Source organism: Ruthenibacterium lactatiformans, from assembly GCF_000949455.1.
GTDB lineage: Bacteria > Bacillota > Clostridia > Oscillospirales > Ruminococcaceae > Ruthenibacterium > Ruthenibacterium lactatiformans.
Window position 1 is genome coordinate 1 of the sequence record NZ_JXXK01000008.1, and the last position, 57,671, is coordinate 57,671.

The window sequence follows — 57,671 nt, forward strand, 5'->3', positions numbered from 1 at the left end:
CAATACTTCAAAAACGCCACTGTTTCGGCATCTGTTTTACACTTGTTCGCATAACTAGCAAATTCCGCAACCTCTCGAATCAACTCATCATCCGTTTCAAAATCTTCTTGATAGCAAATATAATCCACGTACTCTCCGTCGCTATCTAGTACATCAACACGGCCGTCATGGAAAAACAAACTAATATATGGATTGGTGCACATTTCTTCAAGATATGTACTTATCTTCATTCCTCCTGCACGTTTTCAAGCGTATAATAATCGTCCCATGAGATGTCTTTGAATTCCATATCCTCCGCTGCGGCATAGGCTTCATCCTCATTTTCTGCCTGAATATATGCAACGCCTTCGCGCCTTACAAAAACTGCATATGTTCTCATTGTATTTCCTCCCCATATCCCACTGAAAAGATAAATTTCTCATTATTCAGACCTTCAAGCATATATTCCTCGCAGCACACATCACATACTTCACAAGGGCCTCCATCGACCCAATCTTCGTACCTGTCTGTAAGAATCTGCTTGGCTTCTTCAACATCGCCCTCAATGATTTCCACAAACAGCATCCTGTTATAGCACTCAATATAAAACGGTATCCAATTGGGATGAATATACAATTCTACATTCGCCATTTTTTCTCATATCACCTCTTGCATTTTCCGGTCCTCAACCAGACGCCCAAACCTATTTGCTTGGACGACTGGCGAAAGGAGTTTACCATGTGGCCTTGTCTCAAGCCTACACAGTTGTGGCACAGAGTTACCAGTTCTGCGCCTGGTTGAAGACCGAAAATGGTTTTTTGTTTCTTTTTGGCAAGCTTACATCCCAGCGGAGCAGAAAAAATCATCATTCACAAAATCGTATCCGTCATAATGCTCAAAAATCAATTCGTCAGGAATGTTACACGCTTCTGCCAGATCACTATAACTGGGACCACTGCATACCGTTTCAAACATGTACGTTTCTTTCAGCTCATTCAACTGTTCCCTTGACAACTGACGCACCATCATACAACTTCACCATAGGCAGCGCCCATTTCAGCGTCAAATGCCGCATTGGCTACGACCTTTTTAATTTCCTGCCATGCATCTGCATAGCCGGCGCTGTACCCTTCTTCAAATTCCGCCTTGAGCGCATTGCCGGCATCTTGAAATATTTTCTCAAGTTCATCGGCATTTCTATTATAAGTGCCGTTACGTGTCCTTGCCGCAGTTGCCTTCTTTTTCAGCTCCATCATTAGACATTAATCCATTTAAGTTTTTGACCTCCAGTCATCAACAATATTTTCAATCTTCACAATACCCCTATCCTTCACTCTCAATTTCATTCCATGCGGCTTCCGGTGACTGCCAATCGCAATAATCAAACAGCTCACGGGCTCGATTGCCTGCCAGCTCGATAAAATCTCGTTTTGTGTATACTCCGAGTGGATCTAAAAATCCATTGTCATATGCTGATTCTGGGATATATATGATCTCGTCATCCGGTACCCCGCTCCATGATTCTGTGCGAAGCAGCGGACTCATATTTTTGTATCCGTATCCCTGTCCGATCCAAAATGGCTCCAAAATTGCTGGACACTGTACGCGCTTATACTCCTGCATTGTCATTCGTATCGTCTCCTTAAGTCGCTTTCTTATTATAGACGTCCTTTCAGTGGCATCAGTTGAACGCTGCCGTCCGCAACGCCCCATGTGTATTGCTGTCCAGTACAGCAGTCTTCCAGGACATCACAGTCATTTTCCATTGCCATTTTTCTGATAACGGCTGCCTGCTGTTCTGTCAGTCGATGGTACGGCCTCGTCAATAGAGCCACAGCTTGCACAAAGCAGTCCGGCAGGCTGGTATGCGGGACCGGTCTCAAAAAATTAATTAATCGTTCAACTTCCGCTCTTGTAACAGCATCAGGCTTTTGAGTACTGACATCTTTCAAATCGCTGTAGAAAAAGTTCCAGCGAAGGCCATCGTCGGACTGGACCCGAAGCCCTTCATCATGCAGTTCCAAAACAGTCGCCCGCATCCAGATATCAATTTTTTTAGATGTGATAAAATGCATATAGGCCTGAGCCCCCTCTTTGAGGACACCTTGTGTACCATCAACTTTTTGAAAATGAATCGTTCGCTCGCATTCAAGATGTAATTTCATTTTCTGCTCCTTATTGTTTATTGCGGACTGTAAAGTTAAATGAAAGTTGAGGACCCGTCAGCCCTTCTGGTACAATGGTTTTACCACAAACCCACGTACCTCCCGAAAGGAGACGAGTCCTCATGGCAAAATTGTATCAAATAAGTTGCCCGAAGTGCAACAACAAAACGGATTTTTATCGCTACGGAAAAGATTCGCATGGACATCAAAAGTATCGTTGCAAGAAGTGTTGGTATCAGTGGGCACCGGAAACGCCGGAGCGTGTTTATACTCGAACGAAGAGCTATCCTTCCTGTCCTATTTGCGGCAAGGCAACTTTCCTGCACCATGATATGGAGCACTACAGCGACTACCGCTGCTGTGACAAGAAGTGCAACCACTCCATGTTTGTACCGAAGCCTACCGCTATCTCTGCTCCGTCCATGTCCCAACTCTTTGGAAAGACCGATTTCAAGCGGATGCGCTACCCTGTTCATGTGATTCTAACGGCCTTGAGCATGTTCTACCTGGGCAAGAACTCGTTCCGCAATATCGCATTGATTCTGCGTACCGTGATGAATGTCCTGGTGTCCCACACGACCATTAGTAACTGGTGTACCAACTTCGCCCCGATGTTCCAAAACATGGCCTTACAGCTCATTCCAGCACTCAATTTCAACTCTGACGAGTGGCATGCCGATGAAACTGTCGTTAAGATACAGGGCAAGAAATACTACCTCTGGCTCATTCTGGACAGTGAGACGCGCTTTGTCCTTGGCTTCCATCTGGACCGCCACAGGGACAGTCCTCAGGCTTTCACCATACTGGAAGCGGTAAAGGATTTAGGCTCGCCTCGCGCCATTGTGAGCGACCGTTACTTCGCCTATCAAATGCCTGTCAAGACGCTGCATGGGGTTCAGCACATCCGCGTGGAAAGTTTCCACGATGACATCACCAACAACCTCATTGAGTGCTTTAACAAGCAGTTCAAGGCATGGTACAAAACCAAACAGGGCTTTTCCTCTTTTTCCTCTGCCAACAACCTCATTTCCATGTTCATCTTTTTCTACAACTTCGTCCGCCCTCACTCCGCCTTGAATGGCCTTACTCCGGCTCAGTGTGCCGGCCTTCAACTATCCAAAAAGCGTAAGCGCGAGCTTCTGCTCGTTGCATAGAGCTTTTTTGTGCTTTCGGGTCCTATTTTTTCATTTTTACTTTACAGTGCCGTTTATTGGAATTCTGATCGACCCAAGGATCATCAGTTTTTATGCAATTATATCCGAGTCCACTTTTCACGTTCTATTCTCCCAATTACACTTCTGGCCCTCCAATATCTCCATGCCATAGCAGATACTTGAAATCACACCATCCAGTGCAATCCCCTGTCCTGTATTGCCTCTGCCCCAATACCAATGGCCCCATCCTTCGATCACTACTTCGCCGCGTTCTTTCAGTTTATCGCCAAGCCAGTTTGTTACCGCCCACCATTCATATACTTCTTGAGGTTTTTCATCCAGATATTCGTACTCTTCTTCTGTATACACGTGACCGCAGCTTTGGCACTTATACAATTTTTCAGTAGAACAACATTCCCGCGCTTCTGCCTCAGTATCATAATACAATCCGCATACAGGGCACATATATGTTCCATCTTCATCTTTCTCTATTTCAATTTTTTTGTCATCGGGATAAAACTCATCAAACCCATACTGGCTACCGCATTTATCACATTCTTTCACAAAATAGTTACTTACATCTCCTTCGGTGAACGGAGCATCGTAACCGCTTAATTCATTCGCCAATCTCAATATGTATTCGACTTCTGAAGTCATACAACACATAACTTCACGGTTTACAAAATCTTGTTTTATTCGCTGATTTACGCAGGAATCAAAATCGTATTCAACACCATTTACCGTATACGGCATACGAACACCTCATTTTCAAATGTTAATCTATGCTATCGACTTCTCCAGTTTCCATCATTTTATGAATTTCAATTAATTGGTTTTTTAAAAAACGAACGCAGCCTGCATACAGCTTGTCCATTTCCTTTTTCGGAAACTTATTCTTTACCGCTTTTGCGTAATCTTCCCATGGCGAAAAATCACGTTCAAACAAACAACAACTTGTTTTCTCCAGACAAAAATCAAATGTTTGTGCCAACACACCATAGCACAACGCAGAATGATCTGCCCGTACACGCGCGGCCCTCGGCAACGCTTTAACTTTGTCACAGCACTCATACAATGCTTTTCTGCTATAGCATGCTTTTTCAAATTTCATACTGTATCTTTAATCCTCCTCGTTTTCTTCTTCCTGTCCAATGGTTTTGCGGATATATGCTGCAGCCATTTCGTACTCATTCCATATCTTTCCCGGTACGAGATGTCTGTAAAGAGCTTCTGTTTCAAACAACATCTCAGCAATAAGCTGCCACTCCACGATATAGTTTGGGGATTCTCTGTCCAACGTGCCATCCGCTTTACGCTCAATAGTTGCCGGTGAAATCTCCTGAACAAAGTCGTCCAGATTTTCGTAGCTATAATAATGAAGGACATCTTCAATTTCATCTTCCGAGTAATCGTTAATGTTGATGAATGCGTGGGCAACTGCAAACATATCAAGAACCCCACACACCTGCCACAGCTCAAAAACATTTCCTTTGAATTCGTCAAGATTACGCACATATTGTGCACAGTCATCATCAGTAAGAATCCATTTTGAAGATCTTATTTGTAAACTCATATTGAATTTCTCCTTGTATTAGATAACTGATAGTTGCTGCCATTTCTGCCCTCGTGACCTCTGGGGCGGGCTGTTGGTTATTTAGCGGGTGGGGTTGCGCTCCATAAATTTTCTTACGAATTCAAAGCACTTTTCCAAATTAGGGCTGCTATATATTGAATCCAGCCCGCCCGGAACTAATTCAAATTCCACTGAATAATTCCAATGAAAAATATCTCTAGCATCTATTACTTGCAAAAATTCTCCGCCATTAGTTTCCCATGCTTTAATCGTGCGTCTGCTCATATACGGATGATTTCTAATCACGTTCATTTTCTTTTCTCTTTCTCCCCGTATGCCCGATAGGCCAGGCGCATTTTGTTACGCAAGCGGAAGCGTATCTACAACGGCTTTAAGCTGTTCCAACTGGCTACTAAGCCGCTCTATCTGATCGAGGTCTGCGGTAACATCGTACTTATCCTGCATACCCAACAGCTCATTTGTGAGTTGGCTCAGTTGCTTGGCGTAAACGTCCAAATAATTGATATGGATTTTGATATTTTCCATCGTAAAACCCTTTCTGCCCTCGTTGCCTCCGGGGCGGGTGTTATTAACACGGGCTTTCAATGGTATAATCGCCTTCTCCAAACATTTCATCGCCGTATTCTTTCGCTTCTACATAGCTTTCAAAATCCTGCGGCATTTCATCAAGGTCATTCGGGAATACTGTACAAAACCATTCGTTCATTTTCTTTTCTCTCTTTCTCCCCGTCCGGCCGGTAGGACAGCCTGGTTGATTTAAGCTTTCGTACCTACGCATTCTCTTTCACATAAGTAACGATATCTTGGGAAATCGGTGCATACGTTCTAAAAGCTCTCTTTCCGGAAGCCTTTCATTTACACTGATCCATTTGTTCATTTTGTACACGAGTCCTCCATTGCTTTGTCAAATATACACGTTTCAGCTCAACATCACCATCGATACAAGATAGCCGCCAAAACTGGATATACTCTTCGATTCCACATCCGTCATAAACGAAATTATCAAACTCGATTCCATCTAATTCGTTTCTGTGAAACGATATATCATGCAGACATGTACCATCTTCCCGCAGACAGAGAAGCCATGCATGATTCTTTCCGCTCTCAACGACGCGATTTAATGTATCAATGTCGTAGAAAATATCTCCTGCGTAGATTTCTGTAATTTTCGCTGCAAGCCTTACCATACGGTCAGAAATATTCGAAATATTGCCAGTATCTGACCGCACAACAAATCGCGGATCATCGTCGTACGAGGAATAATTTCTGATTTCGTATTCCATTCATGCCACCTCTTCCATTTCTGGCCAGTGCTCGGTCATGCCATTTTCTGTCACATCACTACCATAGAATCCGCCGCAGCTATCGATTTCTTCCCAGAAAATATCTGCATAAAGGGCCTCTTGTGGGCTAACTTCCTCGCCGGCCACTGTGCCTCCCAGAAATTTTTCAAGACGATACCAATACACATCACCATGAATATATTGATTATAAATATCTACTTCTCCCCGAAGCACGCTCATAGCCGTTTCGAGATTCTTTTTATTGAATGCTCCGTACTCTTTTTCAATATCCTCTTTGGTAACATAGATAAAACCAACTTGACCAGAATCCCATGAATCGCAAAAACTGCCAGTGCTCATCGTAATTCCCGAATGGTCATAGAGATACAAAGGCAGATAGAAAACTTTGTCCTTGAGAAGCCTCTTACAATCTTCAAAACCAAGATCTTCTATGATGTCATCCTCAACGTACCAACCACCTGAGCGAAGGTCTTCAATGTCACCTGTGTCATATGTCTTATCAATGCACCATGACGCTTTTTGCTTATCCCCCAAGAAAGAAATATATCCCCAATAACAAAGCTCATAGCTTTCTTCGCCATCTTCATCAATCTCTTTCTGAAGCCTAACGCTCCCATCTCCGGATAGCGCATAAGCGAAAAGCGTATTTCTGTCAATATGCTCACGCACCATATCATGCCAGAAATCAATAGGTTCACTGTAATCGTGTTTGTCTCCGAGATTATATCTTCTATTCCAACACAGCATATGACCCAGTGGACTCCAATCGCGCGGCGAGTCAATCCAATCGTCCTGCCCTATTCGCAGCCTGTAATATGTACCGTCAGAACCTCGCGTCAAAAGGTTCTCGTCGAGATCTATGTATCTAAGGTTCATTTTTTAGTGCCTCCAACTTTATAAATTCTTCGTAGTGAATACCCTTGTAAGACAGCTCAAATCTATCTGGATAACTCCAATCGTCACATTTTAAGTAGCCTTTTCCTTCAAGGAAACGTATACACTTATCAAACTCAGCTCGATCGATTCCAATCGACTCCATAACTGGAAGCAAGGCATCGTCTCCAAATACCCATGTCTTACTTGAAGAGTGCTCAAAGTTATTTAATTTTTCCAAGACTCGAATACTTGTTCTATCAAGCACTTTTTTGTCGACTAAATCGTTTTCGCGTTCCTTTGTATTTGCTAACATAAAGCCACATTTTTCATGAGACGGGCCTTCGCTATATGCGAATTCTAGCTTTCCAAACTCAAATAATTTTTCAATTGCCTTTGTAACTTCTTCGAATGTAGATCCAATTGCAAACGCAAGATTACTAATTTCATTACTACAAAATCTAAAGATTCTTGTTTCTGCGTTGTACAATTGCATTTGCGTCAACAGCTTTTTTTCAATCATATTCATGTCGGTCTCCTCCTCTACGCCGCATTGCTATGCTTTCCCATATAGTGCATATGCCTGCCATCAAACCGGAACAATTTGTAGAAACCAAACGGGGCAGCTACTGTTTCCATAAATTTTCTCGCTTCAAATTCAGTAGAAAACTCCACTGTATAAGTCGGATGGCTGACAAAGAAAACGCTTTTTTCTTTTGTCTCCACTTCTTCATCCTCATGCAGCTCATGTTTTACTGCACCGAGCAATTCATTAATGGTCGGACGCCCTGGAAGATCAAGTACTTCTTCAAGGAAGCTCTTAATAAAGCGCAATTCATTGTCTAAATACATCTCCGCGACATCATTGATGTCCCCATTAATTCGAATACACACAGTCGTTTCCTCCTAAAATTCACATTTAAAAATCAATCGTTCCGATTCGTTCTGGTTTATAAACCTTCTCCCAGTGCCAACCATCATCGTACAAATTAGGTACTTTTGTCCGTTTAAAGTCTCGAATGACTGTACTCATTCGTGCTTTACTCAATTCATTGAACACAAACTCAGCAGCGCAACGGATGTTGGATTCACTACAATGCTGTCCCCAAAAGCTATCTATAAGCCAACCTTTTTTGGTCTCTTCCAAAGCTGCGTCCATTGAGTATTTCCCGTTTTTAATTGGTGTCTTGATATAGTAAAAAGGAAAGAACGGGTTATCATCTACCTGGTAGTAGTAGTACACATCATTTAATACAAAACTAATGTACGAAGTATGTGTGACCTTGATCGGTTCAGTGTCCTTACAATTCCGGTCACTGATAAAAGCCTGCCTTGTAGGCTTTACCCTGCCGCCGTGCTCTTTCACCAAACTTGCCAGTGCTGACATCATACGCGCCATGTTATAGTCGCAAGAACGAAGATACAGCCGTTGATTTTCTTTTGAAACGATCATATTTGACCCTCCACTAAATATTTTGTTGATACTCAAACCTGTGATAGGGCTTTTATGCAGATGCCCTTCAGAACTGCTTTTTCTATACTCTTACAAACTCAGATAGATAAAAAATGTCGTCTCCGAGCCTGAAGAATATCTTCCCGGTGTGTCTTTCACGCTTCACAGGCACTGTCCAAAATCCACGTAAAAAGCCATTTTTTCGATAAGTTACCGTTACTTCCGACAATAGATGCTCACGATTCGTTTTGCAGCCTACGATTGTAAAAACACGTGTTCCCAGATTTAAAACCATATATATCAACTCCTTTGGGGCGTTTTTTCTTTAGCCCGCCTTGTATTGACTAATTATAAGATTGCGATATTTGCCTGTCAATACTTTTGCCATTATAATGTCAAAAGATCAAACCACGTGTGGGCAGCTCCTGTACTTTCCGCTCCCCATATTGAGGCAGTTTATTGATGTAATGCTCAATCACACTCGCCATTGCATTGCTGGGTTTACGATCGATATAGCATGCTCTTGCCATGTATTCAAACCGCTTCGGAGAACTTTGCGAAATGATTTTTACAATTTCTGTTCTAAGTTCATTCGGAGAAATGTCACAACGAGCCGTATAGACATAATTCAATGCCATAATAACCGATCTGCTATATGCTCCAGGCTCCATATGCCAGTTTGCTTCCCGAATAATTCTAAAGATCCACCGAAGTTCATCAGGCTCATTGTTAGTAATGGCAAGCGCAACACCTATCGCAGTCAACACGCCGGCACTGTTCTTTCCACATGCCTTTTTGATCTTGATACCATATTCATCGCAGATATCACGCAAAAGCAACGCAGCCTTGCCACGTTCTTCACCGCTGGCACACGCCGCAATAAATTTGTCGTATTGCGTTAGTTTGGTTACATTTTCTTCTTGTGTTACAAACAGGTGCGCTTCATCTTCGTCTGTAAGACCTGTGCGAATATTGCAAAGCACATGTGTCTTACCAACCATAACGGCAGCACGCAAACGGTTGCCGCCGTCCCAAATATTAAAATGATCTCCTCGCTCACTCGCTTCCAAGTGGCCAGCTTTATTATCATCCCAATTCGATGCAATGTGAGCGACATGACGCCCTTGGTCACGCTGGTAAATTGGACTAAGTTCACACAGGTCAACGGGGATCAATGCAGTCTTGATACCGTTCCCTTCGGTGTGGGCGTTCATCATGATGGTTTCTACTCGGGCTTTGTTCTGCTTGTTCATGGTAATTCTCCTTTAAAATATGTATTTATTATGTATTTTTAATACTTACAGCAAAGCTGCAAGCATTTGCGGCACACAGAGATACAGGAGCATAACAGCTCCTACGATAACGCAGTTCTTTATAAATCTCTTGCGTTTCATTTTCTTTTATGCTCCTTTGTTCTGATTTTGGGTATAAAAAGAGCGCCCTATCTTGTTAGATAGAGCGCTTTATGCGAAATCAAAGTATCAAATATTTATCATTTCAAAAGCAAAATCACAAAAATTATAGCCAAACCAATCATTATAGAGGAAACCACTCTGAATAATGAGACAACAGGCGATCCCAATTGCTTTTCCTCGTATTTTTTTGATGACTTTACTTCGTGTTTTCTCATCGGAGCAGATTGATTGATCCTATCAACGCTCTGCTTATAGTGTACATAACCGTCAAGACCTGAGCCATAAAACCCAAAATCATTTTTGGACATACAATCGCCTCTATTCGTACAAACCTACATTTACAATTGAATCAGTTCGTTCTGTCCATTTTAACAGCGTATTCGTTGCGCTGCGAGTAATTGCCACATCCTCAGCCTTATGTCCTTTGCTCGCTTATTTTTATTCAGCCTTGCGAAGATCTTTGAGTACAGCGGTGTGATTCATCACAACAGTTTCCAGCGTGCGCAGCCTGTCGCGCATGTCGTCGATCTGCGCGGCGCGGTCATTCGCCTTGTCCAGTTTTTCCGCAATATCAGTATACTGCTCAGCAATAAGGCTGATTTTGTGGTCTTGCTGTTCTACAAGCATGCGAGTGCGACGAACTTCTGTCTCCAGCTTTTCCTGGCCGGCCTTTAATTCACCCAACATCTGCAAAATCAATTCTTCGTTTTTCATTTGCTTCACTCTCCTGTGCTTGATATTATACCCCATGGCGAGAGGGGTTACAATTGGTCATTCTCACAAAGTTTTCCGAGCTACATTCAGTAGCTACAATTGAAGCCTACGATGGATTATGCTTAACAAATCATTTCAGCCACAAAAACGCATTTGAAATCCTCAAATATCGGGCAAAAATAGCGAAAATCAAAGATTAAAAACGGATTTTACGTTTTTATTATATAGCGCAGTATAAGACAAGCATTGGTGCACAACTCTTGACGGCTCCATTTCGTCGCCTTGGATCAAAAAACGCCCCGCAAAGCAGAGCGTTCATTGCGTTAATCAAATTGTAGACGTGATGCAATATCAGATGAACTATATAGCACACGCAGCACTATCACAGAGCTGTTTTCTATTGTATATATTATAGAGTAATTGTCGACTATCAGCTGCCTGACAACGTGTAATTGTGGGGCTAAGACAATTTGTTTGCAACGATCCGGTAAGGTCTCAAGGGATCGAATTTTCTCTGCAATCCGATCGTATTGCCGCATTGCTGTTTCTGGTTCTTGGAAAGCTTTTGCTATATAATCATAGATTGAATTCATATCATCCAGTGCGAGGCTGGTGATTTCTACATTATACTGCTTCATTTGTGGGTTTTATGAAAAGCTGCAAACGCCGCAGAAGCATTTTGCACTTTTCCTTGCTCCATTTCTTCATAGCCTGCTGTTATTGCCGCGCGAAGTTCCGAATTTGTCATATTATCTGCATTGATCTCTGCTGGTGCCTTTGGAAGTGTAATTGGGAACGGAATCCCGCCAGTAAGAGAAATTTGTCTCAGATACGCGTCTACTGCAGTTGCCATAGGAATACCTAGTTGTTTTAAAACATTTTCAGCCTGCTGTTTGACCTGTGGATTTACCCGTAGATTCATTGTAACTGACTTTTCCATATCATTCACCTCTCGCCACAAGTGTAACGCAAACAGCGTTACAAGTCAAGTATCATCCAAAATATTTTTCACGCGCTGCGCAAAAAAACGCCCCGCAAAGCAGAGCGTTCTTCGTTATATTCAATTAATTTCACTGGCACTAAACTCTGTAACTGGTTCAACCGTTACCTTCGTTTTTTTGCCTCCAACTCGCCCTTTTCATAGGCAATAGCTTCTTCTAGACCTAATGCAACTTTATCGAAAACGGTACTCATTAAGAAACCTCTCTACTTTTCATAATGCGTCCACATTCTGATGATTTTTACTATCTTTTCATCTTCAAAAACTTGGTACACTATCCTATGCTGTCTGTTAATTCGTCTTGAGTACATTCCAAACAAATCACCAACCAATTTTTCATATGACGGTGGGGTCTGATAAGGATTATTTCTGATTACCTCAATCAAAGCTTTTGCTTTGGTTGCAAGATTCGCTCTTTGAAGCTTTTGAATATCCTTTACTGCATCTTTGGAATATACAATTTTATAACTCACCAAACCACCTCGTCTTCAGGAATACACTCGGACAGAGGCGTGTTCATTCCATCGATCAGCGTTTTTTTCAACTCTGCGTTTGACGACAATTCAAGCGTTGCCATAATACCATTATACTCTTCTTCACTTAGCAAGATAGCATTGCCGGATTTTGTAGAAATATTTATTGGCTCATTGTATTTAATTGTATTCTCAAGCATAGCAAAAACATTTTTCCTGAATTGCGTAATATTTGTATTAAGCATTATAGACACCTCTTTGTCACAAAACATGTACATTATCGTGTACATATATTATATGCACTCGCTTACGAAATGTCAACAAGCACTGTGGGTTTTCCAGGCATCATCCAAAATATTTTTCATGCGCTACATCCAAAAAAACGCCCTGCAAAGCAGAGCGTTCTTCGTTATATTCAATTTAATTCCATGATAAGGTTAGCTTTCGCTTGTTTGATGCACAATCTTTCAGATATAAATTTATAAGCGTTTGATACGGGATGCGGCCTCTTCAGACTGACTTTTGAAATAGTCTATTGCTTCCGCATCAATGTTTATTGTGATTTGTCGTTTTAGCTGTTTGCTATATGGGTTTTTCCTTGCATTTGAAAAATCGTATTCTCGTTTCATGTTGTCGCCCACCATAATCAACAATAAAATCTTATTTCTCCGTGATGATCTTGCCACTTTCTAACGATTTCAAACGATCTGGCTTCGATGACATCCATGATATCGGAAAGCATTCGTTCCGGAATTTTAGAATTATTATGGGCTAGCAAACATTTTCCTTGTCGTGTAATCCAAACTTTTGTTGCATTTCCGGATGGAGTCCCCTGTGTGATATGAACGTGTACTGGTTCTAATGGATAATTTTCATTTGACCAAAAATACACAAGATATGCCCCAACTCTAAATATTTGCGGCACAGCCCATTCCTCCTTGCTTCGAGAACCGAATGATCAAATGTGCCGTACTTTCAAGGAGTTCCTGAAAATACTGAATTTCAGCGTCACTATATCCATCAACATTTCTCCACGCATATTCAGGCAAACGGCAATATGCATTCTTGAACCCCGTGCTCACTGGTGTCTCAATAAATACATCTACATGTTCTCCCGTGTCATTTTCAATTGGCTTTCCAAATGTGATTTCTGTGTTATCTGAAAGTGTCATAAATGGATAAATCATATTATTCGCCTCTTTTTTACACTTTTAGTACGTAGTGACGATTTCTAAAACACTAAAACAATCAATGCGTGAGCTTGTGACAGTCTATGTTTCTATATATATTATATTCATTTCATGCAATGAGGTCAATTGCAACATTAAATAATTGCCCCATCTAAATAATCCATTTCCCATTTTTCAAGCCCAGAGTGATTTTCATAAATACTTTTTGTACCATACAATTTGTAGCTATGCAAAAGATACTCCGGACTTTTACAATGCATATTGCTTGTGTTATATCCTTTTGACACCTTGCATCTATGCGTTGTCAAACATTCAGAATGCGACGTTTGCGGCAATTCTTTTGTGCCGTAAAGAGGAACTATTGCAACATCATTAAAGAAACCGCAAGACAGAGTTTGCGGTCAAGGTGGTGTAAAAAACAAATTGTTATTTATACAAAACGCTTATATAAGATAATTCTGTTTTATGGTAAAATGGTAGCGAGGTGATTGAAATGAGTAAGGGAGACGGACACGGTATGAGCTTTGTTTACGATTGGCAGCTGTTTACAGAAAAAAATCGTGAATATTCTCATCCTATTGGCCAATCAAAATGCAAAACATATTCTATTGAAGATTATGCAAAAGGATGCTTATATTATATCAAAGAAAATAGTTGTTGCGCATTGAATAAAAAGACTTGTGTTTGTTTTACAGATAATTCCAAGCTTTGCGAAAAACATGTGCGTGATACAATCATTTCTCAGCCCCCTAGAACAAATGACGGACACTATAAAAATAATTCTATAAGCAGTCAGAATTCGAGAAGCACTTCTTTAATTCCCACCAAAACAATTACATTGTCGAATCATAAAACTCATTCTAAAGATTATTATCCGAAAACATTCAAAGAGCAAAAAAGATATCTATTAAAAACAATTTTACATGTATATGTTTTAGTTGTTTGCATTATGTTCCCAGCAAAAAAAGTCCAACTTGTAACGCAGGATACGCCTTCAACAAGAGAAAGAAAACTTGTCCGATTTTTTCTTACCGAAAATCAGGCACAATTAGTTTGGGAGATAATTCAAATGCACAAAAATGAGGTTGCATATCTTGAAATACAGTAACCGCAAAAAACAAACTGCCTTGCCATGAGGTAACGGATCAACTGATTGAATTGCTAACTTACAACCGGGTGCAACACTCAATATAGTGTAATGCAGTTACAAATCTTTATTTATTTTTCTCAATATAATCAATGATAAACTGTTTTAAAACTGAATAACGACTCACACCGTTTTTCTTACAACATTCATCAAATTCCTTGGCTATTGAAATAGGTAGATTGGCTCCAACAAGTTTTCTTTGCTCTTTTTCCCTTGCGTATTCCTTACTATAATTTCTTTCAGCCATACTATCACTTACTTATTTTAAATTCCTTTTTAATGATTTTCTTTATAAAATCCGAAGCAGATTTACATTGGTATTCTAAAAGCAGATCATCAAACAATTCGCCCTCTTGTGTTGTAAGAATTAAATTATATCGCCTTTTTAGTTGCTCTCTCTTTTTTTCTGCTTCTTCTCTCGACATAGCCATACTATCACCATCCAGTGATGATAGTATACCAAAATTTCCTGGCTTTTTCAATTCAATTGTATTGCACTTTTTCTTGCTCATGTGATATACTTATCCGCAAAGGGGCAGGCGGTTTATAGTGTCGCCCAGCACTTTTTGCTTATTGGCTTATGTATTCTATGGCAGCTTGCCAGCTTTCAAACTTTATTAGTTTGGTGCCACACCTTACATACCAATATTCCCCCATTGGGAAAGGCAATCATTGCGCCCCCTTTCGCCTGTGTAGATGCACAGGCTTTTTTGTTGCCACTCTGCATTTTTCATGCGGGCTTGTGACCGCCATTGGCTGCATTAGCTAGGGCGGCTTTTGCCGCCCCGGATTCGTTTTAGCCCTCTTTCTTTGCTCGATGGCAAGCCGCTTTCGAGGTCATCTTATACTTTCCACCCTCTTTGCGCGTTTTGATTGCCGAAAAAATTGCATTCATCATGGTTTTTCGTTAAAGACTTGGATCGCGTCATACTTGACATTTGCGGCACTGATTTTGATAAATTTGACATCCTCTTTCAGCATTTTCGGAAGCACACTCTCCGGACAGATTGCGGCACAAACCTTGCGCAACTGTTCTTCCATTTTCGCAAGGCCAATACCCTCCATGCCATATTCTGCTTTTTTCTGTGCTTGCAGATCAGTAAGCGCAGGACTTACGATTTTGATATCATCTGCGATAGATTGCGCAATGTTATCCAGGAACATTCTGAGGTACAGGTCAAATTTGCTGTCATTTGCAATAGTCACAGCTTTGTTTAAAATCGGATTGCCGTTTGCATCTAATTCTTTCGAGTTTTTAAGCTGAAAAGCACGGTTCAGGTCATAGAAATTGAGCTGCTTCTTTACGTCAGCAACTTTATATGCGCTTGTCTTTTTATCCAATACGATTCGTTTTGTCATATAGAACGGGTCATCAATGAATGCTGTAAACATCGCTTCCCGGTCCATTGTGAGAAATTCTGCGCACTTTGCGGTTTTGATTCGTCTAGTTTCTTCTTTTGCGGCATTATCTGCCAAATCCGTGACTTTTTCTCCTGCATTCAGCAGATCTGCCCAATCTTGCAGAGTAAGAGCATCAAATTGTGCTTTTTCTTCGTTGGAAAGCTCTTTTGCAGCGCGGATGTTCTCGATAATAGCGATGATATTCTTTTTGTTTTCCATGGTAAAAGCCCCTTTCAAATTGTAAAAAATAAAGCCCAGTGGTAAGCTGGGCTTGCGTACAAGAGTGTTTAGCACTCATAAAAAAGCACAAGATACTTGCAACTACTTCGGCACTTTGGCTGCAATAGCCTTACACGTAAGTATACGTTTTACCGCGTTTTGCTTTCTCTTGTGCTTTCGTTATCAATGTTAAACACATTGAATTATGTAGTTTTTCCGCAGGAATGACCGCTACTTGCTTACAGTCTCCGCAGGCATTCCCGCCACACTTGCCACAAGTAGTACCATGTGTTTTACTTGCGTTTCGCAAAGTGCGTTTATACTTTTCGTCCAATACTCTTTTGTTTCAGTTCGTACCGTTGGACAGCGCCTATAAATAGCGCTTGCTTGCTACTTTACTACGGTTTTACATCCGTTCACATCAGGCCACACTTTCCCTATGGACTTTACGGACATTTAACCGCTTTTTCTTGCAAACTATGGGAACAATCCACGTTGCAAGCTATACAATGTGCGCGGGCGTCGCAATCTCCTTTATCCCTATGCCTTGCGGTCCCTTGTAAACAAGTTTCCTCGCCTATAATGACACATGTGTCATATAGTGGCATTGCACTATTGATTTTTCAAGTTTCTGAAATTCCCTTGCACCGTCCCGGCGCGATATTGGAAACGACTTTTGACGGTATGGAAAGCACCGTCTAAAGATTGCTTTTTCCCGCAACCTATGTTTGAATATAACGCGCTCCGCGTGTCGTGGGTATGTGTCGCAAGGCGTGGGGCCCGTGCAGCTGTCCCGCGTGACCTCTCATGCGTGGCGCTGTCCGTGGGCCGTGTCCCTCTTGACAATGCCTATTTTAAACGTTGGTATTACCAATGTCAATTGGTATTCCCAACATGCGCAATATAAACAATATATAGGCGAAAACAGGCATAATACATTGTAAAAAACAAGCCAATTTACCCTATACCTTATTCGCGCGTGCGCGTATGCGCGTACTAATACGCGCGTATATGCGTATACGTGTGTATGTGTGGCGTTAGATGAACGCGCGCGCATATGGTGTGTTTTTACCGCAAAATGCGGTATAATCGGCGTGTATCTACTACAAGTGTAGTAGTAAATAGCAAAATGCAAAGTATGCTTTGCAAAATGGCCTCCCGCGCGCCGCGCGCAATCGCGGCATATGGTTTTAAATACTAGATAATATTTTATTCATCATCAGATACAGGCAAAAAAAGCCGCAAAATTACCGTTATGCGGCTTTTGGCTTAGTAAAGCCATTTATGGGCATTTATGGGGGGGGATATTTACATTTTTCAGGTATAAAAAATCACGCAAAAACCATTAAGTACCTCTCTCCCACACCCCAGATTATTTTCCATAATTTCCCACTATTTCCCCCATTTTTATTCGGGACTCGCTTCGGCAAAACCCTTGATCTAAGCCATTTTCCCCATTTCCATTCCTCTCAAAATTCACATTAATCACGCTAAAATCCTTTCAAAAAGCCTCAAAAACCGTTGAAAACACTACGTTTTCCCCGAATATCGCAAAAAAGCGCTAAAAAGTTCAAATCAAATCTCAAAATTTTTCCCTTCAATCCCTTCACTTCTCTCCCCTCTCATTCTCACAAAACCGCATCCCAAAGCCATTTTTCCCTCTTATTTCCCTCCCATTTTCGGTATTATTTCCATATCCGAAAATCCTCTAAAATCGTGTCATTTCAGACAAAAATAACATTCATCCACGGGGTCCAGCATAAAATTCCGATATATAAGCATAAAAAACAGCAGGCCAAGCATGGTCTGCTGTTCTAAAAGCCAATATATTGTTTTCATATCTAAAACTGAAAAGTACAAGCTGCCATTATGCCAACTCATTAAAGTCTCATTTCTTTCTCTATTGGCATGAACGGTATTCCCTTAAATCAATCCGTATCATTTTATATCATGTGCTATCCCTCATCCCCCCATCACAAGGGATTCCGTTTTTGCAGGATATCTTCTCGTTTGATCTACTGTCGTCCATTATAAAGAGCAGTTGGAAGATTTGTAAATTTGCTTCAATAATCAGAACCTTTTGTGAACACAATTATTATACTTGAATTTTTGAACATTCACTTTGGCTCTTGGGTGGACTTTGTTCCTCTTTTTCTTTCGATAATAAAAAGCTATTGACATTCGGAAAGCAGAGTGGTATGATAGCAAAAAATCAAACAGTCAAATGTGTTGATAAGGAAAAGTAGCGAGAGGAAAGCTTACAGAGAGCCGTGGGTTGATGGGACACGGCAACGGAACTTCCGCGAAAATCCCCTTAGAACAGTCCGGGTGAAGAGCGCGCCCTACGCTTGCGTAAGCCGGAACGTGTAACATACGTTATCATGTTTATCATTGACGGATGATAATTGAGCGGCCGTTTTCGGACGGCAAATAGAGTGGTACCGCAGAGTTGAAACCTTTGTCTCTAATTTTAGAGATGAAGGTTTTTTTGTATTCTGAGGGAACAGCGCATTGGCTGAAAGATTCATCACTTCAAAATGAGGAGGAAAAACAAATGAGAGTTTTGGAGAAAATAAGTGATTTTGTAGGAAAGTACATGGCAATCCTTGTCCTAGCCGTGGCTGCACTTGCCCTGTTCGTGCCACAGTCTGTAAGTTTCATTAAGACAAGCTACGTCAACACACTTCTGGGCATCGTAATGTTCGGTATGGGGCTTACCCTGAAAGCCAGCGATTTTAAGGTTGTATTCAGCCGTCCCAAGGATATCATTATCGGCGCTGTTGCACAGTTCACCATCATGCCGCTGCTTGCCTTTGTTCTGACAAAGCTTTTCCAACTTCCGCCAGAGCTGGCCGTAGGCGTTATTCTGGTGGGCACATGCCCCGGTGGTACTTCCTCCAATGTTATGACTTATCTTGCAAAAGGCGATGTGGCCCTGTCTGTTGGCATGACCGGCGTCTCCACCATTCTTGCACCGTTCCTGACTCCGCTTCTAACTAAACTGTATGCTGGACAGACGGTAGATGTAGATCTTCTGAGTATGTTCTTATCCATCGTAAAGGTTGTGATTGTTCCCATCGTACTGGGCTGCATCATCAATAAGCTGTTCTCCAGCTTTACCGAGAAGGTTACAAAGGTTCTGCCCCTTGTTTCCGTCACTGCCATCGTGGCCATCGTAGCCGCTGTTGTATCTGCCAACTCTTCCAAAATCATGACCTGTGGTTTTCTTATCATGCTGGTAGTTGTTCTTCACAACTGTCTCGGTTATGCGCTGGGCTTCGCTGTGGGCAAGGTTCTGAAGCTTGACATGAGTAAATGCAAGGCAGTTGCCATCGAAGTCGGTATGCAGAACTCTGGTCTTGCAACCTCTCTGGCGGCCACCCATTTTGCACAGTATCCGCTGGCTACTATCCCTGGCGCTGTATTCAGCGTATGGCATAATATTTCCGGCGCTATCTTTGCAAACTTTATGACGTCCAAAGAGTAATCTGGTAATGATAACTATTTTGCTGTTGACTTACAGTGCAGATAGTGATATTCTAGCCATGATAAGACTTTCACAAACGAAGTTTTGCGGTTGAATTAGGAGTAATTCCCCATGAAGAAACCTGCTTGCTTTAGCTCTGGCGGCTGTGGCTGGCGCAACTTCTTCCCGCGAGTCCGTGAAAGCGCTGATGGCAGCTGTTGAGAAGCAGGCCAAAGCTGGCAATACGGAAGTTGTTCTCGTAGATAATGCGAAATAACTTCAACTTTTAAGAAAAAGGGAAGCAAGAGCTTCCCTTTTTTTGTACATAAGCATTTTTTAGTTTGTAAAGCAATCCTTTATCATTGTCCATAAGCAATTACATTTTTCGAAGGAGGTCTTTCAAGTGACACAGGAAGAGCTGCAGATCATTTCTAACCGCGATGCGCACTGGGACGAGGTTATAAATCTTTGCAGGAAATACGGCTTCATCACGCAGGAGTATGGAAACGCTGTAACACTCATGACAAACAGCTATCAAATCGACTCATGGCAAGAGCCGACTTACCGCTTTCGTCAGGAGCAACTGTTTGGCAGCTTCCCGCAACCTGAGGAGACCTCTGGGAAAAAGTAAATCGTGCAATTCAACTTACCACAAATTTCATTGATTATAATCAGCAAAATAAATACTAATTGTTTAAGCAACAACTTTATCGGCTTAACTCCATCAGTCTTCAAAAACAAATAAATTTCCAACAAATCAAGGTATACTTGGGTATGATACTCAAAAACCTATACAAACTTCAAACCTAGACACTTTTCTATAACGAAAAATCCGAGTGGACTCAGATATTTCTGATCCGCCCGGATTTTTTTATTGCCCCCAATATCTACGCTGCGCTACACACCACAACTCACAACAGTTCCCAGCTCTGTTTCAAGTACCACTCAAATCCTAAGAAATTTATTACGTTTTAAGAGTTATCACTTCCATCGACAACTTTTACCGCATCATCCAAACAGGCCACAAAACATATAGAAACTTCAATAAAATCTCCATATACTTGGCCACGGTAACGCCAAGTCTAAATTTTTTTATAGCCTCACCCATAACTCCGCTTCACTTCGCTCTCTTCCCCATCATCTGGACACCGGATCGGATGGTGCACGCAGCACCATTGCACCCCCACGCTCCACAGCTCTCCAAAAGCATTTTCAAGCCACTCTCAACTACCACTATTTTTTATTGAAATTTACAGTGTTTTGAAACACATTGCCTTCCAGCGACATCTTTTACTACTTCTACCCCATCGTTCCAAAAAAATATATGAATTTACTAGGAATTTAGGTGTACTTGGCCATGTTTTTCGATTTTCTTCAAAAAACTTTCACAGAAAGTATTGACTTTTTATTTGGCTCCGAGTATACTTAGGGCATCAAGGGAGGTTGAACAATGCCTGATAACACAGTAAGTCTAAAAAATAATGCTGAAAAATGTATCCTGATCGATGCCAGTTCTTTATTCCAGAATCGTTTGATGAACGCCCACTCTTTTGAACGCAAGCCGCGCACAGCAAAGCCCGCAGCTTCATCCACTTCCTCAAAGAAGTCTGCAGACCCGATCTATGACCCATATCTCATCAAGCAGATCTCCGAGTATCTTATCTCTGTCAATAAGCCATGGGCATACCGGCTCAATGCCATCTGGTGTCTCGGCATCACTACAGGCTGTCGCATCAGTGCGTTGGTGCGCAAGGGCAAGAAAGGGAAGGCAAGTGATCCAGATGATGATTACACGCCTTTGTTCATTAGGGACATCATGGACACTCCGGATACCTTCAAGGAACGCATTATTCTCCACGAACGCAAGGTAAAAAAAATGTTTGGCCCAATTCTCACAAAGATGGCTACAGACGCTATTTCTCTGTATCTTTCCAAGTGCCGCAAAGGCTTCTCGATGGACGAGCCTCTGTTTATAGGACAGAAAAGCAAGACAGAGGCTATTGAGGAAGGCACAGTAAATCGTGACTTTGCCAGAGTAAAAGCAGCGCTAAACATCCGTACGGCCTTTACCACGCACACTATGAGAAAAACATTTGCCCACTACGCAGCGCCTGTTATTTCGAAGCTTCGGCTTGAAGGAATCGTTTTTATCGATCCCCATACACTCGATATCATTCGTGTCAGCACATGCCATTACGACAACAGCCTGACAAAGCAATATGCTGGTTGGGATATCCCCACTTCTGACGCCGTTCGCAATGAGCTGTCCCGCTTCTACGAAAACCCAAGCATCATGCCGCAAGTTGAACGATTGTTGACTCTTGCTTCTCAGCATAAATCCCATTTGAATTTCTCAAGAGAGGATTGATATTTTACCATTATTTCCCATTTCCAATTATCAGCCAATATTCGCAAAGAAGTATTTGTCAAAGGCCCTGATGGGCAGAAAGGACATCAAACAGAAAATGAATCAAACACAAACAGCTATGCAGATTTTTGAGTACCAAGGGAATGAGGTCCGTACGATCCAACACGGAAACGAAGTATGGTGGGTATTGAGGGATGTATGCCGGGCGCTTAGTCTAAGCAATCCTGCTAAGGTTGCACAGCGTCTGGACGAGGATGAAAGGGATATAACTCTGAGTTACACCCCTGGTGGATACCAAGAAATAACCATCGTTAACGAACCAGGTCTATATTCTGTTATCCTACGTTCGGATAAACCGGAAGCAAAGACATTTAAACGTTGGGTGACGCATGAAGTTTTTCAAATTGTATTCGCCCTCAAATTTTTAGCTCTAGGGAGGTAACCAGAAAATGAAGCAAACAGCTATGCAGATTTTTACAAACCACACATTCGGCAGCATTCGTACCGTAGAAAGCGATGGCAAGATATTGTTCTGCGGATCGGATGTAGCCAAAGCACTGGGATATGCCAGACCGAACGAGGCTGTTGCCAAGCACTGTAAGGGTACGCTGAAACGGAGTATCCTCTCTTTTCCGATTTACGTCGTAATGGCAAAGCAATGATACATCAAATTTATTTGGGAGACAACTAAATGACAAGCAGCTTTACACTTGCACATACCGATATTTTTTATGATTCACCTGTAGATCTCTATGAGAACGAAGAACACGAAATCTTTATGACTGCATTGCAACTTTCAAATTGTTTGGAATATGAATCAAAAGCCAATTTCAAAAGATTTCTCAATCGTCATCAAAATCTGAGGAATGAAGAATTTTCACGTATTGAGCTGATTCCTATATGGAGTTCTCAATGGGATGACACTCTGACACCTCCTCACAATTCTCTGGTAATGCGTGACACCCGCGTATTCAGCGAAGATGGCATCTACGAAGTATGTATGTTATCGCGCAAACCAAAGGCACAGGAATTTCGTCGCCATATCCGGCAAATCCTGAAATCCTTACGGCGCGGGGAAATGCAGTTGGTTGCCACACAGCCTGTACAGGCATTAGCCTTACAGGCACAGCTCACAGCAATGATGAACAGCATCTCAGAATTAAAGGCCGAATTGAAACATCAATCGTCATCGCTACAGCGAATTGTAGGCGCTGTGTGTACATATCACTCGTCTCCGTGGAAAACTACCGTATATAGGCGCGTTAAAGCACTTGCTGAAGAAATCAATTGTACTGACAACAAACAAATATTCGCCAACATATACAACTCCATGAGAGATACATACGGAAAGGACCTGAATACGTATGCTGATATCTACGCACAGCATCATCCCGGAGACAAAAGGCTGAATGGCATTGATGCGGTAGACGCATTCGAAGAATTGCAACCATTGTTTGATACACTGCTCAATAACTATGTGAACCTGTTTGTTAATTAAACTGTTGGCTCCGCCACTGTTACATGTATTCTCGCACGATTGTTGTGCACACGATTCAAGGGCGGCGTCAGCCGCCCGCGGCCGAGCGAAGCGAAGGCCGCCTAGGGAAGAGGGGTTGTAAGGGGAGAAACCGTGAGTGAATGAGCGCAGCGAATGAACGATAGGTGTCTCCCCTTACCATAGGGACCTACTAACTGATTGATTGCTCTGATCGTATTACCGCAGTCCTATCGAATGCTCCTATCGCATGATTGTTTTCAGATTGTTTTCCGCTTCATTTCCCTGCTTCGATTTTCGTCCGTTTTCCATTTTCTCTTTTTCGCGATATTGGGAGACCGGTTTTTCGAATATTTAATATTTATATTAAATATGAGAAAAACCGGTTAGGGTTTTCAGTTCTTATTCTTATAAAGAGTTCTTATTCTTCTGTATCGCCTAACTCAACCGAAATTTTTCCCATCTTTTTAGTACCGCGCTATAGTCTAAAAAAACAGAGAAAATCTCCCTTTTGAGTTTCGTGGTTTTTTTGAGACGAAACAGGAAAAAACGTATCCTTTTTTGGAGTATAGCAATTTGAGCTTTTTGATTATAAAAAAGCGGAAGAAATCACCGTTATTTTATTATTTGGAGGAACTACAAATTTGGATAATTTTGTAAAAATCGACACCGAGCTTTTCGAGAAAGGATTACACCGGTATAGCAGTATTTCAACAACAAAAGAAGATTTAAAAACGCTAAAGAACAACTTGGCGATTCTTATGACGATAAAATATTTCAAATATGCTAATGCTCCATACTATGCTTTTTCCCATGAGGATCTATGCAAATCACTTGGTTTGTCTATAATCTCTAATGATAGTCCGGCAATTGTAAGAAAGCATTTCAGGCACTTCTTGGGTTCTTCATTTTCCGGATACAAATTTGAAGTCATACTATATCGAAAACGCTTCGATAGCCTTATCTGCGTAGAAGAAAAGGAGACATTTAATGGTAAAAAGTTTGGCAGAATTTTCTTTTCTGAATTCGAAAAAATCATGAGGATTGATTATCCCAGCAAGCCATTACTCCTTTGGGCATTTGCTTTTATTGCTTCGCAAATTTTCAAGCGAAGCCCTGATGATGACCCCTCTATCTTTCCAGAAGCCTATGATGTCACCTACGAAGAAATTGCAGAACAATGCGGTGTATCCAAAATGACTGCCATCAAATTGATGTCTCTCCTTGAGGAAAATCAGCTTCTATGCGTCTACCACTCCAATACCGCTACTCGTTTTGGAGATCAATTTTTTAAAATTCCTAACATCTATGCACGGTTTGGACAAGAACAGGAGCTTAAATACAAACTGGAGCAACTGGATTCCAGAAAGGAAAAAAGAAAACTCAGAAAGGGCTCTAAGGACAACGCTGCCAAGGATAATAGTAAACCAAATACCAGCACCAATGATGAAGACGACCCTTGGGATGATGACGATGACAAGGTTTGGGGTACTCCGCAGCCGGCGTGAGCCTCTCTTGACTGGTTGTTCCGCGCCGCGCATGCTCTGGCGTCGATTCTATGGCTGTTGCACGGCGTTTTATAGCGGAAGGCATAAAATCCTTACTTATTGCTTCAAAGGTAAAAATTCACTTAAATTTTAGGAGGAAACACATATACATGACACTTTACACGAATTCAAAGCCCAGCGTAGAAGAACAGGAGACTCATTTGTACATTGATTCCCGTGAAACATGGTTCGCTGACACCACAATCAGAAAAGACATGACAAAGTTTAAGAAACAGGGTTGGGAGATCGTAGACGTTACTTGCCTAACTGGTACTGACTCCGTTGTTGGGATGCGCTTTCGCGCCCCTCGACGCGCACTTACCATTGGTAAGGCAGTAAGAAACAGACCCGCGCTGACGGATGAACAACGCCGCGCAGCTGCTGAGCGCATGGCAGCTTGTAGGCGCATGAAGGACACGGAGGTTCGTAAGGTTGTATAAAAATTCACTCATATATTTTGACAACGCCGCAACGACTCCCCTCTCCCCTACAGCGCTCAGCGCAATGAAACCGTGGCTTACAAGTGAATATGGAAATCCGTCATCATTGTATAGCGCCGGGCGCAAGGCCAAAGAAGCACTTGAGTGTGCACGTGCAATGATAGCTCGCACCATAAATGCAGAACCTGATGAAATCTTTTTTACGAGCGGCGGCACCGAGGCAGATAACTGGGCGATCGATATGATCGGTACTCATGGCGATATAATCACAAGCGGCATTGAGCATCACGCTATTTTAAATGCGGCGCATAATCGACTTGAACGAGATGTAAAAGCGCTTAAATTAATGACAGATCGCCACGGATATATTGTTCCACCAAATGAATCCGCAACGCGATCGCTAGTCTTGCAAAACAAGCCTGTAATGTGCTCTTTTATGTTTGTAAACAACGAGATTGGTACCGTTCAAGATCTTCGTAAACTTTTTAAATCCTTTAATGGATGCGGTCTAATTTACCACACGGACGCAGTTCAGGCGGTTGGGCACATCCAAGTGGATGTAAAGAAGCTTGGGGTAGATATGCTCTCAATGAGCGCTCACAAATTCAATGGCCCGCGCGGTATTGGTGCGCTGTACGTCCGTAATGGAGTGCCAATGTATCCCATGATTTGTGGAGGCGGACAGGAACGAAAGATGCGAGCTGGAACTGAGAATGTTGCAGGAGCTGTTGGGATGGCTGTTGCTTTGGACGAAGCCGTTCGATTTATGGACGAACGTATGGCACACACAGACTCTTTGAAGCACAGATTCGTTGATGCGTGCACAAAAAACAATATTCGATTTGCCACAACGTTGGATGATCCATTTTCAAACAATACAGGCATTTTAAGTATGCGTTTCCCTGAAGTCGAGGCGGAATCCTTATTGCTTCTGCTTGATTCTTTTGGGATATGTGTCTCTACTGGCAGCGCATGCGATTCAAAGTCGGTTAACATTTCTCATGTCCTTTCCGCAATTGGATTATCCGACACAGATGCCCGCTCCACCATCCGCTTTAGCTTTGGCCATCAAAACACTTTTGAAGAAGTTGATTACGCTGTGGATTCATTGGCGAAGTGTATCGACATGATACGCAGTGTTAATACTGTATAATGTGCAGCACAGACAGGTGGTGAGGTTTTGATCAAGGGACTTGTTGTGTGCGTATTGTATTTGTACACGGTTTTAGTGATAGCGAGATTTTGTGCTATTAACGATCGAAATTATTGATTGGAGGTCACAGAAATAAGCAAAGAAAAATTCAATGGAGTGTACATTCTTGGTATAGACGCGAAAGACATTTATTTAAGCAATCATTACTTGAATACTCCTGACAAAACAGGATATCGCATTAGAGGAACGAACGGTACAATTTCCACAAGAAAGTTCGTTAATACTCTTGATTACTCTCTTGATCTTATTAAACTTCGCGAGATTTATGAAAAAGTTTATCGCAGAATCAATTTTGGTTGGAATGTCGGCGATAAAGAGTATACGCAGTATGTTATCAACGTCACGTTTAAATATTCCGTAAAAGCCTATAATCGAATCCGAAAAGGCCTATACATAAAGAACGGCTGGAGTCCGCATGAAATAGCCTTAACAGATTGCGCAGATGTACGTAATGGAGAGCTTGTTGCTATACAAATCGACGCCGATGTTGATGAACCAATTTGCGATGATTTGCTCGGCAATTATTTCTGGTTTTGTGACGGCCAATATCATGTAAAACAAAATGTAAAAACAGAGGTTGGCGTTGCAGCCTTGCGCAAGGATCTTTATGAAAACGGCTTCTACTGCGATGGGATTCATTATGTGCGCTTTAAAAGGTCATCCGGATCGAGCCGTGTTGGCAAATGTCTGTTTATTGACGAAAAGCTTTACAGAGGGATGGATAAATGGGCACACTGTGGAATCAAAATTAAAGATGGACAGGAAATTGACCTGGCCGCTTGGGAGGCATACATTGCACTTACCACAAGCAGCATTATCGACACAATAGAAATCAACCCTGAAAATATCCTTGTAATCAATGATTTTGAAAGTGTGTTCTCGGATGATGTCATAGCGACACGAATCGATGATAACGGACGATTGATCTCGAAACCGGAACAAGTCGAAATTAAGAATTCAATTTGGGATGGGCAATCATTGCTCGATTCAGAACTTTTTACCGGATATGATCGCTATGGTATGTTGCTTTTGCGCAACCGCTTCTTTAAGAGCGCCTGTTTTAATACAAACATCCAGTGGTTCTTCCGCCAAAAAGGAATTACGTCTGTCAGTCAATTGAACGGATATACAATTGCCAAACGGATCGAAGACATCAAATTGATTACTACACCTAGCAGTATTAAATACTTGAAGTTCGGTTCTCTTCAACAATGGCTCGATAATCTGGACCCGATTTTCGGAATTGTTAAGCATGAAAAGCCAACGCACTATTTTGATGGACGTTTGGTACAAACACATTATCAATTGATCAACTCTCTCCAGCTCACATACGAAGAAATGGAGGAATTTCTAAAGCCATCAATTGATTATATCCATCTTTTAAACACAGAACCTGCAGTGATTAGAAATCATATCAGGTACCCAAGTAAAGATGACTGGCACCTGCCTATGACAGCTTTGGAAAGCAAAAACGATATCGTTTACAAACTGCTCGGTTTAAACGAACGTTTTTGTGAAACAAAATTATATTCAGAGTTCAGAAGAGATTTGGTAAGGTCTTTTGTGAAGAATTTAAAATGTGGGCACGTTCTTGTAAACGGAAATTATTCCACATTGCTGGGTAATCCTCTTGAAATGCTTTATAATGCTATCGGAAGTTGGAACGGAGAAAGTATGCTTGGGATTGGGAATGTTTGTTCAACGCGCTTTTGCGATGGGCAAGAGCTGCTTGGGTCTCGCAGTCCGCATGTTACAATGGGAAACATATTGCTCACCAAAAATGTTCGCAATGAAGAAATTTATAAATATTTCAACCTGTCTGACGAAGTAATTGCCATAAACTCAATTAATGAAAACATTCTATCAAAACTGAATGGGTCGGATTTCGATAGTGATACTATGCTTGTCACTGATGATAAAGTTCTGATAGAAGCGGCAAGAAGAAATTACAATAAATTTCTTGTCCCAACTAGCCTGATATCGTCTAAGAAAACCAAGCGTCAATATACTAATTCCGAAAAAGCAGATTTGGATGTTAAAACTGCGGTTAATAAGATTGGCGAAATAATTAATTTGTCGCAGGAGATAAATACATTGATCTGGGACATGCTGAACTCTGGCACTGCGTTTGATGAAATTCTTCCGCTATATTGTGATGTCGCACAACTTGATGTAATGAGCGGTATCGAGATTGATCGCGCAAAAAAAGAATTTGTTGTTGATAATACGCTTGAGTTGAAATATCTCAAAGAAAAGTATAACCGACGCGATGACAATGGACGCTTGATCAAGCCAAACTTTTTCGGTCACATTTCTCGTCAAAAAGGATACTACAATCCACAAAAGAAGAACTATCAAAGGCATAACACTGCGATGGATTATCTGCAGGCAGTTATCGCTACACACTGCAAGCGGTTTAGAAGCGCTGATTTACTAATGCCATTTTCGTATATTCTGAATGATTACCAGTACATACCAAGAATGATAAATTGGAATCAGGTTAATAGAATTATTCGATTGGTACGTGAAACCAAAAGCGATATCTCTTCTATATGGGCTGCTTATATGGAGCACTGTCAATGTAGCGAAAACAGTTCTTTGTCAACTACAGATGAAGAATACACGATTACCAAGAAACGAGTTGATGAGGCTCGGCAGAAGTGTATTGATTACATTGCTGAGATAAAATTAAATTATTCAACCGTTTATTATTTACTTAAATTGTTGGACGAGAAAGCATACAGAGATATTTCCTATACTATGTTTTCGATTTTGTTCGGGGTCCCCAACAAATCATTCTTTAGGGCAATCCGTAAGAGTAGTGAACCCGTTAAAGAACTGATGCCAAACAAATCCGGCTCAATTGAAATATATGGCTTGCGATATTCAAAAGTATACTGATCGTGAGGCTCGGAGTTTTCCGGGCCTCATTTTTTTACAATTTTAGGCCATTTTTTTATGCATAGGTTTTTATAAACCCGCATTGCAGCAAGGTTTGTTGGCATTTCTATAACGACTTAATATGGTAGGGATACGATAATTGTGTTCTTACACATCACTTCGGTTTTTTCCAAAGGCCGAAAATAATAACAAAGGAAGAAGATATTTGATTTCAATCAACAAAGACGAGGCTCTATATCTGGCCAAACTATTTCCGCCAAAGAAAGTTCGCGATATGTACACTGGTGATTTACACATTGAAAGAATGGTGCGTCGCACTAAGAATCATTTCTTGTGCACTGAAATTAGTGCTGTCACGAACGCACTAAAAAAATACCGTGGGCTTAATGTTACACAAACAGAAAAGGTAAGGTAGTCAAATTGGCAAGTAAAGTAAATAAAAAATTCGGACTTGATATCACCGGCACTATTGATCTTGATTCTCTCGACAAGGAGCACGACGTACTTTTTGAGGTTGAAGGTCTTTCTGAACCGGTAAGTTTGGCTGAACTCGCAGATGAGTTCAATGGTAAGGAAGTCAAGCTTAGCATCGCATTTACAGACCAACTTGGCTAATGGTGAATCCAATGTACAACAATCGACGCTACGAACACGAAAGTTTTGATGAATATTTCGTGCGTATTGGTGATGCGGCAAGAAGACACGAGATCACATGGATCGAGGCCGCAGACTATTTAAATGCTGCAAGCGGTGAATGCCTTGGTGAATGCGCATATCGAAAAAAGTATAAAGCGTTCTATGCCGGCATGCTGTTTGAGCGTGACCATCGTGTAAAAAACATCAACACGCGCATTCTTTCCATATCGGACTTGCACATTCCATTTCATAAACCAACTTCTGTATTTGATAAATATGCTGGCCGCGTGGACATTCTTCAGTTAAATGGTGACATAATTGATTGCCAGGCACTATCGAGATTCCCCAAGGTATATCGTAAAAGTCCAATGGAAGAAATCTTGATTGCTCGCGAATATATTATCGAATTGATAGAACGTATTGAGCCGCGCAAGGTCGTTGTAAATTATGGCAATCACGATCTTCGATTTCAAAATTATCTGGCCAAAAATCTTGATTCAGACATTCTTGAGCTGATGCCCAAGACAGCTCTCGAGCTTATTTTAATTGATGGTTTTAACCATTACAACAAAGAACTGCATACCAAAGTGCATTATGATGCATTACGTGACGTATTCGATGGATCGGTTGAGATCGTGTACAACGATGCCTGGTACTCTGTGATTGGCGATGTGATCTTTTGCCACCCACTTGCCTATTCATCCGGCATGATGGCAACAAGCGAAAAAGCACGTAGATTCTTTAAGGACGAAGGATACGAATTCGGTTGTCTTGTTATGGCACATACACACCATACTGGTAGCTATGATGTTGGAGATATCGTGATGTATGAGCAAGGCGCTGCGTGTGAAACATCAAAACAGAATTACTCTGATGGTAAGCTTTTCCGGTCCCAGAAGGAAGGCTTTATTTTTTTATGTCTGGACATGGATGGGAAATTAATCCAGAACGCAACTGAATTAGTGAAGCTAAATTAAGAAATTCAATTGAACATATGGGGGGTGATTGCCATGGCCGTTATAAGCAGCACTCCCGATAGGATAACACCGTTAAAAAATGATATCCGTAGTCCTAGATGCACTACATGTGGCAAAACATTCACAAAACAAACTGGCAATTTTCCAGCATCGCAAAGTCCGATATACGCCTGCAACAATCATTTTTTGCCTGTTTGTAAAACATGCATTGATAAGCTTTACGAACATTATTGTGCTGTGCTTGGGAACGATGAGGATGCAATTCGGCGCATATGTATGAAATTTGATATTTATTATAGCAAGGCGCTTGCTGAATCGTCACGTAAAATTGCTGTAGACAGAAGCCGTGTTCATACATATATATCGCGCGCAAACCTTTCACAATTTAGAGGAAAAACTTACGACACAACAATTGATGAAGAATCCAGACAAGTAATTGAATCAGTAGAAGAGGTAAAGGAAAGCGGTGTAAAAATTTTACAACGCACTGTAAAATTCTTTGGCGTAGGTTTTTCTGAAGATGAGTACAAATTTCTTCAGGATCAGTATGATGATTGGACGGCACGGCATGAATGTCAGACAAAATCTCAGGAAGAAATCTTTAAAGCAATTTGCATTGCGCAGCTTAATATACAGCGTGCCAACATTTCCGGCGATCAAAAAAAGCTGGATACATCTATGAAATTATTTCAGGATTTGCTCGGCGCGGCTAAGATAAAGCCAAATCAAATCAAGGGCGATGTCATTAGCGATCAGCAAACATTTGGTACGTTGATTCAAAAATGGGAAACTGAGAAACCGATCCCAGAGCCAGATCCTGAATTTGCAGACGTTGACAATATCCGAAAGTATATTGGCACATTCTTCTTTGGGCATCTCTGTAAAATGATTGGTATTAAGAATTCATATTCTGAAGAATACGAAAAATATTTAAAGCAATACAGTGCTACGAAACCTGAGTTTTCAGATGATGCCGTAAACGAGGACATCTTCAATAAATTAACTGGTGATGCCGATGGCCAGTAAACGACTATCTCAGGAGGAAATTGCGAATCAAAAAGCTGAACGCATCATGAATGGCGTGGCGACTTGGTGTTCTTATTATAGGGCCAACCCACATCGTTTCTGTAAAGACTATTTAGGATTGAACCTAAAGTTGTTTCAGAAAATTTTGATTTTCATGATGAACATTTCAGATGCGTTTATGTTCATCGCTGCTCGTGGCCTTGGCAAAACATATCTTACAGCGATTTATTGTTGTGTGCGTGCCATTCTATATCCTGGCACAATTATTTGTATTGCTTCCGGTGCTCGCTCACAGGCAGTTGGAGTGCTTGAGAAAATAACGAACTTGTTAATGCCCGATTCTGGCAACCTAAGATTCGAGATTGAGACCTCGGTTATCAACCAACAGATGGCATTTATCAAATTCAAAAATTCGTCGATGATAAAAGTTGTAACTGCAGCAGATAGCGCGCGCGGCAACCGCGCACATATTATTATCGTTGATGAATTTCGGCTTGTATCTCGCGAAGTGATCGATAAGGTTTTGAAAAAATTTCTTACCGCACGCCGGCATCCAAAATTTCTTGACAAGCCCGAATACAAAAATCTTCCCAAGGAAGAAAACAAACAGATTTATATGAGTTCCGCGTGGTATAAAAGCCATTGGTCTTATGACAAGCTTCGAGCATTTTCCGCAAACATGCTTGATGATACAAAGCAGTACTTTGCGTGCGGTTTTCCCTATCAACTTTCTGTTAAGGAAGATCTTCTTAGCCTTCGGTCTGTAGAGGACGATATGTCCGAGTCTGACTTCAATGAGCTTAGTTTTGAAATGGAAATGGGCGCTATATGGCTTGGAGATAGCGAAGGCTCCCTGTTCTCGTTCGATGATATTAACCAGAACCGTGAACTTACATATCCATTTTATCCCAAACGTGTAGCAAGCCTTTTGTCAGATAAAAAACTACAACTTCCTGCGAAGAAAAAGGGAGAAATCAGAATTATAACTGCGGACATAGCCTTGATGAAAAGCACAAAACACGATAACGATGCGACTGCTATTTTCGTTACGCAAGCATTGCCAACCAGTGGCAACAAGTATTTAGTAAACGTTGTATATACGGAAAATCTTGAAGGCGGTATCACAAGCGAACAGGCTCTTATGGTACGCAGGTACTATGAGGAGTTCCAATGTGATTATATTGGCATCGATACGTCAGGTGTTGGTCTTGGTGTGTATGACACGCTAATTTCAGATATTTATGATCCGTTGACAGGTGTTACATATTCCCCACTTTCCTGCTGCAATAGTGCCGAAATGGCTGATAGATGTCCAGATCCAGCTGCGCCGAAAGTAATATGGAGTATTAAGGGCAATGCACAATTCAACTCAGACTGTGCAATTACTTTGCGCGAAGGTCTGCGCCAAGAACGAATCAAACTCCTTATCCAAGAGCAAAATTGCGACGAAGTGTTGCATACAGTTCGCGGATATGATTCGCTTGATTTTATAGACAAACTTCAATTCAAGCTGCCTTATATTAACACATCTTTGTTAGTAAATGAGCTTGTGAATCTACAGTATGAGACCAAAAACAATGTCGTACGTGTATTTGAGAAAACAGGTTTCCGAAAAGATAGATATTCGAGTCTCAGCTACAATTACTGGATAATTAAGCAACTTGAACTAAAACTGAACAGGCCTAAGCATGAGCTGGATTTCAAATCCGGATATTTTGTTTTAGGCGACCAAAATAAAATAGGGGGTGATGTTGTATGGCCGAGAGTAATGCGGCATCGCCCAAGAGACGTGGCAGGTCTCCTGCTAGAAAGAATACTGCTGCTGAGGTCAGCAAAAGTTTCTCAGTGGATATGAATAAGCTATGGCGAACTAACTTCAGAGCCCTTGAAAAACTTATATGGCGCGATTTAAACAACAACCCGAAGTCGCAGACATTTTATAAATATACAAAAGATAATATTGTCGAGTATCTAAAAGATCCGCAAAAGAATGAAAAACAACTCCGGAACGCTGTAATCTACATGTACGGCGCAAGCTCGCATTTTCGAAGACTCATTCAATATTTTGTTGGCCTTTCTGATCTGTCGTATTTCATTTTACCTTGTGGAATTGACGCATCGTCTGCCAAAGGAGATTTGCGAAAAAAATTTCTGAAGGCAAGCGATTATGTTTCCAAGTTTGATATTAAACGGCAGTGTAAAGATATTTTGACAGTATGTTTGCGCGAGGATGTTTACTACTGTACTGCACGAGAAATCGGAAACAAAATCACATTTCAGCAGCTGCCATCCGATTACTGCAAAATCTCATCGATGTCAGATAATGTTTGTAACGTCACTTTTGATTTCTCATATTTTGATGCCGACCAAGCACTTATTGACTATTATTCGCCTGAATTCTCCACAAAATATGCAGCATATCAAAAAGACCGGACGCAACGGTACCAAGATTTAGAGCCTCCATTTTCCTTTGCGATTAAATGCAATACAGAGATCTTGAATTATGCGATGCCGCCATTTGCAGGTGTGTTACGCAATTTATACGATATTTCAGATTATGAAGATCTAAAGTTGACAAAAACCGAACTTGAAAACTATGCTCTGCTTGTTATGAAGTTGGGAATCGACAAGGACGGCAACTGGTTGATGGATTATCAAAAAGCAGTTGAATTTTGGCAGAATCTTGATCAGGTAATGCCAGAAGAAATCGGCTCTGTTTTAAGTCCAATGGACATCGAAAAAATCAGTTTTGATAGAGCCGGAGGTACAAACGACACCGATAAAGTAAGTGATTCTGAAAACCATCTATGGTCAGCGGCAGGCGTTTCAAGCCTATTGTTCAATAACACCAAAGCATCAAGTGCTGCTTTGCTGCTCTCAATTAAGTCTGACCAAGCCATTACATTTTCAATTGTACAGAGCATTGAACTTGCATTGAATCGGATTTTTCAAAATCAGGCCGTTGGAAAATCGTTTAGAATTTCTTTTCTCGATATTAGCCCGTACAATCGCCAAGAAATGGCAAAGCAATATCTTGATGCAGCCAGATACGGATTTCCAACAATATCAATGTACTGTGCGTCAATTGGAATGCTGCCATGCGAAGTTGAAAGTCTTGCTTTCTTGGAGTCGGATGCTCTTAGTCTTCATGATAAATTGATTCCGCTACAAAGTTCGAATACTATGTCATCCTCTTCTTCAGGACGTCCAACCAACCAGTCTAAGGGTGAAGGATTGGATGATTCTGGTGAGCAAACTGCAGATAGCGATCAAAACGCTAGTCGCATTTAAGGGGGGGGGGACTGTAGTGGAAAGAAATTTTAGTATCCCCGTAACGTTCGCTATTATGGATGAAGTACAAGGTAAGGATACCAGATTCTTGAAAATCGTTATTGATGTACTTCACACTGGAAAAAACTTCAACGGGTCTATATTTGATGAAGATGTTGTGAACGATGCAATCCCGTCAATTAAAAACACACCAATTTTGGGATATATCTTAGTTGACGATGATGGCGACACCGACGATTTCGCCGCGCACGAATATAAAATCGTCAAGCAATCTGAGGGTTACAAGTATATGTATGATGGCTCCGCCTATGGAGTGATTCCTGAATCGTGTAACCCCAGATGGATCAATAAAGTTTGCGACGATGGAAAGCTTCGTAAATTTTTACAGGTTGACGCATTGCTTTGGACCAAATTTGAGCGCGCTGTTGAAATTTTCCAGCGTGACATTGTTAAAGGACAAAGCATGGAGCTTTCCAATGATTTTGAAGGAATCGAAAATCCCGACGGTTCATTCACATTTACAAAATTCAAGTTTGATGGATGCTGTATCTTGTCAACGTCAGATCCAAAAATTCAGCCTGCAATGATCAACAGCACGGCAATCGCCTGTTTCTCTGCGGATACTATTGCTTCTGAAATAAAAGAAAAGCTTGACGAATACGCTTCTATTATAAATGGTCGTAATGAAAACGGCCTGTTAAAATCCAAAGAAGAAGGAGGTATTTTTGATTTGAACAAAGAACAATTGGATATTCTGAGCAAATATAGCATCAAACCTGAAGCTTTGGATTTTAGTGTTGATGACACAATGGGCTTGGAAGAGTTTGAGGAAAAGGTTGCCGCGTTCGCTTCTGCCAATGAATCGAATGACGATGGCAATAGCGTTCTCTGTGAAGACGCTACCACCGATTTTGCGTTGAATGGCGCGTTTGAGACAGAGCTTAAAGAAGCTCTATATGAAGAAATGATGGAAGATGAAGATTGGGGTAAATATCCTAAATATTCTTTCTATGATTTCGATCCTGAATTGTCTGAAGTTTACGCATATGATTACGCAGATTGGAAGATTTATGGCTTTACGTATTCCGTAAACGGTGACAAAGTAACTGTCGATTTCGCAAGTAAAAAGCGTAAAAAGCTTGTAATTGCCGACTTTGACGAAGGAGATAAGGACTTGTCAATTGAGTCGTTGTTTACTGCAATTAAGAACAAGGCTGTAGAGAACGCTAACGCTACATTCATGGCCGAAAAAGAGCAGTTTGCATCTCAAATTAACGAACTCAATGGCAAATACTCCAAACTTGAAGGCGACTATAATACGCTTGTTTCTGAAAACAATGCTAAAATTGCTGCTGAGGAAACCGCCGCTAAAGATTCTATCTTTGAAATGTTCGAGAAGGAGCTTAGCAACGATGCAGAGTTCACGGCATTGAAAGAAAACGCAAATGAATTTTCCGCTACTGAGATTGAGAATAAATGCTTTATGCTGGTTGGGAAAAAGAAAGCTAATTTCTCCCGCAAAACGGAAAAATTTTCGAAAGTTATTATTCCCGAAAGCGTTCCCGTCATCCCCAACCCATATGGGGATCTTTTTGATTAATTAAGATTTGAGAGGAAGTAAATATTATGGCGAAACATTGTGTGGTACGTTTGGACAATATGTCTGGTACAACTGATGGCACTCTGCTCCGCAGTGTGCGTTTTAACAACGGCTCTGCCGATGCCGATATTGATAACGGTATGATTGTTAAGCTCGATTCGTTGCTTCCCAACGAACGTGAACTTTGGAAGGCGCTGACTCCTGAAGCCGCTACCCCCATTGAGGAGGTTGCTCTTGTGGCCACCCCCGAAGTAATGGCAGATGAGCGTCTGCGCAATTTGACTGATTTTTATAACACTGCCGGTTCCAATGCCCGTGCATACAAGTTGCATGCCGGCGACATTTTTTCTGTTACGACTGATGCCATCGATGGCACTGCCACTGTTGGGCACTTTGTCGAGCTGCAGGCCAATACGAAACTGAAGGATGTTGAGAGTGCAACGGGTGGCTCCACGATTGTCGGTAAGGTAATTCAGCTGGAAACTGTCGGTTCGCTTAATTACGCCGTCATTGAAGTGCGTCCCGGCAAAGGTGCCGCAGGCTAATAGCACTTTAAAGTCTGTTTAAACGAATAGTAATTACCAATCCCGCCAAATTACGGCGGGATTTTTGCGAAGGAGATGTAACAACAATGGCAGATATGAAAGCTATTGCTACACTTGCCTATGATTTGTATTACGGCAAGGTCGCCAAGGATTTTACGAATGGCAAGGATCCGGAGAAGCAGCTGCGCGAAGCGCTGATTGAGGCCAACGGTGGCAGCAGCAAAATCACCGCTCGATCTTTGCGAGATCACGGCCGAGAACTTTTCGCCATGATTGAGGTGGCTGTCGAGCCCATTCTTCGAGAGGGATTCGAAGGCGACGAATTTTTCAACGATTTTGTTGAGTATGTAAACACCGCTGAGGGCGATCAGAATCTGTTCACGGCAGAAGACAATACTACTTTTATCGTTTCTGACATGTCTAAGGGGATTCAGACTCCGCGCCGTCAGCGCATTGGCGAGAAGACGGAAGTGACCGTTCCGACATCCGTGAAAGGCATTCGCATTTATGAGGAAGCCACTCGTCTGCTGGCTGGTCGCAGTGACTGGAATACCTTTGTCCAGAAACTGATGAAGGCGGTGAAAGACAACCGCTATGAAATGATTTATACCGCGTTCAGTGGCCTGAGCGCTTCTACACCTGGCCTTGACACTACCTATGTGGTGTCCGGTACTTATGAGGAAGAGAAGCTTCTTGAGCTGGTGGCACACGTTGAGGCAGCCACGGGTATGACCGCACGTATTATTGGCACCAAACCTGCCTTGCGTAAGGTAACGAGTGCTGTAATGTCTGATGCGGCAAAAGACAGCTATTATAACGTTGGCCACTTCGGTCGTGTGGCCGGCGTTGATATGGTCGCTGTCGTAAATCACCATAAGGTTGGCTCTACTGAGTTTATCATTCCCGATAATAAGCTCTATGTTGTGGCAGCAAACGATAAGTTCATTAAGTTTGTTACAACTGGCGAGAGCTACATCGGAACCAAGGATATGACCGAGAACGCAGACATGTCTCAGGAATACGTATATCTTGAGGATACGGGTTGTGCAGTCATGATGGGTGCAAAGATGGGTATTTACACCATTTCTGGCTGATAAGACGTGTATGGGGACGGCGCTGTGCTGTCCCCTATTTTTTTACAAAGGAGAGTTAATATTGCCACCGAGAACTAAGACTGAAAACAAACAGAAAAATCCAGAAGTCGATGTTATTAAAGCCACTGCATCCACTCCAACAAAAATCACGGCTGTTAAGCCTAAGATTAAAAAAATGTCTCCAGATGAGCTTGTTGAGGTAAAAAGTAATTTTTACGGCACGCTCTTTTATAAATCGAAGGTCACTGGCTTTGAATGTGAGTGGAGTAATTGTGGGGATGTAAATCTTCTCACTATTGCTGAACTCCAGAATATGCGTAATGGGCAGCGTGATTTCTTCTCTGAGAACTGGGTAATGCTTGTTGGCGACAACGCAGAACAGGCTCTCGATTGGCTCCAAATCCGCAAATATTATAGCGATATCGTTGAGCTCGATGATCTGGATGAGGTGTTTACGTGGTCGCCTGAAAAGATTGAGACTGTCGTAACTAAAATTGCACGCGGGGCAAAAGACAGCATTGCAATGCGCGCTTATGATCTTATTGAATCTGGAAGTCTTGATAGCATCAAAACGATCAAGGCAATTGAGGCTGCTACCGGCTATGTTTTGATGGAGAAATAAGGAGGGCTCGTATGACTCCTTATAAAGCTTTTATTGATACATTCCTAGACAAGATATCGGATTACAAGCTTCTAAACTACGAAGATTATTTAGTTGATGAACTTGCCGTTGGGTATATGAAACGTGTATGCACGAAATTTGACAAAATATGCCAAGCTGATTTGAGCCAACAAGATGATAACGAATACGCCTTTTTGTCCGACGAAATAGATGATGAAATCATAGATATTGTGACTGACGGGATGGTTGTTGAATGGCTGCGCCAATACGTAAATAATTCTGACAACCTTGAAAACATTCTGAATACAAAAGACTTTACGATGTACAGTTCTAAAAATCTTTTGGCCGAGATTAAATCACTATATCAAGATGAGCAGAAAGCATTTACGAATTCGATGCGAGAATATTCTTACAATCACGGGGATCTTTCAAACTTACATCTGTAGTGAGGTGACGTGAGCAAAATGATTGATTACCGTATGCGGCTTGAAGCTATGGGTAAAACGAAGCGCGATAGGATTATTCATAACGCCAAACGAATGACACAAAAATTCGCAATTCACAATCCTGCCTATAAAAGTGTGACGATTGATGGTACTGACGATAATTTGATAATCATATCGACTCAAACTGTGTCTACGAAAACAATTGAAGCTCTTCCCTCTCGTGATTTTAAAATAGGCTCAATTGTATTTTGGAATGGTTCACACTGGCTTATCACCAAACGTGATGCAGAAAGTGACATCACTGTGCGTGGCGAGATTGAACAGTGCAATCGGCAGATCCGTTGGCAAAATCCAAGCACTAAAGAAATCCATGAGCGATGGTGTGTAGTTGATAAGCCATATTTTAGCAATCTTGAATCGAATGCAACAAGTACAGAATCAAAGCGCGAGTTTAAAATACAGCTTCCATATGATAATGAGAGTGCGTTGCTCGATGTCGATAAACGTTTTATGCTTGAAATTATAGGAAAGACGCCCCGTACATATCGATTAACGTCCGTTGACAGTATGACGGAGCGATACGACTACAATGGAGAAGCTAGTGGTTTTCTTGTAATTAATGTAGAACAAGACGCTTATAATCCCCAAACCGACAACTCTGAACTTATGATTTGCGATTATGTCACTGATAATTCTACTTCGGCTCCGGCAGAGAGGGAAATTTTTTATACGGGAACAAAAGAGATCAAGGCCGGCGGACCACACAAAAAATTTGTTGCTACATTGAATGAAGTTAAAGATCCAACCGTAACATGGTCGATTGATATGGATGACAATCTGAAACAGTACAAAGAGTTGATTTCAGTTAACACGTCCGGCGGTGAACTGCTTATAAAAACTCCCAACAACACTTCATTGTACTATGGTGTCATTCGAATTACGGCAACATTTACTGATGGATTCATCGCAAAACTTGATACCAGCATTGTTCCTTTAGTGTAGGTGATATTATGGCATACGGCAAAGAAATAGTAACCTACAAAAATCAGATTGCCTCTACAATTTTAAATGACAATGAAATCGTGTCGATGATTACAGAAATAATTCCGCCAGAGAAACCCGTAGAGGATTTGCTATATACATATATTTTCCCGTTTGATTATATTCCTGATGCTATCCAAGAAGTCGGTTGTTATATCTGCTATGAAATAGAGGTCCCAAAGGTTTCAACAGTAAACTATTTTTTCAAAGATGTTATTATAACGTTCAGAATTATATGCCATCAAGCTGCAATGAAAACTTCATACGGAGCAACCAGAATTGATTATTTAGCTCACTTGATTGAGCTGCTGTTCAACGGTAATACGGAATATGGTTTTAACAATCTAGAACTTGTCTCAAGCGTACCTGGGCATATTTCTCAGATGCATCGGTGCAGGACTGTCCGATTCGCCACGAAGGACAGTAACCGATTGCCCGATACTTGCAGCGAAGAGGATGAATTTGATGGTTGAGATTGATAGGCTTTATTTGGAAAGCGGATTGCCATATAAACTTAATTCGACAGTATCAGTACGCCACCCACTACTACGAGACATATTGGGATTAGGAAGAAACGGAGAGTCGATTTATTGGGAATATGTCGGTAGAATCCTAGCTGATCCATATCAAAATATGGTTTGGTTAGATGATAATGGCATCGACTACGAAGATGTGGACTGCTTCGATGTGTTTTGCTTGCAATGGAAATATTTAAGCAATATATACTCTCAAAACAAAACAGCATTTGATCAAAGTGGGTTCAATCCGCTTATTCCAATTGCAGCTGCACTTGACTTTTTCTTGGGCGAGAATCATGCATATCGGCTAAGCTCATCAGGTAGCAATGACACATACATTGAAGATCCTTTTGTCAATAACTTTTCAATAAATAGAGAAGAATATCTTGCTTTTTCGACATTTGTGCAAAAAATAAACGGCATTTCTTTCGAGGGCAGAATAAAACCAAGAGATAAAACGGCAAAACGCATTCTGATAGAAGATATGCGCGATGAGATTAATCGCAAAAAAAACAAGCCGCAAACTGCAGGAACAGATGAGAGCTCTTCTTTTTTAGGAAATATGGTCGCATCCGTATTGCACGGCGGGAACGGAGCAATAAACACATTCAACTTTACCGGCGCTCCAATCTTTTCAATTGTATCGGCATATAAAGTACTTCACAAAAAAGAAAATATTGATCATATATTAACTGGAGTTTATTCCGGCACTGTGAAAAGTGATGCATTAAAAAACACCAATATGGATTGGGCAACCTAATGCCCTCTCTTCTATTTAATAAGAAAGGAACACAGCTATGAGATATGCATTTAAAAAGGCACGTGCGCTTCGAATCAACAATCTTGAGACCGATGAGCTTGAGGTTAGACTGGTTGACCTGAAAACAGTAACTTGGACGAACGGGCAGGAAACAGTATATGCCGAAGGTACCGATGGTGCTAAACTTGCGGCTTTTGATAATAACAAAATTTCTACGCTTAAGGCGACCAACGGTACTGTCGATACTGGCTACCTGGCGATGGCGGTAGGCGCTGACGAGGAAGTAATTCAGAACGGCTCTGAGATTTCTCTGTGTGAAATTTATAAAGTAACCAATGCTACAAAAATTACACTAAACCATAAAGCCACTGGTGCCGTGGGCGCAGAAATCAAATTTATTTATGCAGTTGATAAGCAGAAAAACAAGATTGACACCTACGATCAGGCTGCTGAAGCGTCAGAAACAGCTTTTGCCTACGCCCCTGACACGAAAGAAATTACTCTCCCCACCGGAAAATTTAAGATTGGTGATCGTGTGATGGTCGAGTATCATCCCAAGTTCAGTGAGTACCGCAAAATTGTAAATGACTCCAATAAATTTTCAAAAAGCGGACGTATCGTTCTGGACGCATGGTTCCATGATATTTGCGAGGATGTAGACGTCCCGCTTCAGGTTGTTATGGAGCGTGGTAAAGTCTCTGGCAATTTTGAACTTGCATTTGGTGATCAGGCAGCTGTTATGAACGTTGAAATCGAAGGCATGACTGGCACATGCAGCGATGAGACTCAAGCACTTTGGACGCTCTATGACTATGATATGTCTAAAATTATTGATACCTAATTGATTGGTCGTGATATCAATGGACAGAAAACCTAATCACGTGTGCAAATATTCTAAATGCCATCAGAAGTATTATGCGTGCAATCGATCTCTTGACGGATCAACCCATTGGAAATCAATGTGCTGTTGTCCAGAACACTACCAAAAATATATGCAAGAGGTCTTTGATGCGCGCAATCCAGTTTCTGTTAGCGAAAAGAATAAAAAGCAACGCGGACCCGCACATGATCGCGTCAACACAGATGCGGTACCTGCAAATAATGAATAAGGAAAATAGGGGCGATTTCCTGCCCCTATTTTTTTACAACAAACAATTTCAGTTTCACGAGGTGCTATTACGTCAAACAATAGATCGAAATTTAATGTGTCAGCAGATATTTCTAAACGCACATACAATGGCATCGTATTTGATTCCGTACTTGAAATGAAGTTCTTTAGAGATGTGGTTTTGCCCGGAATGGGAAGCGGCCAAATTGTAAGCTATGAACTACAAAAATCATATGAGTTGCAACCAAAATTCACCTATCAAGGAAAAACAATACGTCCTATTACTTACGTTGCAGATTTTGTTCTTGAGTTGCCAGACGGGCATAAATACGTGATTGACACGAAAGGGATGCCGGATTCAACGGCAAAATTAAAAGCTAAACTATTTCATTATAAGTTCCCCAATATAGATTACTATTGGGTTTCTTACAGCAAAATTGATGGTGGCTGGGTGACTTATGAAAAACTCAAGGCCGCAAGAGCAAATCGAAAAAAATTAAAATCCGGAGGAAAATGTTAGTGAGCAAGCAAACTGTTAATACTGTAAGCAAATTTATTGATAGCTGTGATAATAATTCAATTTATGAAATTAATATAGAAGGAACTGATGTAAAAATCAAGCGCAATCTTTCTCTTGAAGAACGCGCTAAGTTTGTAACACTAGCCGCTACATCATGCTTTGATGATGATGGGATGTATCTTCCCGAGCTGGAATTATTCTTCTGGCGTTATGCCATTATAAAGTTTTTTACCAACTTGGAACTTCCTGCGGAGCAACATGATTTGGAAATATTTTTACTCAATTCAGACGCATACTGTGAGATTGAAGATCATATTGAGTGTGCCACTAGAGGAAACTTGGATTTTGCGGTTAGTGAAAAAATCAACTATTTGAAAAGTTATTATTTGTCACAGCTCGCCCCAAATCCATTGCAAGAAATCGCTCATAAAACAAACAACTTTTTGGATTCCTTGCTTGAACTTAACTCGGATGAAAAAATCGCTAACCTCAAACTGATGCTGGAAAAGATGGATACTCTTAACAATAAACGTATCGCAGATACAGTCGCGGTGGAACAACATAGAAATGCTTCTTTATCCACTGTAAAAAACACGCCTAAATCAAATAAAAAGGCAGATGCAGATAATAGACAAATTACTTTTGAAGAAATCCTTGCTTCAAAAAAGTAACTGCTAGTACAAAGTGATGTATTATGGCTTATAAGAAATATTGTGACACATTATATGGTGAGGGCAATGGATTGGACAACGAGCTTCGCAAGCGAGTTGAACTAGCTATGCGTAATGAAGTTTTTAAGGAAGCCAAATCGGCGATATCCAACCATATTTCATCTGAAGTCTATGATGTTTATGATCCGGTTCTTTATGAGCGACGATATATTCTTGAAAAAGCCCCCATAAACAAAGATTTATATGATGACGGCGATATAACGCTGAACGTTTTTTCGAGTGCTGAGCCGGCTCCATCTGTGCGCAATGTACCATATAATGGCCCAAAAGGAACCTTTGCACAGTGGATAAACGATGGATCTGTTAACAACATTTTCAATGACACACACTATGTGTGGGAAGACGAACGACCTTTTTATAAAAGAGCTGTTGAAGAGCTTGAGGCAACTGAAAGTTATAAACAAGCTCTGGCTGACGGTTTGCTCAGACGGGGTGTCAATATCACGTAACAGCTAGCCGTAAGAAAGCGCTTTGCTTTCTGTGGAGCTGTTGGCCCTGTAATGTGTATTATTCAAAACATAAGCCAGTCACGGAATGCACCATGGCTGGCTTTCACTTTTATGCGGGTGCCACCTGCACTATTTTGAGGGGTGAGGCTCAATGCTGGAAAACAAAAGTTTTTTTCGTGGAGGACAATATGGAAAATTGCCCTCAACATGAAGCACTTGAATTCAGAGTTAAGCAAGCAGAAAAGAAAATTGAACTAATTGATCATCAGCTCACCAACTTAGACAAAAATGAAGCGGTTTTTAATCAACGCATCGCAGATGCTTTGGAAAATTTGTCTGCTTTGCCAAACGCCATTGATCGTTTAAACAAATCGACTACAGAAATGAAATTTAGCATGGAAAAAATGCAAAACGAACTTACCAAAAACACTCAAAAAGTAGATCGGCTTGAAAACAAATTGGAAGCAATAGAAGAAAAAGGTAAGTTTGATATTTGGGGATGGATAAAGTCGAACTGGCTTTTAATTGGAACGTCGCTACTGGTGATCGTTGCAGTAATTGGTGAACTAATCAAGAACATTATTAGGTAAACAGGGTCCGCTCCCCTGTTTTTTGTATTGATAGAGGTGATAGTGTGGCAGACGAACTGGGTATAAAGCTTAAAGCAAGTCTTGGCGATTATAGAGAACTAATTAAGGGGATCTCAAATCTCGAAAAGGAAATAAAACCTATAAAAATCAAATTGGATTTGGGAAATGCCAGAGAACTTGTTGACATATTAAAAAAAGCAACCAATCTAATGCAAGGAACCGGTTCCAGTTCCGCACATGCTTCTGTTGTCCAAACTATCAACTCAAACGACATTTCCCAGTCAATAAATCTACTAACGAGATATTCTGTTCTGTTGGAGAAGATCAAATCGGCAAAATATGATGGCACTGGATTTGATTTTGGAAAATTAAATTTATCTGAACTGGAAAAATACGCCTCTTTACTGAAATCCGCACTCTCAAACGGCGAAATTTCTAGAGATGAATTAAATAAATTCAAAATTGACCTTATATCTGCCGAGGGTGTAATCAGACAATTTGACGTAGAACTGGCCAACATGCGTGGCGACGAGAAATTTGCAAAAGATATTCAAAATGCAACAGTGCAGCTTCAGAACTTGCAGAATCAGATGCTTTCTTATTTGAAGAACACGCCCAATCTGTCGGCTTCTACGCGCAATGCTATTCAAAGCAGATATGATAACATCACACAAATAATAAACAGCGGGACAGCAACTGATAAAAACGTTTTGGACGCACGTGACTTTTTCAGTGCAATACAGCGTGATGCGAAAATAGCTGGTGAAGAGGTTGAATCCTTCGGTGGTAAAATTCGCAGACTGTTTAGAGAGCATTTCAATACAGCAGTCGCGATGGCGGGCGTACATCTTCTTCAAACTGCTATGCGTGAATTATGGCAGAATGTCCAAGATGTAGATGCTGCGATGACCGAATTGAAAAAGGTCACTGATCTTTCTGACTCTAGCGCTTTGGAGTTCATGGATAAAGCTGCCGTCAAAGCAAAAGAGCTTGGCGCAAGCATGAGCGGATATATCAATTCTGTTGCAGACTGGAGCCGCCTCGGATATAAACTTGACGATGCGGAAATGCTTGCCGATGCGAGTCAGCTTTATTTGAATGTAGGCGATGATGTGGATGACATAAATGAATCCACATCTACACTTATTAGTACGGTTCGCGCCTTTAAGCTGGAAGCAAGCGATGCGGCGGGCGTGGTTGACAAACTGAATGAAGTTTCTAACAATTACGCCACAAGTGCAGGAGATATTGGTGCGGCGCTTGCACGTTCCAGTGCGGCGTTGTTTGCAGGTGGAAACAGTCTTGAAGAAAGTATCGCGCTGATTACAGCGGCACAAAGTACCATTCAAGACGCCGAAAAAGTGGGTGGACATATGCGCCCCACTGCTTAGTAATAAGCAGATGAAAAAATAGCTATATCGGTTAAACCCCAGGGATGGGCAAGACCGAGGTAAGACTTTATGAACGGGTTATTTGTGGCGGCAGTTAGGAGTTGTCGTCGCAGAAAGGGTATACTAAATGCCAGCGAAAGGGCAAAGAAATGGATATACAATAAATTGTGAGTGGTGTGGAAAAGAGATTTATAAAACCAAAACTCAATATAACAGAAACAAACATCATTTTTGTTCAAACAGTTGCCAAATGAAATGGAACCATTCACAAGTATATGAAATGCGCCCCTGTGAACTTTGTGGGATAAAATTTGAAGTAAGAAAGACTTCCACACAAAAATTATGTTCTGTAGGATGTCAGAAGAAATGGCAAAAGACGAGAACGGGATTTTTGAATCCTAAATTTGAGGGTGGAGCCAAGCTGTGCGCGTGGTGCGGAAAGAAGTACATTGTAGGAAAATATAAGATGAATAATGAAAGCAACCGCTTTTGCTGTATAGGATGTAAAAGAGCGTGGTTTGCTAATGTATGGAGTCAACAGGATAGTTGGAAAGAAGAATCAAGAAAAAGAGCGGCCACATTGTTAAAGAACAATAAAGTTATAACGAATACATCCATTCAAATAATGGTAAATCAAATACTTGACAGTATGAAAATTTCATATGAAAATGAAAAAGCATTTGATTTCTATTCCGTTGACAATTATTTACTCGAAAGCAACTTGATTATAGAAGTAATGGGCGATTATTGGCACTGTTCCCCATTAAAGTTTTTTAAAGTTGAATCTCCTATACACAGAAGAAGTGTTAGAAGAGATAAAGCCAAACGTACTTTTATACTCAATAAATATGGCATAAAAATATTAAACCTGTGGGAATACGACATTCTAAATCGCACAGAAGTTTGTCGATATTTAATTGAAAAGTACATAACTGCGCATGGCAAGATAGAAAACTATAATTCTTTCAATTACACTTTATATGAATGTAATAACCTTATATTAAACAGGGATATTATGTATCCTTATTTTGAAGAAAATAGGCTACAGTTAGTTTCCTAACGACTGAACTGGAGCTCGTTCATAAAGAAACCGTAGAGACTGTAATATTTTTCGCGGTAACGCGAAAGGTTTCGCTATTCCCCCTAAAGTTGGGGTGAAGATACAGTCCGATCTCACGATATAATCCTGATTTTTGAAACGTGAGAGCATGGCCGAAAGACCATGCCGCCGCTTCCACAGCGGTCAGTAGCCATGGCGGCGAAAGTAACAGAATGACAGCCCTAAAAACAATTTCCATGTACCTGCGTTCCACCAAGACAGAGTTGGAAGCAGCCGGTGAATCGACAGAAGGCATGGCCGATTCAGTATCGAAGTTGCGTGAAGAACTGCTTGCTCTGACGCATGGGAAAGTTGACATTCAACTGGATGAGGACAGTTATAAATCCACATATCAAATCCTGAAGGAAATGGCCGGCGCATGGCAGGATATGACCGACATGGAGCGTGCTGCTGCCACGGAACTCATGGGTGGTAAGCGAAACAGCAACGTAATAAGTGCCCTGATTTCAGACTTCAGCATCGCAGAAAACTCTTTGCAAACGGCGCTGAACAGCACGGGGAGCGCTGCAAAAGAAAACGAGAAATACCTTGATAGCATCGCAGGTAAACTCTCGCAGTTCGAAGCACAATTCGAATCTCTTTCTACATCTGTAGTAGATAGCGGTCTTCCAAAGTTCTTTATTGAATTAGGAACCAACGTACTATCTGCAACAGAAGGGATTATTAACTTCATTGACGTATTTCCCGCGTTAATGGGGTTACTTAGTGGTGGGCTATCTCTCACTGGGCAAAAGGCCGGTAAAAGTAATATGCCCTCTTACGCCAGTTGTGATTTAATTGCGGCGTAGGATGCAACCTTTTGTTTCGTATAGGACTCAAATTGCTGGGATGGGCTAAAGATCATCTGCTACAATAGCGCAGAAATTACGCTATGAACGAGCCGAAAGGCGGAAACAAGTGATGATATTCGTATATGCTGAGATAAAAGCATACATATAAAACGTATGTGCTAAGTACGATAGATAAAATGTCCTATCAGCAGCCACATATCCAAAGGCCGCAAGTTTCCGGAGTGTGTGGCCGGAGCGGAAACTGGATTTATGGTTCAACGACTGGAAGAGTCGGGTGTCACAACGCCATGAAGTACAGTCTGAACATCCGGAGAAAAACCGGAGTGGTCATAAAAAGTTTAACAAAAAAGCACAAAACCACCCACGATAAATGTGAAGTGTGGGTGGTCTTTTTGCTATTGCATTGGCAAACATTTTTCTTTTACTTTTTCAGCATTCTTGGATGTTCTTAGCTTTTGGGGGACCACAAACCACATTCTTGCAGTTTGTCCCAGTTTGCAGATAATACCAATACAGAATTATTGAAATCAACGCGCCTACGTTTTTTGCAGATGAGATCGCTATCCAGCATTTGATTTAACGCTTGGATTATAATTGCCTCAGAAACCTCATTCCGCTGTGAAACATATCTTACAGTATTCATGAACGTTACAATGACTTCCGGATGTTTTGCTGCCCAGTCCAAACGCTCAATAATCATTGGATAATATACAGAAGGCTTAATATCCTCTGTCGGAACAGAATAATGCTCTAGTGCTGCATCACATAACTGTTTTGAGCAGCATCCCTTAACACCATATTGGATAACCTTTTTATCACATTTGTTGCGAAGGAATTTGACGACGCTTTGAAAGTGGCCATCCCCAGTGAACAAAACAAAGTATTTGACATCTGGATACTCCATTGCCTTGCGGTAAATATAATCGAGCATCACAAAATCCGACATGTCCTTTTTGTTTTTTCCCGCAAAATTGCCAGTCTCGATAATAGAATCACTTACTGTACGAATGTGCCCAGGTTCATCTTTAAGTACAGGTATGCCCGTAAAATCGGCAAAAAAGAATGCTTCTTCTACTTGAAATCGAGTGCAAATGCTATCATACCATTCCTTTATATTGGGCTTGAGCCCAAACAAATTTTTGTAGCCAAAAAACCAATGTTCGTAATCGACAAAAACTAAAGCTCTTTCTTTTTGTGGTTTTCTAAATCGATTCAGTATACGCTCTCCAATATTAGAAATATCCATATCTTCTCCCCTTTTTTTACATATTCAAGCCTATTTAGTATAGCACTGATAAAGAAGCTACTCAATGGCTTTGTATCCAGCCGGATTATTTCAGGCAAAGAGACAAGTTGATCTGTCATTTGGAAGATTCTAACCAATACGCAACCGTACACTCGGCTCATCACTCGCCATCTCTAGTGGTATTATTCGGGTCTAAACTCCTTGTTCAATTATATATTTCATCATCTTCTGGATACTCAGCTTCAATAAAGCTCTCCTCGCTTAAAAACTCGTCTTCGCTGAGGCCGCCATTTTCTTTAAAGATGTCATCAAACGTCTGCTTGTAATGGACATACCCATCTAATCCATCGCCAAAGTACCCATAGTCTTTTGACATAACACACATCCCCCTACTTGCGCTTATTCCAACTCATTTCAATCGCTCAACAAGCGCTACTATTATTGGTGCTTTTATAATACCACAAAATCAACAAAATGACCACATTATAGAGATCACACACTATCTATAGTGAACATTATTGATATTTACGCTGTTTGATTTTGATGTAGAACAGGCCAAAAATGGTATTTTAGACTTCGGAGAATCGATTAGCTTTCTTGGCAAATCTCTAAGTTCTATAAAAGATGATTTCTCTGGGAACGGTTTCTCTGGATTTGTAAATGGGCTAAAAACACTATTTGTATCTCAAAGTAAAAGGGATGCGTCACTCCATCTTGAAACAGACATAAAAGCTTTATCTGAATATGTTGATGCGGTACAAAACGGCACTAATGCTGGCAAGGCGTTTGACGACACTATGAAAAACGCCTCAACAACTGCGATAAACTATGCCAGATCAACCGATGCACCCAAAGTAAGCGTTCAAGAATTTACAGCAATGCAAAAGGCAGCAACGCTAAGCACTATCGGTTTGAAAGCAGCTACTGTTGCACTGAACATGGCTATTTCAATGGGAATTGGGGTTGCCATCAATTTTGCAATCAGCGCCCTGGATGATTACATCCATCGCCATGAACGTCTTATTGAAGCTGCAGAAAAAGAGGCCAGCGATTACAATTCGCTTAGCAGTGAATTGAAGTCTTTGGATGACCAAATGGAAAGCAACTCCGATCGGATTAAGGAATTGCAAAGTTTGGGAACATTGACGTTTGTTGAACAGGAAGAGCTTGATAATTTACAGGAAGCAAATGAAAAACTCGAAACGCAGCTTAACTTAAAAAATGCATTAGCCAATATTGAATATGGTGAAGCGCGCGACGCTGCAATTAAAGTAATTGATGATAAAAGCGAAGTTGTTCAAGAATTTGATTCTAACGGGCTTTATATTGGTAGTTACGATGCTACGCGTTCTGAAAAAATCAAAGCTAATGTCTCTGATTTGGACCATATTGATTCCGAGATTCAAAGGTATCTTTCCGAATACGTAGAAGCTTTGAAAGCCAATTTTATTGGCGACTTTGAGTTCTCAACCAAAGAAGATTATGAAGAACAAATCAAAGAGTTGCGCGAGGGCAGGCAGCTTGTTTTAGACGAAACTCTTAAGCTACAAGCAGCACTGCAGGAACAAGCGGATGTTCTTATCGGAGATGACGATGCAAGTCGTAAATACCGCGATGAAGTAAAACAGAGCGGTATCATATTGGATGATTATCTGGGGAATAGCGCGACACAGAAAACAAATGACTTCAACTCTGTCTTCGACAACAACCAATTTGCTAAAGAGAAAGAGCAACTAGAGGATCTCGCCAAACAGGGAAAGCTTACTGCGGATGTATTCGATAATACTGATGCATATGATTCGTTAGTAGAGGCACTTGAAGTTCTTGGCATCTCAATCGAAGATATCGCCAATCAGTTCAATGCTTTGGCCGAATCTGAAGCCGGAGCTCAGGAATCATTTGATCCTGAAAAATTCGAAAGTCTCAATTCAGAGTTTGGTGACCAGATTTCAAATGTTGACGCATTGTATAACGGCTATCAATCGCTTACAACGGCGATAGATGAATACAATACGTACGGTTATATGACGGCAGAAACACTGAGTTCTCTTGCCAATTCTGGAATGATTCAGTATTTGGAGGCTACGGCAACTGGTCTCTCAATTAATACTGATGCGTTGCTGCAAAATGCTGAAGCTGCCAAGGTATCAGCAATTAACGCTCTTCAAAATTCTGTTGCTCAACAATTGGTAGCGCTTGCGGCTGGTGACGTAGCCATTGCTGCTCCGGGTGCCGGTGACGCTATCGTGGCAGCTGGCGAAATGGCCGCTGCATCTGCAGCTGGATTTAAAACGGCTTCTGCGGCTGCGGCCGAAACAACAATTTTTCTTGAAGGCGTTCGAGACGCACAAGCCGGAAATGCTGTTGACCCTGACGCTTATCGTGATCGTGCAGATCAATTGATCGCCAACGCTCAGGCTGTTGCCGACTCTATCGCCAAAATAGATATTGCGTCTGCTGGATATCAAAAAGCTATGGCGGGCAATGCCAAATCTACCGGCTCGGCTAAAAGCGCAGCGGAGGAATATGTAGAGTCGCTAAAAAAAGAGAAAGAGGCTTTACAGGATGTAAAGAATGAGCTGGACGATCAAAAAGATGCCTATGATTCTGTTATCCGCGCTGTCCAGAAAGCACTAGACAAGGAAATCGAAGCTCTTGAAAAGCAAAAAGATGCTTTATCGGATCCTGATATTGAAGGTTCGTACGGCAACCGTATCAACCTCATCCAGATGGAGATTGATGCGCTCAATAATTTAAGGGACGCTAAAGAGCGCGAAATAGCCGTAGAAAAAGCCAAGGCCGAACTTGAACGGTTGAAGGACCAGAAAACGCTACGTGTATACATGGAAGGCGAAGGCTTTGTTTGGCGCACTGATGAATCTGCCATTCGTGATGCACAGGAAGCCCTTGATAAGGCCGAACTGGATAAACAAATTTCTGATCTTGAGGATGCCAAAGAAAAGCTTGAAGATATGCTTGAACAAGAGGAAGAAGCTCTTGACAAAAACATTGAAAAGCTTCAAGAATATAAAGATAAATGGGGCGAAATCGCCGATGCTTATCAAGACGAGCAAGATAGGCTTATGGCCGCTCAGGTGCTTGGGCAAAACTGGGAAGTTGAAATTCTGAATGGTCGAATTGAGACGCTCACTTCTTTTCGTGACAAATATATTTCAATCATGGCTGAAATCGCAGCAAAGGTTGAAGAAATCGAAGCCTTGGAGCGCCGTATTAAAGAGGCGCAAAACAGCATCGGCTCTTCTAGTGGAAACTCTGGCGGTGGCGGCAGTGGGGCTACAAATGCGTCTTTACCACGGTATCGCGTCGTAAACACTAGGTATGGAACAGTTTCCCGTTCCGGATTTACCACACAATCTGCGGCCCAAGAATATATTAAAACTCTGGGCGCATCACAAGGATTTTTCCGCATTGAGAAATATGCCAACGGCACTATGTTCTCCCCTACGACGCTTGCTTATGTGGATGATGGAATTGGCAGCAACGCCGGCAGTGAGCTGATCGTGCGAGCGCCTAAGCATGGAAGGCTTACATCTCTTGAATTAGGTTCAGGTGTTATCCCCGCGCAGGCAACAAAAAATCTAATCGCGATGGCAAAGTCTCCTCAAGCAATGCTGCAAGAACAGTTCAAGAATTTGTTTAACAATCAGATGTTGGCAGCTAATACAGTTGGTACAAACAAAATCTTCGAATTCAAATTTGGAGATATTATCATGCATGGCGTGAATGATACAACGTCGTTCGCTAAAATACTCACTCGCGAGTTCCCCGCTATCTTGAAGCAGGAGCTCGGGCGGTGATTAGTAAACAAATGTTTGACATCAATTTAAACGGACGTTAAGGGATATCCAGACAGTTGCCCTCCAGCCATATTTGATTCAGAAGAAGTACTTGGGAAACTTTCCAGCGCGACTCCGAATATAATAAATCAGATAGTTGCGAAAGCACAACAGGAGTATTTACGCCCTATCACACAATCAGTAGCAACATTGCCAATTGAGGAGCTTGCTTTGTTGGCAGAATCGATGATAAATATTACGTCACTTCGTCGGAAAGTTGCAATCGATAATAATATTGGTACTGTGGGTGGCCCAATTGATGTTGGTATGATAACTAAAAGTGATGGTTTTATTTGGATAAAGCGTAAGCACTATTTCGATCAATCGTATAATCTTCAGTACTTCTACTCACATTATATGCGTGAAGGGAGTGTAGGAAGTGAACATCATGAATGATAATATTGAACAGAGGTGTTATTTGCAATACCTTCTTTCCAAATATATTTCTAGACCTTGTAGTGAATCATTAGCACAAGAATTTGGAACACGATATAATGCAATAAACTGGTGTGTTGGCCCCCCTCATATAATTATACCTACTACAGAGCAGTATCAATAAACTTATGTTCTCTCAACTTTTTTCACAACTTACAAGAGTCACGCAAATGTGTGGCTCTTTTTTTGATACACATACTCCAAAATCACCTTAAATATGGTATACTCATATTGAGGTGATTTAAAAGTGGATAACAAAACAAAGCATCATGATGATACCAATAGCAATATTTCTAAAACCAGTTCAAGGTTAACTTTTACACGTACTGTAAATAAACCAGATACCTCTAAGGCGGTCAATGCCAATATTGTTAAGAGCAAAGAAAAACAAACATCATCAAAAACGGAGTAGCAAAATGCCATCGTTAGAAATCTTCCATTCAATCCCAGAAATACTGTCTTATTTTTTCCCAGGGTTTGTTTCTATTTCTATTTTCTTATTTTTAAGCTCAAACGAACTGGAATATAGCCATATAAACGTTTATAGTATTTGCATTAGCTATGCAATAAAAGTTTTAATTGATTCTATTTTATACAAGTTCAACTTAATTTACACTACTGGTTTGATCTATGTTATATATTTATGCTTTGGCGTTGTATCCGGCTATATTGTGTACTGTATATATAGGAATCCAAAGATAAAAAAAGCATTATCAAAGTTTGCAAACAAGTCACAAAACAATAACATATGGAATGATATTATTGATCATAAATTTGGCACCAGCCTTATATTGTATCCATCGTTCAATAATGACTCGTACATTGTTGGCACTTTAGTAGAATACGAAGAAAACGGAACAGAATCTTGGTTTGCACTACAGGACTATTATGTATATGAAAATGGAAATAAAAGAGCATCTTCTGATGATTATTCATATCCGGCAATAATCGCGGTGCAGCTTTCTCATATAGATCATGTAGAAATTCTGTATCCAAGTGAAAATTCAGAAGTCGTTATGACTTATAACCTTCAAACAAGCAGCAAAGCAGCCGAATAAATCGTTTAACAGTAGCCATTTGCCTGTTGCTTTTGATAAAACAATAAGATTTATGGAAAGAGTCACACTAGCATGTGACTCTTTTTTATTACAAAGGAGGCATGTCTTATGACTCCTTCTGAACATGATGAACTACAAAAGGCATTACGCGTACTCGCAGAGCGCATTGTGAAAACATGCCGCGAGGAAATTGAGAAAGCTCATTTTGATAAAACATATACAGCTAAAATTGTTGGAGTCAAATCCAACAATCAATATGTTGTCGAATATAACGGAAAACAGCTTACTGTAAAAGGACAGCCCAGCGCACGTTTTAATCTTGGAGATTACGTGCGTATTTTGTCGCCGCAAAATAACATCAAAAATACTATTATCATTCCTAAAACCGGAAGTTCTGGAGACCCGTCAGAGGGCGGCAATTCCCATACACATTCAAATCTTGATGTATTGCATCAGCTTACTCAAAAAATGATTGATAATATGGGAGATCTGAAAGCGTTGGCCTTTAAAAGCAACGTCGATTTTTCTGATCTCACTGCTGAGTTATTGGCTGAAATAAACAAAATTTCAAGTAAAGCCAATCTCACTGATATCGTTCAAACTGATTGGGCAGAGGCAAACAGCTCATCAAAGGCATTCTTAAAGAACAAGCCATCTTCCCTACCTGCAAGTGATGTATATTCGTGGGCGAAGCAACCTAACAAGCCAACTTACACAGCTAGTGAAGTTGGCGCATTACCTGCCGATACAGAGTTGCATACTCACTCTAACAAGTCTGTTCTTGATAAAATAACGCAAACACTGATTGGTGCATGGAATAGTGCCGCGTCCCATGTAAGCGATGCTGTAAAACACATCACTTCTGCCGAAAGGACATTGTGGAACTCAGTAAAAGATAAAGCAAACACATCAGATGTACTCACCAAAACGAACACGACACAATATTCCCCTACTTCAAATTATCATCCTGCTACAAAGAAGTATGTCGATGATTACGTCCAAGACCATTCGCCTGGAGATATGCTCAAAAGCATATATGATACTAATAATGATGGTATTGTAGATAAGGCGGCGCATTCCAATAACGCAGACCGAATTAGCGGCAAAGAAGTAAATGACTCTTTGGATACAGGCGTTATTTGGACGGCAGATCGTATCAAAGCCGAGTTGGAGCAAAATCTTCCGATACAGCTTCTACAATGGTCTGGTACTGTTACGTCCAACCAAGTGATTGATTTTGGCATTCCGACTTCAGAAGGATATAAAACAAATTCACTGGAAGTATTGATGCGATTGGATGACGGGAAATTAACAAAAGCGATCCACGCAATAGATTATGGATATACATATAGAGATACGTCACACATTGAAATAAGATTTTTCAATGCTGGTACATACACTGTCAATTATGGCTATTGTGCGTTAGGCACTTTAACAACAACAAGAATTGATTCATCAGAACCAGTAAACTTAAACGCCAACGATATTTGGCTTGAAGTACTGAGCTAAAGATTGGAGGCCCGTATGAGCTATTTTAAAATTAAACGAGACAGTAATACTCCAGTAGAACTTGGTGTATTAGTCGAAAACGTCGAGGGACTTGATGAAAGGCTTGCTCTAAAGGTTGATAAGGTTGAAGGTAAGGGGCTTTCTACAAACGATTATACAACAACTGAGAAAAATAACGTTGCAAGCAACACTGCAGCGCGGCACTCTCATGGAAACAAATCTGTAATTGACAAAATTACACAGGCGCTATTGGACAATTGGAATGCAGCATTTTCTCATATCTCGGATGCTGTAAAGCATATCACTGCCTCTGAGCGCACTTTATGGAACACTGTATCTTCAAAGGCCAATAAGTCCGATGTGCTTACCAAAACAAACACTACAGAATACACGCCTACATCAGATTATAACCCCTCTACAAAGAAGTATGTCGATGACGCAATTGCCGACAAGGGTGTAGGAAATATGCTTAAAAGCGTTTACGACATAAATGATAATGGTGTCGTAGACAACGCAGAAAAGGTAAACGGACTCACTGTTCTTACCGCTGTGCCAGCAAACGCTAAATTTACGGATACTATTTATACGCATCCAACATCCTCTGGCAATAAACATATTCCTTCCGGTGGCGCAAGCGGTCAGATATTAAAATGGAGTGCAGACGGAACAGCCGTATGGGGTTCGGAAAAAGTTTACACACACCCTAATAGCGGTGTTACTGCCGGCACATACAAAAGCGTGACCGTAAACGATCAGGGCCATGTTACTGCTGGTTCCAATCCTACGACACTGGCGGGTT

At 41.1% G+C, this 57,671-nt stretch carries 68 protein-coding genes and 1 other annotated feature (1 of these 69 running past the window's edge); of the genes, 37 read left to right on the forward strand and 31 right to left on the reverse strand.

Features of this window, described 5'->3' with window-relative positions; all coding sequences use genetic code 11:
• The 6 genes from TQ39_RS07235 to TQ39_RS07255 form a co-directional block, all read right to left on the reverse strand.
• Positions 1 to 230 (reverse strand): hypothetical protein (locus TQ39_RS07235; protein ID WP_156146212.1); only part of this gene is annotated, 230 nt, incomplete at its 3' end.
• Entirely contained in the window at positions 227 to 379 is a 153-nt protein-coding gene (locus TQ39_RS20735; protein WP_009323255.1) for a hypothetical protein, read from the reverse strand. The genes TQ39_RS07235 and TQ39_RS20735, both read right to left, overlap by 4 nt.
• Positions 376 to 555, reverse strand: coding sequence for a hypothetical protein (locus TQ39_RS07240; RefSeq protein ID WP_156146214.1), 180 nt, complete (start codon positions 553 to 555; stop codon positions 376 to 378). Before TQ39_RS07240 ends, TQ39_RS20735 begins: the two co-directional genes overlap by 4 nt.
• 449 nt (positions 556 to 1,004) lie before the next feature.
• The gene (locus TQ39_RS07245; RefSeq protein ID WP_040909920.1) at positions 1,005 to 1,235 is read right to left on the reverse strand and encodes a hypothetical protein; all 231 of its coding nucleotides are present in this window, start codon (positions 1,233 to 1,235) and stop codon (positions 1,005 to 1,007) included.
• Between the two features lie 67 nt (positions 1,236 to 1,302).
• Complete coding sequence (locus TQ39_RS07250) at positions 1,303 to 1,608, reverse strand: hypothetical protein (RefSeq protein ID WP_009323260.1); 306 nt, start codon at positions 1,606 to 1,608, stop codon at positions 1,303 to 1,305.
• 29 nt (positions 1,609 to 1,637) lie between these two features.
• A complete protein-coding gene (locus TQ39_RS07255) occupies positions 1,638 to 2,144 on the reverse strand; it encodes a hypothetical protein (RefSeq protein ID WP_009323261.1) in 507 nt (168 codons plus the stop codon).
• Positions 2,145 to 2,266: 122 nt separating this feature from the next.
• Here TQ39_RS07255 and TQ39_RS07260 point away from each other — a divergent pair, with 122 nt between their 5' ends.
• Positions 2,267 to 3,298: an IS6 family transposase gene (locus tag TQ39_RS07260; RefSeq protein WP_050005056.1), complete on the forward strand. Its 1,032-nt coding sequence runs from the start codon at positions 2,267 to 2,269 to the stop codon at positions 3,296 to 3,298.
• Positions 3,299 to 3,415: 117 nt separating this feature from the next.
• Here TQ39_RS07260 and TQ39_RS07265 read toward each other — a convergent pair whose 3' ends face one another.
• The 20 genes from TQ39_RS07265 to TQ39_RS07345 form a co-directional block, all read right to left on the reverse strand.
• Positions 3,416 to 4,051, reverse strand: a complete 636-nt coding sequence (locus tag TQ39_RS07265; RefSeq protein ID WP_050005057.1) for a hypothetical protein — start codon at positions 4,049 to 4,051, stop codon at positions 3,416 to 3,418.
• A 22-nt stretch (positions 4,052 to 4,073) separates the two neighbouring features.
• Positions 4,074 to 4,409, reverse strand: a complete 336-nt coding sequence (locus TQ39_RS07270) for a hypothetical protein (RefSeq protein ID WP_050005058.1) — start codon at positions 4,407 to 4,409, stop codon at positions 4,074 to 4,076.
• Positions 4,410 to 4,418: 9 nt separating this feature from the next.
• Positions 4,419 to 4,871 carry a hypothetical protein gene (locus tag TQ39_RS07275; RefSeq protein ID WP_009323265.1) on the reverse strand — a complete coding sequence of 151 codons (453 nt, stop codon included), beginning with the start codon at positions 4,869 to 4,871 and terminating at the stop codon, positions 4,419 to 4,421.
• 81 nt (positions 4,872 to 4,952) lie between these two features.
• Complete coding sequence (locus tag TQ39_RS07280; RefSeq protein WP_009323270.1) at positions 4,953 to 5,183, reverse strand: hypothetical protein; 231 nt, start codon at positions 5,181 to 5,183, stop codon at positions 4,953 to 4,955.
• Between the two features lie 48 nt (positions 5,184 to 5,231).
• Positions 5,232 to 5,417, reverse strand: a complete 186-nt coding sequence (locus TQ39_RS07285) for a hypothetical protein (RefSeq protein WP_050005059.1) — start codon at positions 5,415 to 5,417, stop codon at positions 5,232 to 5,234.
• Positions 5,418 to 5,460: 43 nt separating this feature from the next.
• Positions 5,461 to 5,598 (reverse strand): hypothetical protein, encoded by a 138-nt coding sequence (locus tag TQ39_RS20740; RefSeq protein WP_009323273.1) that lies wholly within the window; start codon positions 5,596 to 5,598, stop codon positions 5,461 to 5,463.
• A gap of 145 nt (positions 5,599 to 5,743) precedes the next feature.
• Positions 5,744 to 6,175, reverse strand: a complete 432-nt coding sequence (locus TQ39_RS07290; protein WP_050005060.1) for a hypothetical protein — start codon at positions 6,173 to 6,175, stop codon at positions 5,744 to 5,746.
• Entirely contained in the window at positions 6,176 to 7,072 is an 897-nt protein-coding gene (locus TQ39_RS07295; RefSeq protein WP_009323275.1) for a hypothetical protein, read from the reverse strand.
• Positions 7,062 to 7,598: a hypothetical protein gene (locus tag TQ39_RS07300; RefSeq protein ID WP_050005061.1), complete on the reverse strand. Its 537-nt coding sequence runs from the start codon at positions 7,596 to 7,598 to the stop codon at positions 7,062 to 7,064. Before TQ39_RS07300 ends, TQ39_RS07295 begins: the two co-directional genes overlap by 11 nt.
• A gap of 14 nt (positions 7,599 to 7,612) precedes the next feature.
• Positions 7,613 to 7,963, reverse strand: coding sequence for a hypothetical protein (locus TQ39_RS07305; RefSeq protein ID WP_050005062.1), 351 nt, complete (start codon positions 7,961 to 7,963; stop codon positions 7,613 to 7,615).
• Positions 7,964 to 7,988: 25 nt separating this feature from the next.
• Positions 7,989 to 8,522: a hypothetical protein gene (locus TQ39_RS07310; RefSeq protein WP_050005063.1), complete on the reverse strand. Its 534-nt coding sequence runs from the start codon at positions 8,520 to 8,522 to the stop codon at positions 7,989 to 7,991.
• 395 nt (positions 8,523 to 8,917) lie between these two features.
• A complete protein-coding gene (locus tag TQ39_RS07315) occupies positions 8,918 to 9,775 on the reverse strand; it encodes a DUF6551 family protein (RefSeq protein ID WP_050005064.1) in 858 nt (285 codons plus the stop codon).
• Between the two features lie 239 nt (positions 9,776 to 10,014).
• Positions 10,015 to 10,245: a hypothetical protein gene (locus TQ39_RS07320; RefSeq protein ID WP_050005065.1), complete on the reverse strand. Its 231-nt coding sequence runs from the start codon at positions 10,243 to 10,245 to the stop codon at positions 10,015 to 10,017.
• Between the two features lie 130 nt (positions 10,246 to 10,375).
• The gene (locus TQ39_RS07325) at positions 10,376 to 10,651 is read right to left on the reverse strand and encodes a hypothetical protein (protein ID WP_050005066.1); all 276 of its coding nucleotides are present in this window, start codon (positions 10,649 to 10,651) and stop codon (positions 10,376 to 10,378) included.
• Between the two features lie 323 nt (positions 10,652 to 10,974).
• Positions 10,975 to 11,289, reverse strand: a complete 315-nt coding sequence (locus TQ39_RS20160; protein WP_082052159.1) for a type II toxin-antitoxin system RelE/ParE family toxin — start codon at positions 11,287 to 11,289, stop codon at positions 10,975 to 10,977.
• Positions 11,286 to 11,591 carry a type II toxin-antitoxin system RelB/DinJ family antitoxin gene (locus TQ39_RS07330; protein WP_050005067.1) on the reverse strand — a complete coding sequence of 102 codons (306 nt, stop codon included), beginning with the start codon at positions 11,589 to 11,591 and terminating at the stop codon, positions 11,286 to 11,288. The genes TQ39_RS20160 and TQ39_RS07330 overlap by 4 nt, the downstream gene beginning before the upstream one ends.
• Before the next feature lie 266 nt (positions 11,592 to 11,857).
• Positions 11,858 to 12,124: a Txe/YoeB family addiction module toxin gene (locus tag TQ39_RS20165; RefSeq protein WP_040909922.1), complete on the reverse strand. Its 267-nt coding sequence runs from the start codon at positions 12,122 to 12,124 to the stop codon at positions 11,858 to 11,860.
• A complete protein-coding gene (locus TQ39_RS07335) occupies positions 12,121 to 12,369 on the reverse strand; it encodes a type II toxin-antitoxin system Phd/YefM family antitoxin (protein ID WP_050005068.1) in 249 nt (82 codons plus the stop codon). Before TQ39_RS07335 ends, TQ39_RS20165 begins: the two co-directional genes overlap by 4 nt.
• Positions 12,370 to 12,770: 401 nt before the next feature.
• On the reverse strand, positions 12,771 to 13,049 hold the full coding sequence (locus TQ39_RS20170; RefSeq protein ID WP_082052160.1) for a DUF4160 domain-containing protein: 279 nt from the start codon (positions 13,047 to 13,049) through the stop codon (positions 12,771 to 12,773).
• On the reverse strand, positions 13,033 to 13,311 hold the full coding sequence (locus tag TQ39_RS07345; protein WP_009323283.1) for a hypothetical protein: 279 nt from the start codon (positions 13,309 to 13,311) through the stop codon (positions 13,033 to 13,035). The genes TQ39_RS20170 and TQ39_RS07345 overlap by 17 nt, the downstream gene beginning before the upstream one ends.
• Before the next feature lie 496 nt (positions 13,312 to 13,807).
• Here TQ39_RS07345 and TQ39_RS20745 point away from each other — a divergent pair, with 496 nt between their 5' ends.
• Positions 13,808 to 14,422, forward strand: coding sequence for a hypothetical protein (locus TQ39_RS20745; RefSeq protein WP_156146216.1), 615 nt, complete (start codon positions 13,808 to 13,810; stop codon positions 14,420 to 14,422).
• A gap of 106 nt (positions 14,423 to 14,528) precedes the next feature.
• On the opposite strand, the gene TQ39_RS07350 is transcribed toward TQ39_RS20745, so the two are convergent.
• The 3 genes from TQ39_RS07350 to TQ39_RS07355 form a co-directional block, all read right to left on the reverse strand.
• Entirely contained in the window at positions 14,529 to 14,708 is a 180-nt protein-coding gene (locus tag TQ39_RS07350) for a hypothetical protein (protein ID WP_050005069.1), read from the reverse strand.
• A gap of 4 nt (positions 14,709 to 14,712) precedes the next feature.
• Positions 14,713 to 14,973, reverse strand: a complete 261-nt coding sequence (locus TQ39_RS20750) for a hypothetical protein (RefSeq protein ID WP_156146218.1) — start codon at positions 14,971 to 14,973, stop codon at positions 14,713 to 14,715.
• Positions 14,974 to 15,355: 382 nt separating this feature from the next.
• Positions 15,356 to 16,081: a hypothetical protein gene (locus tag TQ39_RS07355; RefSeq protein ID WP_050005070.1), complete on the reverse strand. Its 726-nt coding sequence runs from the start codon at positions 16,079 to 16,081 to the stop codon at positions 15,356 to 15,358.
• Positions 16,082 to 18,301: 2,220 nt separating this feature from the next.
• Positions 18,302 to 18,550, forward strand: a binding site (T-box leader).
• 85 nt (positions 18,551 to 18,635) lie between these two features.
• Between TQ39_RS07355 and TQ39_RS07360 the strand changes: the two genes are divergently transcribed.
• The 30 genes from TQ39_RS07360 to TQ39_RS07515 all read left to right on the forward strand — a co-directional run bounded on the left by TQ39_RS07360 (position 18,636) and on the right by TQ39_RS07515 (position 48,764).
• Positions 18,636 to 19,568, forward strand: coding sequence for a bile acid:sodium symporter family protein (locus tag TQ39_RS07360; RefSeq protein ID WP_050005071.1), 933 nt, complete (start codon positions 18,636 to 18,638; stop codon positions 19,566 to 19,568).
• A gap of 382 nt (positions 19,569 to 19,950) precedes the next feature.
• Positions 19,951 to 20,178 (forward strand): hypothetical protein, encoded by a 228-nt coding sequence (locus tag TQ39_RS07365; protein ID WP_050005072.1) that lies wholly within the window; start codon positions 19,951 to 19,953, stop codon positions 20,176 to 20,178.
• Between the two features lie 819 nt (positions 20,179 to 20,997).
• Complete coding sequence (locus TQ39_RS07370) at positions 20,998 to 21,915, forward strand: tyrosine-type recombinase/integrase (protein ID WP_050005073.1); 918 nt, start codon at positions 20,998 to 21,000, stop codon at positions 21,913 to 21,915.
• 70 nt (positions 21,916 to 21,985) lie between these two features.
• The gene (locus TQ39_RS07375) at positions 21,986 to 22,357 is read left to right on the forward strand and encodes a BRO-N domain-containing protein (RefSeq protein WP_050005074.1); all 372 of its coding nucleotides are present in this window, start codon (positions 21,986 to 21,988) and stop codon (positions 22,355 to 22,357) included.
• Between the two features lie 7 nt (positions 22,358 to 22,364).
• Complete coding sequence (locus TQ39_RS07380; protein ID WP_050005075.1) at positions 22,365 to 22,577, forward strand: BRO family protein; 213 nt, start codon at positions 22,365 to 22,367, stop codon at positions 22,575 to 22,577.
• Between the two features lie 29 nt (positions 22,578 to 22,606).
• Positions 22,607 to 23,413 carry a BRO family protein gene (locus TQ39_RS07385; RefSeq protein WP_050005076.1) on the forward strand — a complete coding sequence of 269 codons (807 nt, stop codon included), beginning with the start codon at positions 22,607 to 22,609 and terminating at the stop codon, positions 23,411 to 23,413.
• A 641-nt stretch (positions 23,414 to 24,054) separates the two neighbouring features.
• Positions 24,055 to 24,918 (forward strand): hypothetical protein, encoded by an 864-nt coding sequence (locus TQ39_RS07390; protein WP_050005077.1) that lies wholly within the window; start codon positions 24,055 to 24,057, stop codon positions 24,916 to 24,918.
• A gap of 471 nt (positions 24,919 to 25,389) precedes the next feature.
• A complete protein-coding gene (locus TQ39_RS07400; protein ID WP_069955708.1) occupies positions 25,390 to 26,550 on the forward strand; it encodes a cysteine desulfurase family protein in 1,161 nt (386 codons plus the stop codon).
• A 117-nt stretch (positions 26,551 to 26,667) separates the two neighbouring features.
• Positions 26,668 to 29,511 (forward strand): hypothetical protein, encoded by a 2,844-nt coding sequence (locus TQ39_RS07405; protein ID WP_156146220.1) that lies wholly within the window; start codon positions 26,668 to 26,670, stop codon positions 29,509 to 29,511.
• Positions 29,512 to 29,931: 420 nt separating this feature from the next.
• Entirely contained in the window at positions 29,932 to 30,126 is a 195-nt protein-coding gene (locus TQ39_RS07415) for a hypothetical protein (RefSeq protein ID WP_009323298.1), read from the forward strand.
• Between the two features lie 11 nt (positions 30,127 to 30,137).
• The gene (locus TQ39_RS07420) at positions 30,138 to 31,124 is read left to right on the forward strand and encodes a metallophosphoesterase (protein WP_050005081.1); all 987 of its coding nucleotides are present in this window, start codon (positions 30,138 to 30,140) and stop codon (positions 31,122 to 31,124) included.
• A gap of 276 nt (positions 31,125 to 31,400) precedes the next feature.
• Positions 31,401 to 32,150 (forward strand): hypothetical protein, encoded by a 750-nt coding sequence (locus TQ39_RS07425; protein WP_156146222.1) that lies wholly within the window; start codon positions 31,401 to 31,403, stop codon positions 32,148 to 32,150.
• A complete protein-coding gene (locus tag TQ39_RS07430) occupies positions 32,140 to 34,005 on the forward strand; it encodes a terminase large subunit domain-containing protein (RefSeq protein WP_082052169.1) in 1,866 nt (621 codons plus the stop codon). The genes TQ39_RS07425 and TQ39_RS07430 overlap by 11 nt, the downstream gene beginning before the upstream one ends.
• On the forward strand, positions 33,906 to 35,441 hold the full coding sequence (locus TQ39_RS07435) for a hypothetical protein (protein WP_156146224.1): 1,536 nt from the start codon (positions 33,906 to 33,908) through the stop codon (positions 35,439 to 35,441). Before TQ39_RS07430 ends, TQ39_RS07435 begins: the two co-directional genes overlap by 100 nt.
• A gap of 16 nt (positions 35,442 to 35,457) precedes the next feature.
• Positions 35,458 to 37,041, forward strand: coding sequence for a hypothetical protein (locus TQ39_RS07440; RefSeq protein ID WP_156146226.1), 1,584 nt, complete (start codon positions 35,458 to 35,460; stop codon positions 37,039 to 37,041).
• Positions 37,042 to 37,067: 26 nt separating this feature from the next.
• On the forward strand, positions 37,068 to 37,586 hold the full coding sequence (locus TQ39_RS07445) for a hypothetical protein (RefSeq protein ID WP_009323304.1): 519 nt from the start codon (positions 37,068 to 37,070) through the stop codon (positions 37,584 to 37,586).
• A gap of 86 nt (positions 37,587 to 37,672) precedes the next feature.
• Positions 37,673 to 38,680, forward strand: a complete 1,008-nt coding sequence (locus TQ39_RS07450; protein WP_050005085.1) for a hypothetical protein — start codon at positions 37,673 to 37,675, stop codon at positions 38,678 to 38,680.
• Positions 38,681 to 38,741: 61 nt separating this feature from the next.
• On the forward strand, positions 38,742 to 39,302 hold the full coding sequence (locus tag TQ39_RS07455; protein WP_050005086.1) for a hypothetical protein: 561 nt from the start codon (positions 38,742 to 38,744) through the stop codon (positions 39,300 to 39,302).
• 11 nt (positions 39,303 to 39,313) lie between these two features.
• The gene (locus TQ39_RS07460) at positions 39,314 to 39,748 is read left to right on the forward strand and encodes a hypothetical protein (protein ID WP_009323307.1); all 435 of its coding nucleotides are present in this window, start codon (positions 39,314 to 39,316) and stop codon (positions 39,746 to 39,748) included.
• Between the two features lie 18 nt (positions 39,749 to 39,766).
• Positions 39,767 to 40,750 carry a hypothetical protein gene (locus tag TQ39_RS07465; protein ID WP_050005087.1) on the forward strand — a complete coding sequence of 328 codons (984 nt, stop codon included), beginning with the start codon at positions 39,767 to 39,769 and terminating at the stop codon, positions 40,748 to 40,750.
• A gap of 8 nt (positions 40,751 to 40,758) precedes the next feature.
• Entirely contained in the window at positions 40,759 to 41,262 is a 504-nt protein-coding gene (locus tag TQ39_RS07470) for a hypothetical protein (protein ID WP_009323309.1), read from the forward strand.
• Entirely contained in the window at positions 41,255 to 42,067 is an 813-nt protein-coding gene (locus tag TQ39_RS07475) for a hypothetical protein (protein ID WP_009323310.1), read from the forward strand. The genes TQ39_RS07470 and TQ39_RS07475 overlap by 8 nt, the downstream gene beginning before the upstream one ends.
• Positions 42,068 to 42,104: 37 nt before the next feature.
• The gene (locus tag TQ39_RS07480; RefSeq protein ID WP_050005089.1) at positions 42,105 to 42,908 is read left to right on the forward strand and encodes a hypothetical protein; all 804 of its coding nucleotides are present in this window, start codon (positions 42,105 to 42,107) and stop codon (positions 42,906 to 42,908) included.
• A 364-nt stretch (positions 42,909 to 43,272) separates the two neighbouring features.
• Positions 43,273 to 43,695 carry a DUF1064 domain-containing protein gene (locus TQ39_RS20175; RefSeq protein ID WP_242853465.1) on the forward strand — a complete coding sequence of 141 codons (423 nt, stop codon included), beginning with the start codon at positions 43,273 to 43,275 and terminating at the stop codon, positions 43,693 to 43,695.
• The gene (locus TQ39_RS07490) at positions 43,695 to 44,366 is read left to right on the forward strand and encodes a hypothetical protein (RefSeq protein ID WP_082052162.1); all 672 of its coding nucleotides are present in this window, start codon (positions 43,695 to 43,697) and stop codon (positions 44,364 to 44,366) included. The genes TQ39_RS20175 and TQ39_RS07490 overlap by 1 nt, the downstream gene beginning before the upstream one ends.
• A gap of 23 nt (positions 44,367 to 44,389) precedes the next feature.
• Positions 44,390 to 44,875, forward strand: coding sequence for a hypothetical protein (locus TQ39_RS07495; protein ID WP_040909929.1), 486 nt, complete (start codon positions 44,390 to 44,392; stop codon positions 44,873 to 44,875).
• Between the two features lie 92 nt (positions 44,876 to 44,967).
• Positions 44,968 to 45,465, forward strand: coding sequence for an SH3 domain-containing protein (locus tag TQ39_RS07500; protein WP_040909930.1), 498 nt, complete (start codon positions 44,968 to 44,970; stop codon positions 45,463 to 45,465).
• Between the two features lie 44 nt (positions 45,466 to 45,509).
• A complete protein-coding gene (locus TQ39_RS07505) occupies positions 45,510 to 46,856 on the forward strand; it encodes a phage tail tape measure protein (RefSeq protein ID WP_009323315.1) in 1,347 nt (448 codons plus the stop codon).
• A gap of 127 nt (positions 46,857 to 46,983) precedes the next feature.
• Positions 46,984 to 47,916, forward strand: coding sequence for a PDDEXK family nuclease (locus tag TQ39_RS20755; RefSeq protein WP_156146230.1), 933 nt, complete (start codon positions 46,984 to 46,986; stop codon positions 47,914 to 47,916).
• A 212-nt stretch (positions 47,917 to 48,128) separates the two neighbouring features.
• Positions 48,129 to 48,764: a phage tail tape measure protein gene (locus tag TQ39_RS07515; RefSeq protein ID WP_050005093.1), complete on the forward strand. Its 636-nt coding sequence runs from the start codon at positions 48,129 to 48,131 to the stop codon at positions 48,762 to 48,764.
• A 451-nt stretch (positions 48,765 to 49,215) separates the two neighbouring features.
• Here TQ39_RS07515 and TQ39_RS07520 read toward each other — a convergent pair whose 3' ends face one another.
• Both TQ39_RS07520 and TQ39_RS20760 read right to left on the reverse strand, forming a co-directional pair.
• Complete coding sequence (locus tag TQ39_RS07520) at positions 49,216 to 50,013, reverse strand: NYN domain-containing protein (RefSeq protein ID WP_050005094.1); 798 nt, start codon at positions 50,011 to 50,013, stop codon at positions 49,216 to 49,218.
• Between the two features lie 205 nt (positions 50,014 to 50,218).
• Positions 50,219 to 50,389 carry a hypothetical protein gene (locus TQ39_RS20760; RefSeq protein ID WP_156146231.1) on the reverse strand — a complete coding sequence of 57 codons (171 nt, stop codon included), beginning with the start codon at positions 50,387 to 50,389 and terminating at the stop codon, positions 50,219 to 50,221.
• Positions 50,390 to 50,531: 142 nt separating this feature from the next.
• On the opposite strand from TQ39_RS20760, the gene TQ39_RS07525 reads away from it, so the two are divergent.
• From TQ39_RS07525 to TQ39_RS21210, 5 genes are all read left to right on the forward strand, one after another.
• Positions 50,532 to 53,831: a hypothetical protein gene (locus TQ39_RS07525; RefSeq protein WP_050005095.1), complete on the forward strand. Its 3,300-nt coding sequence runs from the start codon at positions 50,532 to 50,534 to the stop codon at positions 53,829 to 53,831.
• 213 nt (positions 53,832 to 54,044) lie between these two features.
• A complete protein-coding gene (locus TQ39_RS20765) occupies positions 54,045 to 54,266 on the forward strand; it encodes a hypothetical protein (RefSeq protein WP_156146233.1) in 222 nt (73 codons plus the stop codon).
• Positions 54,267 to 54,721: 455 nt separating this feature from the next.
• Positions 54,722 to 55,363 (forward strand): hypothetical protein, encoded by a 642-nt coding sequence (locus TQ39_RS07530; RefSeq protein ID WP_050005096.1) that lies wholly within the window; start codon positions 54,722 to 54,724, stop codon positions 55,361 to 55,363.
• Positions 55,364 to 55,471: 108 nt separating this feature from the next.
• Positions 55,472 to 56,872 (forward strand): hypothetical protein, encoded by a 1,401-nt coding sequence (locus TQ39_RS21425; protein WP_050005097.1) that lies wholly within the window; start codon positions 55,472 to 55,474, stop codon positions 56,870 to 56,872.
• Positions 56,873 to 56,887: 15 nt separating this feature from the next.
• Positions 56,888 to 57,671 carry the 5' portion of a hypothetical protein gene (locus TQ39_RS21210; RefSeq protein ID WP_082052163.1) on the forward strand. The gene runs 512 nt beyond the window's last position, so the window shows 784 of its 1,296 coding nt (coding positions 1–784); it begins with the start codon at positions 56,888 to 56,890; the stop codon falls past the right edge of the window.

Bases quoted from the DNA above. Each gene is read 5' to 3' on its own strand.
- TQ39_RS20160 (WP_082052159.1), bottom strand. From the start codon at position 11,289: ATGAAGCAGTATAATGTAGAAATCACCAGCCTCGCACTGGATGATATG.
- TQ39_RS07475 (WP_009323310.1), top strand. From the start codon at position 41,255: ATGGTTGAGATTGATAGGCTTTATTTGGAAAGCGGATTGCCATATAAA.
- TQ39_RS20740 (WP_009323273.1), bottom strand. From the start codon at position 5,598: ATGAACGAATGGTTTTGTACAGTATTCCCGAATGACCTTGATGAAATG.
- TQ39_RS07435 (WP_156146224.1), top strand. From the start codon at position 33,906: ATGGCCGAGAGTAATGCGGCATCGCCCAAGAGACGTGGCAGGTCTCCT.
- TQ39_RS07420 (WP_050005081.1), top strand. From the start codon at position 30,138: ATGTACAACAATCGACGCTACGAACACGAAAGTTTTGATGAATATTTC.
- TQ39_RS07295 (WP_009323275.1), bottom strand. From the start codon at position 7,072: ATGAACCTTAGATACATAGATCTCGACGAGAACCTTTTGACGCGAGGT.
- TQ39_RS20735 (WP_009323255.1), bottom strand. From the start codon at position 379: ATGAGAACATATGCAGTTTTTGTAAGGCGCGAAGGCGTTGCATATATT.
- TQ39_RS07520 (WP_050005094.1), bottom strand. From the start codon at position 50,013: ATGGATATTTCTAATATTGGAGAGCGTATACTGAATCGATTTAGAAAA.
- TQ39_RS07285 (WP_050005059.1), bottom strand. From the start codon at position 5,417: ATGGAAAATATCAAAATCCATATCAATTATTTGGACGTTTACGCCAAG.
- TQ39_RS07470 (WP_009323309.1), top strand. From the start codon at position 40,759: ATGGCATACGGCAAAGAAATAGTAACCTACAAAAATCAGATTGCCTCT.
- TQ39_RS07310 (WP_050005063.1), bottom strand. From the start codon at position 8,522: ATGATCGTTTCAAAAGAAAATCAACGGCTGTATCTTCGTTCTTGCGAC.
- TQ39_RS07290 (WP_050005060.1), bottom strand. From the start codon at position 6,175: ATGGAATACGAAATCAGAAATTATTCCTCGTACGACGATGATCCGCGA.
- TQ39_RS07430 (WP_082052169.1), top strand. From the start codon at position 32,140: ATGGCCAGTAAACGACTATCTCAGGAGGAAATTGCGAATCAAAAAGCT.
- TQ39_RS07275 (WP_009323265.1), bottom strand. From the start codon at position 4,871: ATGAGTTTACAAATAAGATCTTCAAAATGGATTCTTACTGATGATGAC.
- TQ39_RS07330 (WP_050005067.1), bottom strand. From the start codon at position 11,591: ATGGAAAAGTCAGTTACAATGAATCTACGGGTAAATCCACAGGTCAAA.
- TQ39_RS07320 (WP_050005065.1), bottom strand. From the start codon at position 10,245: ATGTCCAAAAATGATTTTGGGTTTTATGGCTCAGGTCTTGACGGTTAT.
- TQ39_RS21425 (WP_050005097.1), top strand. From the start codon at position 55,472: ATGACTCCTTCTGAACATGATGAACTACAAAAGGCATTACGCGTACTC.
- TQ39_RS07460 (WP_009323307.1), top strand. From the start codon at position 39,314: ATGACTCCTTATAAAGCTTTTATTGATACATTCCTAGACAAGATATCG.
- TQ39_RS20755 (WP_156146230.1), top strand. From the start codon at position 46,984: ATGCCAGCGAAAGGGCAAAGAAATGGATATACAATAAATTGTGAGTGG.
- TQ39_RS07515 (WP_050005093.1), top strand. From the start codon at position 48,129: ATGACAGCCCTAAAAACAATTTCCATGTACCTGCGTTCCACCAAGACA.
- TQ39_RS07500 (WP_040909930.1), top strand. From the start codon at position 44,968: ATGGCTGGCTTTCACTTTTATGCGGGTGCCACCTGCACTATTTTGAGG.
- TQ39_RS07300 (WP_050005061.1), bottom strand. From the start codon at position 7,598: ATGAATATGATTGAAAAAAAGCTGTTGACGCAAATGCAATTGTACAAC.
- TQ39_RS07260 (WP_050005056.1), top strand. From the start codon at position 2,267: ATGGCAAAATTGTATCAAATAAGTTGCCCGAAGTGCAACAACAAAACG.
- TQ39_RS07250 (WP_009323260.1), bottom strand. From the start codon at position 1,608: ATGACAATGCAGGAGTATAAGCGCGTACAGTGTCCAGCAATTTTGGAG.
- TQ39_RS07375 (WP_050005074.1), top strand. From the start codon at position 21,986: ATGGGCAGAAAGGACATCAAACAGAAAATGAATCAAACACAAACAGCT.
- TQ39_RS07480 (WP_050005089.1), top strand. From the start codon at position 42,105: ATGAGATATGCATTTAAAAAGGCACGTGCGCTTCGAATCAACAATCTT.
- TQ39_RS07315 (WP_050005064.1), bottom strand. From the start codon at position 9,775: ATGAACAAGCAGAACAAAGCCCGAGTAGAAACCATCATGATGAACGCC.
- TQ39_RS07280 (WP_009323270.1), bottom strand. From the start codon at position 5,183: ATGAACGTGATTAGAAATCATCCGTATATGAGCAGACGCACGATTAAA.
- TQ39_RS07325 (WP_050005066.1), bottom strand. From the start codon at position 10,651: ATGAAAAACGAAGAATTGATTTTGCAGATGTTGGGTGAATTAAAGGCC.
- TQ39_RS07265 (WP_050005057.1), bottom strand. From the start codon at position 4,051: ATGCCGTATACGGTAAATGGTGTTGAATACGATTTTGATTCCTGCGTA.
- TQ39_RS07335 (WP_050005068.1), bottom strand. From the start codon at position 12,369: ATGCTTAATACAAATATTACGCAATTCAGGAAAAATGTTTTTGCTATG.
- TQ39_RS07385 (WP_050005076.1), top strand. From the start codon at position 22,607: ATGACAAGCAGCTTTACACTTGCACATACCGATATTTTTTATGATTCA.
- TQ39_RS07530 (WP_050005096.1), top strand. From the start codon at position 54,722: ATGCCATCGTTAGAAATCTTCCATTCAATCCCAGAAATACTGTCTTAT.
- TQ39_RS07425 (WP_156146222.1), top strand. From the start codon at position 31,401: ATGAAATTTGATATTTATTATAGCAAGGCGCTTGCTGAATCGTCACGT.
- TQ39_RS07355 (WP_050005070.1), bottom strand. From the start codon at position 16,081: ATGGAAAACAAAAAGAATATCATCGCTATTATCGAGAACATCCGCGCT.
- TQ39_RS07245 (WP_040909920.1), bottom strand. From the start codon at position 1,235: ATGATGGAGCTGAAAAAGAAGGCAACTGCGGCAAGGACACGTAACGGC.
- TQ39_RS07270 (WP_050005058.1), bottom strand. From the start codon at position 4,409: ATGAAATTTGAAAAAGCATGCTATAGCAGAAAAGCATTGTATGAGTGC.
- TQ39_RS20750 (WP_156146218.1), bottom strand. From the start codon at position 14,973: ATGAGCAAGAAAAAGTGCAATACAATTGAATTGAAAAAGCCAGGAAAT.
- TQ39_RS20745 (WP_156146216.1), top strand. From the start codon at position 13,808: ATGAGTAAGGGAGACGGACACGGTATGAGCTTTGTTTACGATTGGCAG.
- TQ39_RS07465 (WP_050005087.1), top strand. From the start codon at position 39,767: ATGATTGATTACCGTATGCGGCTTGAAGCTATGGGTAAAACGAAGCGC.
- TQ39_RS07370 (WP_050005073.1), top strand. From the start codon at position 20,998: ATGCCTGATAACACAGTAAGTCTAAAAAATAATGCTGAAAAATGTATC.
- TQ39_RS07360 (WP_050005071.1), top strand. From the start codon at position 18,636: ATGAGAGTTTTGGAGAAAATAAGTGATTTTGTAGGAAAGTACATGGCA.
- TQ39_RS07445 (WP_009323304.1), top strand. From the start codon at position 37,068: ATGGCGAAACATTGTGTGGTACGTTTGGACAATATGTCTGGTACAACT.
- TQ39_RS07255 (WP_009323261.1), bottom strand. From the start codon at position 2,144: ATGAAATTACATCTTGAATGCGAGCGAACGATTCATTTTCAAAAAGTT.
- TQ39_RS07380 (WP_050005075.1), top strand. From the start codon at position 22,365: ATGAAGCAAACAGCTATGCAGATTTTTACAAACCACACATTCGGCAGC.
- TQ39_RS20760 (WP_156146231.1), bottom strand. From the start codon at position 50,389: ATGTCAAAAGACTATGGGTACTTTGGCGATGGATTAGATGGGTATGTC.
- TQ39_RS07450 (WP_050005085.1), top strand. From the start codon at position 37,673: ATGGCAGATATGAAAGCTATTGCTACACTTGCCTATGATTTGTATTAC.
- TQ39_RS07350 (WP_050005069.1), bottom strand. From the start codon at position 14,708: ATGGCTGAAAGAAATTATAGTAAGGAATACGCAAGGGAAAAAGAGCAA.
- TQ39_RS07345 (WP_009323283.1), bottom strand. From the start codon at position 13,311: ATGATTTATCCATTTATGACACTTTCAGATAACACAGAAATCACATTT.
- TQ39_RS07495 (WP_040909929.1), top strand. From the start codon at position 44,390: ATGGCTTATAAGAAATATTGTGACACATTATATGGTGAGGGCAATGGA.